The organism is Parafrankia sp. FMc2 (assembly GCF_041008525.1).
In the GTDB taxonomy this organism is placed as follows: domain Bacteria; phylum Actinomycetota; class Actinomycetes; order Frankiales; family Frankiaceae; genus Parafrankia.
The window spans coordinates 57,672-115,342 of record NZ_JBFLUG010000004.1; the positions used below are offsets into that span (position 1 = coordinate 57,672).

Annotated in this window: 42 protein-coding genes (1 of these 42 only partly in view); 27 read left to right on the forward strand and 15 right to left on the reverse strand. The window is 70.1% G+C overall.

Annotation, left to right across the window (positions count from 1 at the left end; all coding sequences use genetic code 11):
• Window positions 1-78: the 5' portion of an ABC transporter substrate-binding protein gene (locus AB1460_RS02865; RefSeq protein ID WP_368958967.1), read on the reverse strand. Its footprint begins 1,146 nt before the window's first position; 78 of the gene's 1,224 nt are visible here — the first part of the coding sequence; the start codon lies at window positions 76-78; its stop codon lies off the left edge, out of view.
• A gap of 654 nt (window positions 79-732) precedes the next feature.
• Here AB1460_RS02865 and AB1460_RS02870 point away from each other — a divergent pair.
• Window positions 733-1,833, forward strand: a complete 1,101-nt coding sequence (locus tag AB1460_RS02870) for an NAD(P)-dependent alcohol dehydrogenase (RefSeq protein ID WP_368958969.1) — start codon at window positions 733-735, stop codon at window positions 1,831-1,833.
• Between the two features lie 228 nt (window positions 1,834-2,061).
• Window positions 2,062-3,102 (forward strand): LLM class F420-dependent oxidoreductase, encoded by a 1,041-nt coding sequence (locus AB1460_RS02875; RefSeq protein WP_368958970.1) that lies wholly within the window; start codon window positions 2,062-2,064, stop codon window positions 3,100-3,102.
• A gap of 13 nt (window positions 3,103-3,115) precedes the next feature.
• On the opposite strand, the gene AB1460_RS02880 is transcribed toward AB1460_RS02875, so the two are convergent.
• Window positions 3,116-4,021 (reverse strand): nuclease-related domain-containing protein, encoded by a 906-nt coding sequence (locus AB1460_RS02880; protein ID WP_368958972.1) that lies wholly within the window; start codon window positions 4,019-4,021, stop codon window positions 3,116-3,118.
• 450 nt (window positions 4,022-4,471) lie between these two features.
• Between AB1460_RS02880 and AB1460_RS02885 the strand changes: the two genes are divergently transcribed.
• On the forward strand, window positions 4,472-5,467 hold the full coding sequence (locus AB1460_RS02885; protein ID WP_368958973.1) for an alpha/beta fold hydrolase: 996 nt from the start codon (window positions 4,472-4,474) through the stop codon (window positions 5,465-5,467).
• A gap of 68 nt (window positions 5,468-5,535) precedes the next feature.
• Here AB1460_RS02885 and tyrS read toward each other — a convergent pair whose 3' ends face one another.
• Window positions 5,536-6,759, reverse strand: a complete 1,224-nt coding sequence (tyrS, locus tag AB1460_RS02890; protein WP_368958974.1) for a tyrosine--tRNA ligase — start codon at window positions 6,757-6,759, stop codon at window positions 5,536-5,538.
• A 664-nt stretch (window positions 6,760-7,423) separates the two neighbouring features.
• Here tyrS and AB1460_RS02895 point away from each other — a divergent pair.
• The 3 genes from AB1460_RS02895 (at window position 7,424) to AB1460_RS02905 (ending at window position 9,517) form a co-directional block, all read left to right on the forward strand.
• A complete protein-coding gene (locus AB1460_RS02895; protein ID WP_368958975.1) occupies window positions 7,424-8,284 on the forward strand; it encodes an SDR family NAD(P)-dependent oxidoreductase in 861 nt (286 codons plus the stop codon).
• 46 nt (window positions 8,285-8,330) lie between these two features.
• Window positions 8,331-8,888 carry a nuclear transport factor 2 family protein gene (locus AB1460_RS02900; protein ID WP_368958976.1) on the forward strand — a complete coding sequence of 186 codons (558 nt, stop codon included), beginning with the start codon at window positions 8,331-8,333 and terminating at the stop codon, window positions 8,886-8,888.
• A 68-nt stretch (window positions 8,889-8,956) separates the two neighbouring features.
• On the forward strand, window positions 8,957-9,517 hold the full coding sequence (locus AB1460_RS02905) for a nuclear transport factor 2 family protein (RefSeq protein WP_368958977.1): 561 nt from the start codon (window positions 8,957-8,959) through the stop codon (window positions 9,515-9,517).
• Window positions 9,518-9,650: 133 nt separating this feature from the next.
• On the opposite strand, the gene AB1460_RS02910 is transcribed toward AB1460_RS02905, so the two are convergent.
• From AB1460_RS02910 to AB1460_RS02925, 4 genes are all read right to left on the reverse strand, one after another.
• Window positions 9,651-10,835, reverse strand: a complete 1,185-nt coding sequence (locus AB1460_RS02910; RefSeq protein WP_368958978.1) for an amidohydrolase family protein — start codon at window positions 10,833-10,835, stop codon at window positions 9,651-9,653.
• A 124-nt stretch (window positions 10,836-10,959) separates the two neighbouring features.
• Complete coding sequence (locus tag AB1460_RS02915) at window positions 10,960-12,273, reverse strand: acyl-CoA dehydrogenase family protein (RefSeq protein ID WP_368958979.1); 1,314 nt, start codon at window positions 12,271-12,273, stop codon at window positions 10,960-10,962.
• Window positions 12,270-13,421, reverse strand: a complete 1,152-nt coding sequence (locus AB1460_RS02920; protein ID WP_368958980.1) for an acyl-CoA dehydrogenase family protein — start codon at window positions 13,419-13,421, stop codon at window positions 12,270-12,272. The genes AB1460_RS02915 and AB1460_RS02920 overlap by 4 nt, the downstream gene beginning before the upstream one ends.
• A 65-nt stretch (window positions 13,422-13,486) precedes the next feature.
• Complete coding sequence (locus AB1460_RS02925; RefSeq protein ID WP_368959041.1) at window positions 13,487-14,098, reverse strand: TetR/AcrR family transcriptional regulator; 612 nt, start codon at window positions 14,096-14,098, stop codon at window positions 13,487-13,489.
• Window positions 14,099-14,533: 435 nt separating this feature from the next.
• On the opposite strand from AB1460_RS02925, the gene AB1460_RS02930 reads away from it, so the two are divergent.
• The 13 genes from AB1460_RS02930 to AB1460_RS02990 all read left to right on the forward strand — a co-directional run bounded on the left by AB1460_RS02930 (window position 14,534) and on the right by AB1460_RS02990 (window position 32,422).
• Entirely contained in the window at window positions 14,534-15,832 is a 1,299-nt protein-coding gene (locus AB1460_RS02930) for a cytochrome P450 (RefSeq protein WP_420497176.1), read from the forward strand.
• 123 nt (window positions 15,833-15,955) lie between these two features.
• On the forward strand, window positions 15,956-17,557 hold the full coding sequence (locus AB1460_RS02935) for an SMP-30/gluconolactonase/LRE family protein (protein WP_368958982.1): 1,602 nt from the start codon (window positions 15,956-15,958) through the stop codon (window positions 17,555-17,557).
• A gap of 5 nt (window positions 17,558-17,562) precedes the next feature.
• The gene (locus AB1460_RS02940) at window positions 17,563-18,414 is read left to right on the forward strand and encodes an SDR family NAD(P)-dependent oxidoreductase (protein ID WP_368958983.1); all 852 of its coding nucleotides are present in this window, start codon (window positions 17,563-17,565) and stop codon (window positions 18,412-18,414) included.
• 99 nt (window positions 18,415-18,513) lie between these two features.
• A complete protein-coding gene (locus AB1460_RS02945; RefSeq protein WP_368958984.1) occupies window positions 18,514-19,899 on the forward strand; it encodes an aromatic ring-hydroxylating oxygenase subunit alpha in 1,386 nt (461 codons plus the stop codon).
• Window positions 19,900-19,984: 85 nt separating this feature from the next.
• A complete protein-coding gene (locus AB1460_RS02950; protein ID WP_368958986.1) occupies window positions 19,985-21,811 on the forward strand; it encodes a flavin-containing monooxygenase in 1,827 nt (608 codons plus the stop codon).
• Window positions 21,812-21,849: 38 nt separating this feature from the next.
• Window positions 21,850-22,794: an SDR family NAD(P)-dependent oxidoreductase gene (locus AB1460_RS02955; protein WP_368958987.1), complete on the forward strand. Its 945-nt coding sequence runs from the start codon at window positions 21,850-21,852 to the stop codon at window positions 22,792-22,794.
• Window positions 22,795-22,901: 107 nt separating this feature from the next.
• Window positions 22,902-24,608, forward strand: coding sequence for a thiamine pyrophosphate-binding protein (locus AB1460_RS02960; RefSeq protein WP_368958988.1), 1,707 nt, complete (start codon window positions 22,902-22,904; stop codon window positions 24,606-24,608).
• Between the two features lie 64 nt (window positions 24,609-24,672).
• Entirely contained in the window at window positions 24,673-26,091 is a 1,419-nt protein-coding gene (locus AB1460_RS02965; protein WP_368958989.1) for an aldehyde dehydrogenase family protein, read from the forward strand.
• A gap of 63 nt (window positions 26,092-26,154) precedes the next feature.
• Complete coding sequence (locus AB1460_RS02970; protein WP_368958990.1) at window positions 26,155-27,138, forward strand: MDR family oxidoreductase; 984 nt, start codon at window positions 26,155-26,157, stop codon at window positions 27,136-27,138.
• Between the two features lie 11 nt (window positions 27,139-27,149).
• A complete protein-coding gene (locus AB1460_RS02975; RefSeq protein ID WP_368958991.1) occupies window positions 27,150-28,373 on the forward strand; it encodes an FAS1-like dehydratase domain-containing protein in 1,224 nt (407 codons plus the stop codon).
• 179 nt (window positions 28,374-28,552) lie between these two features.
• A complete protein-coding gene (locus tag AB1460_RS02980; protein WP_368959042.1) occupies window positions 28,553-30,226 on the forward strand; it encodes a class I adenylate-forming enzyme family protein in 1,674 nt (557 codons plus the stop codon).
• A 756-nt stretch (window positions 30,227-30,982) separates the two neighbouring features.
• The gene (locus AB1460_RS02985) at window positions 30,983-31,729 is read left to right on the forward strand and encodes an SDR family NAD(P)-dependent oxidoreductase (protein ID WP_368958992.1); all 747 of its coding nucleotides are present in this window, start codon (window positions 30,983-30,985) and stop codon (window positions 31,727-31,729) included.
• Between the two features lie 36 nt (window positions 31,730-31,765).
• The gene (locus AB1460_RS02990; RefSeq protein ID WP_368958993.1) at window positions 31,766-32,422 is read left to right on the forward strand and encodes a carboxymuconolactone decarboxylase family protein; all 657 of its coding nucleotides are present in this window, start codon (window positions 31,766-31,768) and stop codon (window positions 32,420-32,422) included.
• Between the two features lie 88 nt (window positions 32,423-32,510).
• Here the strand turns inward: AB1460_RS02990 and AB1460_RS02995 are convergent, their stop codons facing one another.
• The 3 genes from AB1460_RS02995 to AB1460_RS03005 form a co-directional block, all read right to left on the reverse strand.
• Window positions 32,511-33,257, reverse strand: a complete 747-nt coding sequence (locus AB1460_RS02995; RefSeq protein WP_368959043.1) for an SDR family NAD(P)-dependent oxidoreductase — start codon at window positions 33,255-33,257, stop codon at window positions 32,511-32,513.
• Window positions 33,258-33,375: 118 nt separating this feature from the next.
• The gene (locus AB1460_RS03000) at window positions 33,376-33,864 is read right to left on the reverse strand and encodes a pyridoxamine 5'-phosphate oxidase family protein (protein WP_368958994.1); all 489 of its coding nucleotides are present in this window, start codon (window positions 33,862-33,864) and stop codon (window positions 33,376-33,378) included.
• Between the two features lie 4 nt (window positions 33,865-33,868).
• Complete coding sequence (locus tag AB1460_RS03005; protein WP_420497177.1) at window positions 33,869-35,485, reverse strand: class I adenylate-forming enzyme family protein; 1,617 nt, start codon at window positions 35,483-35,485, stop codon at window positions 33,869-33,871.
• A gap of 367 nt (window positions 35,486-35,852) precedes the next feature.
• On the opposite strand from AB1460_RS03005, the gene AB1460_RS03010 reads away from it, so the two are divergent.
• Together AB1460_RS03010 and AB1460_RS03015 are read left to right on the forward strand one after the other, a co-directional pair.
• Window positions 35,853-37,040, forward strand: coding sequence for a CaiB/BaiF CoA transferase family protein (locus AB1460_RS03010; RefSeq protein WP_368958995.1), 1,188 nt, complete (start codon window positions 35,853-35,855; stop codon window positions 37,038-37,040).
• A 2-nt stretch (window positions 37,041-37,042) separates the two neighbouring features.
• Window positions 37,043-38,560 carry an AMP-binding protein gene (locus tag AB1460_RS03015; RefSeq protein WP_368958996.1) on the forward strand — a complete coding sequence of 506 codons (1,518 nt, stop codon included), beginning with the start codon at window positions 37,043-37,045 and terminating at the stop codon, window positions 38,558-38,560.
• 57 nt (window positions 38,561-38,617) lie between these two features.
• Here AB1460_RS03015 and AB1460_RS03020 read toward each other — a convergent pair whose 3' ends face one another.
• Entirely contained in the window at window positions 38,618-38,971 is a 354-nt protein-coding gene (locus AB1460_RS03020; RefSeq protein WP_368958997.1) for a group I truncated hemoglobin, read from the reverse strand.
• Window positions 38,972-39,364: 393 nt separating this feature from the next.
• On the opposite strand from AB1460_RS03020, the gene AB1460_RS03025 reads away from it, so the two are divergent.
• From AB1460_RS03025 to AB1460_RS03040, 4 genes are all read left to right on the forward strand, one after another.
• Window positions 39,365-40,306, forward strand: a complete 942-nt coding sequence (locus AB1460_RS03025; RefSeq protein WP_368959045.1) for an SDR family NAD(P)-dependent oxidoreductase — start codon at window positions 39,365-39,367, stop codon at window positions 40,304-40,306.
• A 1,362-nt stretch (window positions 40,307-41,668) separates the two neighbouring features.
• The gene (locus AB1460_RS03030) at window positions 41,669-43,183 is read left to right on the forward strand and encodes a diguanylate cyclase domain-containing protein (protein WP_368959046.1); all 1,515 of its coding nucleotides are present in this window, start codon (window positions 41,669-41,671) and stop codon (window positions 43,181-43,183) included.
• 225 nt (window positions 43,184-43,408) lie between these two features.
• Window positions 43,409-44,785, forward strand: a complete 1,377-nt coding sequence (locus AB1460_RS03035; RefSeq protein ID WP_368958998.1) for an NADP-dependent succinic semialdehyde dehydrogenase — start codon at window positions 43,409-43,411, stop codon at window positions 44,783-44,785.
• Between the two features lie 112 nt (window positions 44,786-44,897).
• A complete protein-coding gene (locus AB1460_RS03040; RefSeq protein WP_368958999.1) occupies window positions 44,898-45,362 on the forward strand; it encodes an NUDIX hydrolase in 465 nt (154 codons plus the stop codon).
• Window positions 45,363-45,758: 396 nt separating this feature from the next.
• Here the strand turns inward: AB1460_RS03040 and AB1460_RS03045 are convergent, their stop codons facing one another.
• Complete coding sequence (locus AB1460_RS03045; protein WP_368959000.1) at window positions 45,759-51,770, reverse strand: TIR domain-containing protein; 6,012 nt, start codon at window positions 51,768-51,770, stop codon at window positions 45,759-45,761.
• A gap of 187 nt (window positions 51,771-51,957) precedes the next feature.
• Between AB1460_RS03045 and AB1460_RS03050 the strand changes: the two genes are divergently transcribed.
• Window positions 51,958-52,440 carry a transposase domain-containing protein gene (locus AB1460_RS03050; protein WP_368959001.1) on the forward strand — a complete coding sequence of 161 codons (483 nt, stop codon included), beginning with the start codon at window positions 51,958-51,960 and terminating at the stop codon, window positions 52,438-52,440.
• Between the two features lie 356 nt (window positions 52,441-52,796).
• Here the strand turns inward: AB1460_RS03050 and AB1460_RS03055 are convergent, their stop codons facing one another.
• Together AB1460_RS03055 and AB1460_RS03060 are read right to left on the reverse strand one after the other, a co-directional pair.
• Window positions 52,797-53,480, reverse strand: a complete 684-nt coding sequence (locus AB1460_RS03055; RefSeq protein WP_368959002.1) for an alpha-ketoglutarate-dependent dioxygenase AlkB — start codon at window positions 53,478-53,480, stop codon at window positions 52,797-52,799.
• 269 nt (window positions 53,481-53,749) lie between these two features.
• Window positions 53,750-54,709 carry a phospholipid scramblase-related protein gene (locus tag AB1460_RS03060; RefSeq protein WP_368959003.1) on the reverse strand — a complete coding sequence of 320 codons (960 nt, stop codon included), beginning with the start codon at window positions 54,707-54,709 and terminating at the stop codon, window positions 53,750-53,752.
• Window positions 54,710-54,824: 115 nt separating this feature from the next.
• On the opposite strand from AB1460_RS03060, the gene AB1460_RS03065 reads away from it, so the two are divergent.
• Window positions 54,825-55,832: a TIGR03560 family F420-dependent LLM class oxidoreductase gene (locus AB1460_RS03065; protein WP_368959004.1), complete on the forward strand. Its 1,008-nt coding sequence runs from the start codon at window positions 54,825-54,827 to the stop codon at window positions 55,830-55,832.
• A 22-nt stretch (window positions 55,833-55,854) separates the two neighbouring features.
• Here AB1460_RS03065 and AB1460_RS03070 read toward each other — a convergent pair whose 3' ends face one another.
• Window positions 55,855-57,069, reverse strand: a complete 1,215-nt coding sequence (locus AB1460_RS03070) for a cytochrome P450 (RefSeq protein WP_368959005.1) — start codon at window positions 57,067-57,069, stop codon at window positions 55,855-55,857.
• Window positions 57,070-57,671 lie beyond the last annotated feature (602 nt).

A 57,671-nucleotide genomic window follows, 5' to 3' on the forward strand; every position in this document is an offset into this window, starting at 1 on the left:
GTTCTGCTGGCAGCCGGCCAACGCGGTCGTGCTGGCGAGAGTGACGGCACAGCACAACAGCGATAAATAGTTTCTCAATCTGTGGGTCTCCGAAAAAAATTTAATGTCAGTCAGATGTAGCGTCAGCGTCTGTCGGAGTAACGTCAGTCAGGTGAGTCGGTCCTGTTTCATCTTTTGCTGTCGGCGAAGCGGACTATAGCAGTATCATGCGAGCCGCGGCGCCGCTGTCAACCTCTCCTCTCGCGCCGCGTCACTGCCGGGCGACGCGCCGTCGATGCGCCGGGCGGTAAAGGCGGGTGACTTCAGTGTCGGATGTCGCAATCCCGCTTCTCTCTGGCGGCCGGCGAATGTGGGCAGTCGCTCTCCCGATTCTCTTGCTGGCGAGCAGGTTTCGCGCGGTTCGGCCCCTCGCGTGCCGGCGGTGAGGCCGCCGTTCGCGCCCTGGGCGGGCAGCCCGGAACGCAATTCTGCCGGCCGGCCCGCGCAACCGCCGCGGCCGAGAAGGGCGGTGCCCGCCCGGCCAACAGGTGCCCGGGTCTGGCGTCCGCTGATGGTCCCGTGGGTCCGGAGTGCGGGGCGTGGGAATCACGTCGCCGTCTCTTTTGTCTGGTTGAAACGCCGGATACCGGTGCTCTAGGGTTCCGGAAGTCGCGTCGTTCCCGGGAACCAGCGGACGTTGCGGTACCAGCGAGCGGCGGAGCCAGAGCGACCGACGAAACCAGGAGGCCTCGAATGAAGGCGACCGCGGCTGTGCTGCGTCAGGCCACCGGCCCCTATCTGATCGAGGACGTCGTCCTCGACCCGCCCGGGCCCGGCGAGCTGCTGGTCCGGGTCGTGAGCGCGGGCATGTGCCACTCGGACCTGCTGCCGCGGCAGGGAGACGCCCTCGCTCCGCCGCCCATCATCACCGGGCACGAGGGCGCCGGGGTGGTCGAGGCCGTGGGCGCCGGGGTCGAGCGGGTGTCGGTCGGCGACCACGTCGTCCTGTCGTTCGACTCCTGCGGTGAGTGCGCGAACTGCCGCCGGGGGCTGCCGCCCTACTGCGACACGTTTCTGGGCCGCAACATGCTCGGGCGCCGGGTCGACGGGTCGACCTGCGCGTACGACGCGCAGAACGAGCAGATCGCGGCCCGGTGGTTCGGCCAGTCGTCGTTCGCCACGCACTGCATCGCGACCGAGCGCAACGCGGTCGTCGTCGACCCGGCACTGCCGCTCGAGAAGCTCGGCCCGCTCGGCTGCGGCATGCTCACCGGCGCCGGCACGGTCCTCGTCGGGATGAACATCACCGCGGGGAGCAGCGTCGTGGTGTTCGGCGCGGGTGCTGTGGGCCTTGCCGCCGTCATGGCCGCGAAGGTCGTCGGTGCGGACCCGATCATCGCCGTGGATCTCCACGAGAGCCGGCTGGCGCTCGCCAGCGAGCTGGGAGCCACCCACGTTCTGGACGGGACGGCCGACCGCCTGGCCCGCAGCATCCGGAGCCTGACCGGCGGTGGGGCACACTTCAGCATCGACACCACCGGCAACGTCACCGTCGCGGCGCGTGCCATCTCCGTGCTGCGTCAGACCGGCCACTGCGGGCTCGTGGGCCTGCAGCACGAGCCGTTCGTCCTCGACCCGGCCGCGTTGCTGGGCAGGACGGCATCCGGGATCATCGAGGGCGGCGCCGACCCGCAGGTCCTCATCCCGCGCCTGATCGAGCTGTGGCAGGAGGGCCGGTTCCCGTTCGACCGGCTGATCGAGACCTTTCCGCTGGCGGAGATCAACACGGCCGAGAAGGCATCGCTGTCCGGCGCGGTCGTCAAGCCGGTGATGCTGCCCGGCGGGATCGTCTGAACGCTCCGCGTCCGTCTCCTTCGGGCAGGCCGGCGACGGGGGTCGGCAGGCCGGCAGGCTGGTCGGCGGCGTCATGCAGGAGTCGGTTCGGCTGGTTCCGGTACCCTCCTCCGCGCCGAGGGCTTCGCGTCGAGGCAGGAGGCCGAGGACCGACGCTGGGAACTGGCAGCGGCAAGGCACGCGCAAGACCGGAAAGGTCGGGAATCGAAGGCAGGGGACGGGAGACGCATGCGGATCGGAATGCCGCTGAACTACAGCGGCGGGTTCACCGAGGCTGTCGCGGAGCTCGGTGACTTCGAGAAGGCGGGGCTGGGCATTGTCTTCGTCCCGGAGGCGTACTCGTTCGACGCGGTCAGCCAGCTCGGGTTCCTCGCGGCGCGCACCGAGCGGATCGAGATCGCCTCGGGCATCCTGCCGATCTACACCCGCACACCGACCCTGACCGCCATGACGGCGGCCGGCCTCGACTTCGTCTCCGGCGGCCGTTTCACGCTCGGTCTCGGCGCATCCGGGCCGCAGGTGATCGAGGGTTTCCACGGGGTGCCCTACGACGCCCCGCTCGCCCGCACCCGGGAGGTCGTCGAGATCTGCCGGGCGGTGTGGCGGCGGGAGAAGCTCGAGTACGCCGGCCGTCACTACACGCTGCCGCTGCCACCGGAGCACGGAACGGGGCTCGGCAAGGCACTCAAGATCATTAACCAGCCGGTGCGGGAGCGGATCCCGGTGCTGCTCGCGGCGATCGGGCCGAAGAACGTGGCGATGGCAGCGGAGATCGCCGAGGGATGGGAGCCGTTCTTCTTCCACCCGGAGAAGGCCGGCGAGGTGTGGGGAGATGCTCTGGCGGAGGGCGCCGCCCGGCGCGCACCCGAGCTGGGCCCCCTGGACGTCGTCGTCGCCGCGCCGCTGGCGATCGGGGAGGACACCGACGGCCTGCTCGACCTGATGCGCCCGATGGTCGCCCTCTACGTCGGCGGCATGGGCGCCAAGGGCCGCAACTTCTACAACGACCTCGCCCGCCGCTATGGCTACGTCAGGGAGGCCGAACTCATCCAGGAGCTGTATCTGGCCGGCCGGAAGAAGGAGGCGGAGGCGGCCGTACCCGTCGACCTGCTGCGCGCCACCGCGCTCATCGGCCCGCCCGGGTACCTCCGGGAGCGGCTCGCCGCCTACGCCGAGGCCGGTGCGACAACGTTGAACGTGACGCCACTCGCCGCACACCACCATGCGCGCGTCGCCGCGATCGAGCAGGTGTGCGAGTGGGCGTCCTGACAGTTCCCGCCGCTCAGACACCCACCCAGGTGGCCGGGACGCGGGCGCAGGCGTAGATGCGCTCGACGTCCGCCGGTCCCCACACCGGCCGGAGGACGTCGAAGGCCGTACCGAGGTCGTCGTGGTGTACGGCGTAGACGTCCTTCAGTGTCTCCACCACCGTGAGCTGTTCCGCGTTGACGAAGGCCAGCACACCGGCGACGCAGATGTCGAAACCGCACGCGCGGCTCAGCGCCGTAGAGGCCCGCTGCGCCTCGGCGCGGGCCTTGCGTACGTACTGGTAGGCACGGGGACCCAGCCGCACGGCATCGTCGCCCACCCAGATGCGGCTGCCGTGGTGGTGCTTGGTGTTGATGCTGAAGACCCCGCCGGGGCCGATCAGCAGATGGTCGATGTCCACCTCGTTGGCCAGGGGGATCGAGTGCAGCACCCGCCAGCCGCGGGACTCCAGCGGAGCGAGCTCGGCCGCGACGATCCGCTCACCCGCCAGGCCTGTCCGCCAGCCCTCGGTCTCCGGCCGCTCACGCCGTAGCAGGCGGTCCACCAGCGCCCGCCAGAAACCGGGCTCCCGCTCGGCGAGCAGCGCCTCGATGGCCGCGCCAGGCTGGTTCACCGCAAGATCGTCGGGTCTGGCCGGGTGGCCCCGCCGGGAGCCTCTGGCTGCCGGCGGAGGGCTCATGGCCGGGCTGGTGGCCGCGGTGGGAAACGCTGTCGCTGCCGGCATGGTGCTCGGGGCCGGCATGGTGCTCAGATGCGGACTCAGGACGGAAAGCACCGTGTCGCGGTCGACGCCGTCGGCCGTGATGTCGAGCTTCCCGGTCAGCAGATCGAAACAGGCGGCGTTCCGCCCACCGGGAAAGTTCACGTACAGCCGATCCTGCCCGAAGCGTTTCCAGCGTTTGACCTGGAACTCGTCCATACTCCGCCCATCGATCGACGACGACATGGAGATGTGCCGGCAGTCAGCCCGCTGTTGCGTGCGGACCGCACCACCGCCGCTGCAACACCGGCAGGGCTGTGGCAAATACCAGGAGGCAAGTCCTGGAACTGCACGTTATCGCCGCCGCGACCGGGCCTCCACCGATTCGCTGGACAAGGGAGTCGTCCGCGGCGGCGCGTTCCAGAAAAGATGGCCCTGACCAGCGGCGAATCCGCTTCCGCGGAAACGGCGACCAGAGGCGGTGGGACGTCCGCGGCCGGTTCTCGCGCATCACGGTCCGGCCAGGCGCGGTCGGCCGGGGGTACACGACGTCCACACCCGGCACTCGCCCGTGATTGGCTGGAGAAACCAGGTCATGAGTGCTGCCGCCCGCGTGCGGTGCCGCGGTGCCGCGGTGCCGCACAGACGGGGCGACGGGGCGACGAGGGGATGAGGCGGTCGGTGAGCGCGCGCGTGCAGAGGTCGTTCGACGGGGCCGGAGTGCGGCTGGCAGGTGACTGCTGGGATCCCGCCGGCGGTGGCGGCAGGGGAACCGTGCTGCTGCTGCACGGCGGCGGGCAGACCCGGCACTCCTGGCAGCGGACAGGGGAGCGTCTCGCCGCCCTGGGCTGGTCGGCGGTGGCGGTCGACGCGCGTGGCCATGGCGACAGCGACTGGTCACCGGACGGCGACTACGGCTATCGGACGCTCGTCGGCGACGTGCGGGCGGTCGCCAGCCAGCTCGGCGAGCCGCCTGTCCTCGTCGGCGCCTCGATGGGGGGCATGGCGGCACTGATCGCGCAGGGGCAGGAACCAGGTCTCGGCCGTGCGCTGGTGCTGGTCGACATCACGCCCCGGGTGGAGCCCGAGGGGACGGAGAAGATCTTCGCCTTCATGTCCTCGGCGCCGGACGGGTTCGCCTCGCTGGAGGAGGCGTCGGCCGCGATCAGCGCCTACAACCCGCACCGCCGGCGCCCGGCGAACCTCGACGGCCTGCGGAAGAACCTGCGCCAGCGGGACGGGCGCTGGTTCTGGCACTGGGATCCGGCGTTCATGCGGATCCGCGAGGAGGCCGACCGGGCGCTGGAGATCCAACAGGCGTCACGGGGCCCGGCGGTGGCCGGGGTCGGTGCCGGGGCCGGCTCGGTGCCCGCCCACCAGCCCGAGCCGCTCTACGCCGCGGCCCGTGCGATCAGGGTGCCGACCCTGCTGGTGCGGGGCAAGCAGTCCGACATCGTCAGCGAGCAGGGGGTGGCGGAGCTGCTGGAGCTCATCCCGCACGCCGAGTACGTCGACGTCACCGGTGCGGGCCACATGGTCGCCGGCGACGACAACGACGTGTTCGCCGGCCGGCTCGGCGACTTCCTCGACCGGTTGCCCCCGGCGGGCGCCGTCCCCGGGGTGCCCGCCCCTGAGGGGGCCGTAACCGCCGACACGGCGGGCTGAGGCACCAGTCCGTCGGACCCACCGGCTCCGGCTGGTGGATCCGCGACCCGGCCTGGCCGTGCTGCGGGTCAGTCGACCGGGTGGGAGATCTGGAACCAGCGGCGCTTCCCGAGCTTCACCGGAGTCGGCTCGGCGCCTACCGTGATGACGGCCTCGATGTCGTCGATGCGGTCGTCGCCGACGGTGACCCCGCCCTGCTCGATGAGCCGGCGCAGGTCGCCCTTGGACGGCCCGGCGCCGAGCAGGGTGCGCATCAGGTCCAGGATCCGGACGGATGCGGTGTCGATGACGACGTGCTCGGCGTCCGCCGGAGCCTGGCGGCGGCTGAAGGTCGTGATGAACCACTCCCGCTCCGCGGCGGCGGCGGCCTCGCCGTCCCAGCGGGTGACAACCGCGGTGGCCATGTCGTACTTCGCCTCGATCGGCGCCGACTCCTGCTTGCTCAGCACCTGCTGGATCCGCTCCGCCGGCAGATCGGTGTACACCGAGAGGTACTGGCCGACGTACTGGTCGGGAACCCGCATCAGGCGGCCGAACTTCTCCCGCGGGCTGTGGCTGATGGCGACGTAGTTCCCGAGGCTCTTGCTCTGCTTCTCCCCGCCGTCGATTCCCGGCGTGATCTTCGTGGTGATGACGACCTGGGGCGCCTGGCCCTCCTTCTCCTGGAGAGAACGCCCCATCATCTCGTTGAAAAGCTGGTCGCTGCCGATGATCGTGAGGTCGGCGCGCAGGCAGACGGAGTCCCACCCCTGGATGATCGGGTACACCAGCTCGTGGGCGGCGATGGACTGGCCCTCGCTCATCCGCTTGCGGAACATGTCCCGGGAAAGGAGCCGGTCGACGGTCACGCGGGACATGACGCTGAGCAGTTCCGACGGTGACATGGCGTTCAGCCACTCGGAGTTCGGTCGGACCTCGAGCAGCTCCGGATCCGTCCGTAGCACCTGGGTGGCCTGTTCCTGGATCTGCTTCGCGTTCGCCGCGATCTCCTCGCGGGAGAGTACCGGGCGCGTCTTGCTCTTTCCGGTGGGGTCGCCGATCTGCGTGGTGAAATCACCGAGAAGAAGCACGACCCGGTGCCCGAGATCCTGGAGCGCGCGGTACATCCACAGGTTCACCGCATGACCGATGTGCAGATGCGGGGCGGTGAGATCGACACCGTATTTCATAATCAGCTGCCGGCCGCTCAGAAGGCGCGTGCGCAGCTCCTCGAGTGTCAGTATCTCGTCGGTCGTCCGCGCGAAGTCGCTGAGGAGGCGGTCGACGTGCGCACGGTCATTAATGACAGACATCTGGATCCCTGTGAGAGCTGATAATGGATCATCGTATCATGGCGGCCGAGGTGGACCGGTGATCCCGCCGCCGGCCGGGCCCGTGTGGAGGTGTCGCGCATTGGCTGAAAGCCGGTCGAAGAACCGCCGGGCGCGGCGGCAGCTCAATAAACCGATTGGCCCGCCGGGCGTGATAGTGGCCCCGGCGACCCGGGCGGCCACCGGGATTCGGTGGTCGCGTGGTCGTCCGGTCCTGCGTTGTGCGATTGCGCGTTTGCGCAGGGCCATCGGAACTCCGCGTGCGGACCACCTCTGGGCGGGGCGGCCGCCGGAGTCGCGCGGCGATGATCCGGGCGGCGATGATCCGGGCGGCGGTGATACGCCCTGTCGTGTCGGGGCGCTTCGAAGGCCTGTGCCGGTGCAACGGGTCGAGGGCCGAACCGCGGGTTCGGCGCGGGGTGGCTCTAGCACGTAGGGCGACGGCGAAAAACATCTATCCTTGAAAGGATTGCTCTTATACTCTCAGGTGCGTCGTCGCGGGGGATCCGCCGCGCGCCGGGGAGCGGAACATCACGGCCTGCGGGTGGCGGGCGTCCACTGGCGGCGCACGCGGGCGTGTGTGCGACGAGCCCTGCCGCCAGGCGTAACCGCCCGCCCCGGGCACTGATAGCAAACTGGAGTTGGTATGGGCTCCCTCGCCGGGAAAGTCGCTGTCGTCACTGGAGCCAGCAGGGGCATCGGCAGAGGAATCGCGCTGGCGCTCGCGGACCACGGCGCCACGGTGTATGTGACGGGGCGGACGGTGGTGCCGGGTTCGCACGCTCTGCCCGGCACCGTCGGGGAGACCGCGGCGGAGGTCGACCGCCGCGGTGGGCACGGTGTCGCGGTACAGGTCGACCATGCTGACGACGCGCAGGTCGCCGCGCTGTTCGAGCAGGTCGAGCGCGAGCAGGGCCGGCTGGACATCCTCGTCAACAACGCCTTCTCGCTGCCCGAGGACCTGACCGAACCCGGGTCGTTCTGGGAGAAGCCGCTGTCGAACTGGGAGATGGTCGACGTCGGGGTCCGGTCGAACTTCGTCGCGGCGTGGCACGCCGCCCGTCTCATGGTTCCGCAGGGCCGCGGTCTCATCGTGGCGACCTCGGGGTACGTGGGCGTCACCTACACCTACGGGGTCGTCTTCGGCACCTGCAAGTCCGCGGTGGACCGCATGGCACGCGACATGGCGATCGAGCTGAAGCCGCACTCCGTCGCCTCCCTGTCGCTGTGGCAGGGGCTCACCTTCACCGAACGGGCGGAGCGCAATCTGGCCCGGGACCCGTCGATGAAGGCACAGACGGTCACCAACCCGCTGATCGGCAGCTCGCCGGAGTTCCCGGGGCGGGTCATCGCGGCCCTCGCCGTCGACCCGGACGTCATGGCCAGGTCGGGCGGCACGTTCATCACCGCCGAGCTGGCGACCGAGTACGGCATCAGGGACATCGACGGCAAGGTCATCCCGTCGGTCCGTGCGCAGCGGGGATCGCCCCTCTGGTCGCCCGTCTGACCCCGCGCCGCCACCAGGTTTCGCCCGTTTTCCTCTGGAGGACAGAATGGATATCCCGATCAGCCCGGAGCGGCTCGCCAGGCTTTCGGACGTGCTCGACCGGCAGGACATCCTCGACTGCCTGACCCGCTTCAGCCGGGGCATGGACCGGTTGGACCGCGAGTTGTTCCTCTCGGCGTTCCACAAGGACGCCGTGATCGCCGCGGGGTCCTTCGTGGGCGGCCCGACGGAGCTGTACGACTGGGCGGCCCCGATGCACGAGCAGGGGCAGGCGGCCACCCATCACAACCTGCTCAACGTCACCTACGACATCGACGGCGACACGGCGCACACGGAGACCTACTACCTGTTCGTCGGCCGCAACCGGGACGAGACGAACTGGATCGCCGGCGGGCGCTACATCGACCGCCTGGACAGGCGCGGCGGCGAGTGGCGCATCGCGGTCCGGACGAACGCGATCGAGTGGTCCGGGCTCGTCCCGACTCTCGACATCCCGTTCGCCGACGTCCCCGATGTCCACCTCAACGGCACCCCGGGGCGGGGGTCGGGTGACCCGTCCTACCGGCGGCCGCTGACGAACCTGCGCGAGCCGCAGATCCCCTGACCGCCCGCCGGGCAGATCCCCCTGACCGCCCGCCGGACGGACCGACCAACCACAAGGGAGCCCGCACCATGACCAACGACACCACCGAGGGCGCCCCCGGGGCCGACGACCTCAGGTACGTCGTCGACCGCGCGCGGATCCTCGACTGCGTGGCCCGCGTCGCCCGGGGTGAGGACCGCCGCGACGCCGATCTGATCAGCAGCGCGTACTGGCCGGAGGCCACCGACGACCACGGCATCTTCGTCGGTGGGCTCAAGGAGTACCTCGACTGGGTGGTCCCGGGCGCCGACGCGATCACGGTCACGTTACACACCCTGGGGCAGAGCCTGATCGAGGTCAGCGGGGACACGGCGACCGCGGAGACGCACGTGACCGCCTACCACCGCATCAACCTGGGCGAGCAGGAGAACGACATCGTGATCGGGGGGCGGTACCTGGACCGCCTGGAGCGGCGTGACGGGCAGTGGCGTATCGCCCACCGCACGATGCTCTACGACTGGCTCCGTGACGTCGGCACGTCGGTCGACTGGTCCCAGGGCGTGCTCGGCATGCCGTTCCTCGGCGACCACTACGTCGGCCGGGCGCACGGCGACCACAGTGTCACCGCCTTCCGGCCCGACCAGGCCTGACCGGACCTGACCGGACCTGACCGGACCCGCTCGGGCCGCACCGGCCCGAGCGGGAGACGAGAGCGGCCCGCACCGGGACTCGGTGCGGGCCGCTGCGCGCTGCGCCGGGCGGGCCGGGGCGGGGAAGGAGGCCTCAGACCGCGGCGGGCACCTTCATGAGCTGGGCGAGGTTGCCGCCCATCATCTTGCGCACCAGCGGCTCGGGCAGGTGCTCGAGCTCCTTCAGGTAGCTGCGCGGGCTGGCCAGCCCCTCGGGATGCGGGTAGTCGGAGCCGAAGAGGACGTGGTCCTCACCGATGAGCTCGGCGAGCTCGGCGAGGTTCTCCTCCCAGAACGGGCTGATGTAGATGTTGCGGCGCACGACGTCGACCGGGTTCTCCAGGAAGTCCTGGGGCATCTTCTTGTACAGCTTCGCCATGGCGGACAGCAGCGGGCCGACCCAGCTCATCCCGTTCTCGACGATCGCGATCCTGAGGTCGGGGAACCGGGAGAGCGCTCCGTGGCAGACGAGCGCCGAGACGGCGTCCTCGACGGGGCGCCAGGCCTGCAGCATGTGGAAGGCGTTCGGCTGGAACGGCAGCATCTCGCGGCTGCGGCCCATCCAGTCACTGCTGTACCGGGCGTAGCCGCTGTCCGAGGAGTGCAGCGCGACGAGGATGCCGGCTTCCTGGACCCGGGCCCAGAACGGGTCGAACTCCGGCAGCCCGAACGACCGCGGCCCGCGCAGGCCGGGAACGGGAGCCGGCCGGATGAGGACCACCCGCGCGCCGCGTTCGAGGACCCATTCGAGTTCCTCGATGGCCTTCTCGACGATCGGCAGCGTGATGACCGGAGTGGTGAAGATCCGTTCCTCGTAGTTGAACGTCCAGGTCTCGTGCAGCCACTCGTTGAGCGAGTGGACGACCACGTGGATCAGGTCCGGGTCGTCACGCAGCCGCTCCTCGATGAGGCTGGCGAGGGTGGGGAACATCAGGGTGCGGTCGAGGCCCTGCTCGTCCATGAGGGCGAGGCGCGCTGCCGGCTCACGCCAGGCCGGGATGGAGCGCACCGGCTTGCCGAAGATCTCCCGGTAGGACTTGCCCTCCGGGTTGCCGTGCCGGTAGTAGTCCTCCTGCGCGCCCGGGCGGGCGACGACGTCGAACGTCGGGTTCGGGATGTACTCGCTGATCTGGCCCTTGACCACGATCTTCGTACGGCCGCGCAGGTCGACGTAGTCGATGGCGCCCTTGTACCGGTCGGGCAGGAACTTGGTGAGCGCGTCCCGTGTCTCGTATAAGTGGTTGTCCGCGTCGAAGACCGGGATGTCGTTGCTGGGCATCGGACCTCCTGGAAAGCTGCCTGGGGAACGGGAACCGGACGGGTGCCGGTGGGTCGCGCGGTGCGAGCAGGTCGGCACTGTCCGCCACACCAGGACGCCGGGACACCAGGGGTGGCCGGTGGCCTCAGGATCGGGCGGAGCCGCCCCGCGGGACGTCGCGGAAGGCCCGGTCGCGGTCGAGCGCGGCCTCCCGTGGCATACCGAGCACTCGCTCACTTATGACATTACGCGCGATCTCGGTCGTCCCGCCGCCGATGCAGGTGGTCTGACGTAGCAGGAAGTCCGTGCCGATCTCGGCGATCGCGCCGTCGTCCGGTGCCCAGGCCGCTCCGGCCGAGCCGGAGATGTCGAACGCCATCGAGGTGACCCGCGTCGAGGAGAGGCCCGCGAACAGCCGGCCGATGGCCGCCGACTGGTCGGGCAGCTTGCGGGACCGCACACCGGTGCTGATCCGGGCCTGCAGGGCCTCGCGGACGAGGTCGAGCACGCGGCCCTCGCCGATGAGGTCGCGGGTGCGCGGGTCGTCGAGCCGACCGGCGTCGCGGGCGACGTCCACCAGGAAGGTGGCGTCGACGCCGCCGTAGGACCAGCCGGACGGCATGGTGACGAACGGGGAGTTGTGCAGCATCCGCTCGTGGAACATCCAGCGGGTGCCGACCGTCCAGCCGTCGTCGACGTTGCCGATCCGGTCGCTGTCGGGCACCCGGACGTCGGTGAGGTACTCCTGGCAGAACTCCTTGTTGCCGTTGAGCATCTCGATGCGCTGGACGTCCACCCCGTCCTGGTGGATCGGCAGGATGAACACCGTCAGCCCGCGGTGCTTGGAGACGTCCCAGTTGGTGCGGGCCAGGCACAGCGCCCAGTCGGACCACCAGGCGCCGGTCGTCCAGATCTTGGAGCCGTTGAGGATCCACTCGTCGCCCTCGAGGACGGCGCTGGTCGTGACGGAGGCGACGTCCGAGCCGCTGCCGGGCTCGGACAGGAACTGCATCCAGATCTCCTCGCCCTTGAGGATGGCGGGGATGTGGCGCAGTTTCTGTTCCTCGGTGCCGAACTCCAGCAGCACGGCGGCGCAGGGCGAGAACGTGGGCGCCTGGATGCGGGACGGGTACTCGAAACCCGTGATCTCCTCGTTGAACGCGCGCTGGTGGGCGGGGCTGAGGCCCAGGCCGCCGTAGGCGGGTGGGAAGCAGATGCCCGCCAGCTTCGCGTCGAAGAGCATCCGCTGGATCTCGCGCTCGCGGGCGACCTCGGCGAGCTCCTCGTCGTCGGTGAGGCGGGCCCGCATCACGCCGGTCTTCGCGTGCGTGACCAGCGGCTGGAGGTTGGCCCGGATCCAGGTCCGGGCGCGGGCACGGAACTCCTCGACGCTTTCCGCCGGCGCTGTATCCGCCGGCGCTGTATCCGCCGGGGAGGTGGCGGTCGGCTCGGTGCTCATGCCCGCTCCTTGTACTGCTCGACGGTGCCGGCGACGCGCTGGCGGTGTTCGGCCGGTGTTCCGTACAGGGCCCGGTTCACGGTGACGCGGCGCAGGAACAGATGCAGGTCGTGCTCGTAGGTGACGCCGATGCCCCCGTGCAGCTGGACGCATTCCTGCAGCAGCTCGGTGCCGTTGTCACCGATGTACGACTTGGCGGCGCTGACCAGTTCGCCGGCCTCGGGGGAGCGGGCGTCGACGGCGGCCGCGGCCGCGTCGTTGATGGCGTGCGAGGCCTCCAGCCAGGTCTTCATGTCCGCGAAGCGGTGCTTCAGCGCCTGGTAGGAGGCGAGGGGGCGGCCGAAGGAGTAGCGCTCGAACGCCCACTGGACGGTCATGTCGAAGGCGGCCTGCATGGCGCCGACGGCCTCGGCGTTGTGGATGACGATCGCGAGCTGCAGCTGCCGCTCCACCTGCTCGGCCGCCTCGCCGACAGCGCCGACGACGGTGCCGTGCCCGACCCGGACCTCGTCGAGGCGGACGGTGGCGAACCGCCGGCTCAGCTCCACGGTGCGCAGCGGCTCGACGGAGACTCCGGGGGTGCCGGTGGAGACCAGGAACTGGGTCAGCCCCTGCTCTCCACGGGCGGTGACCAGGAGGTGGTCGGCCTGGCCACCCGCTTCGACCGGGCGGCACGAGCCGTTGAGGACGAAGCCGTCGCCGTCGGCGCTCCAGGTGACCCCGACGCTGCCGAGCCGGTCGAGCGGCGGTGCCCCGGACAGGCACCAGGAGGCCACGGCCGACCCGGACATGAGCCGGGCGAGCACGTCGGCGTGCGGGCCGTCGGTGTCGGCGCCGCCGGCGTCGGACAGCGTGGCGGCCACGACGTTCGTCCCGGTCAGCGGGCCGGGGGCGGCGCGCAGCCCGAACTCGTGCGCGACCAGGGTCAGGTCGACGAGCCCGGAACCGCTGACGGAGCCACCGCCCTGCTCCTCGCTGACGAGCAGCGACACCCACCCCAGCTCGGCGCCGGCGCTCCAGTAGCCGGGCTCGAACCCGGCGGCGCTGGTGCGCAGGCTCCGGACGGTCTCGGCCGGGACGCGGTCCGCCAGGAACCGCGCGGTCGCCTCCCGGAGGACCTCCTGGTCAGGACTCAACTCCAACAGCACGTTGCGTCACCTCGCGTCACGGCGTTCCCCTGCCTGCTCCAGCCAGGTCGTCTCCAGCCAGGTCGTCACGATACGGACCGCCGGTCCACATCGGCAAGAGGTGCGCCCGGCCCCCGCGCCGCCGGCACCGCGAGCCGGTGCAGGCCGGCTCGCACCTGTTCCGGGTCCATCCCGCGCACGGAGATCAGATAGTCGAGGACGTCCGCCCGCAGCGCCGTCGACAGGATGTAGGTCAGGTAGTCGGTGTCCTGCGGATGCGTCGCGGCGAGCCGCCGCGCCAGCTCGGTGAGCCAGTACCGGCTCGACGAGTGGGCGTAGTACGCGTGTGGCACCCGGTGTTCCAGTGCGCGGATGAGCGCCCGGTTCTCCCAGACGAAGTCGAGCAGGAGGTCGAGGTAGGCGTGCAGGGCGTCCGTCGCCTCGCCGCCGGGGCCGAGCGGCGGTGGGCCGTGGTCGACCAGGCGCCGCATCGCCACGGAGCGGGGGAGCAGCACCGCCTCGATCAGCGCCGTCCGGTCGCCGAAGCGGCGGAAGATCGTGCCCTTGCCCACCCCGGCGGCGCGGGCGATGTCGTTCATCGAGACCTGTTCGACTCCGTCACGGTCGAACAGCTCCGCCGCGGCCGCGAGGATGGCGGCCCTGTTGCGGGCCGCATCTGCTCGCTCCGATCCGGTCACCACTCGTGTCTCCTCAGCTGTTGACGTGGACGATCCCCTTGCCGATGTGGACCGTCGGTCCGTATTGTGACGCCCTAGTTCGTACGGCCGGGCCGATCGCGGGGCTACATCCCACAAACCGAGGGTGGACCGGGGTGGAGACGCGGTGGAAGTCCTGGCCGACAGGGGCGTCGGGCAAGGGAGCCGGATGACGCAGGGTGACCGATCGCGAGATGACCGCTCGCGCTGCCTGGGACAGGCGCTGGCCAGCGGGTCCCTCTCCGCGCGGCCGCCGCGCCGCCGGGGGGTCGTGCCACGGATCCGGCGGCCCGGCACCGGCCCGTCACGGCTCATCCCGCCTCGCGCGGCACCTGGTCCGGGCTGCCCCGGCACGAGCGCCCCACGGCCGCGGTATGACCAGCGCGAAGCGCCGACAGTCGGCGGTGAAGGGATCCGGTGCAGACGGTGACAGACATTGATGCGGTCGACTTCTTTCGGGGCGACGAGCTCATCGAGGACCCGTACTCCTATTTCCACGCCCTGCGGGCGAAGTGCCCGGTGCAGAAGGAACCGCACCACAACGTGGTGATGGTGACCGGGTACGACGAGGCTGTCTCGGTCTTCCATGACTCCGAGCACTTCTCGTCCTGTATCTCGGTGACCGGCCCGTTCCCGGGCTTCCCGGTGCCCCTGGAGGGTGACGACATCTCGGAGCTGATCGAGCGGCACCGGGCCGAGCTGCCGATGAGCGACCAGCTCCCGACCTTCGACCCGCCGGTGCACACCGACCACCGCGCGCTGCTCATGCGGCTGATCACCCCCAAGCGGCTGAAGGAGAACGAGGAGTTCATCTGGCGGCTCGCCGACCGCCTGCTGGACACCTATCTCGCCGACGGCGAGGGCGAGTTCATCAGCGGCTTCGCCGGGCCGTTCGCCCTGCTGGTCATCGCGGACCTGCTCGGGGTGCCCGAGTCCGACCACGAGGAGTTCGCGGCCAGGCTGCAGGGCCGCGGCCACGGCGACGCCGGGGTGGGCAGCACCGGTGACGACCACATGGCGCACTCGCCGCTGCAGTTCCTCTACGACAAGTTCAGCACCTACGTCGAGGACCGCCGCCGCGAGCCGCGCGACGACGTCCTCACGGGCCTCGCGACCGCGACGTTCCCGGACGGCTCGACGCCCGAGGTCATCGACGTGGTGCGGGTGGCGGCCAACCTGTTCTCGGCCGGCCAGGAGACCACCGTCCGGCTGGTCAGCACCGCGGCCAAGGTGCTCGCCGAACGCCCCGACCTGCAGGCCCTGCTGCGCCGGGAAAGCGACCGCATCCCGAACTTCATCGAGGAGACGCTGCGGCTGGAGAGCCCGGTGAAGGGCGACTTCCGGCTCGCCCGGGTCGCCACCACGGTGGGCGGCGTGGAGATTCCGGCGGGCACGACGGTCATGGTGGTCAACGGCGCGGCCAACCGCGACCCGAGCCGCTTCGCCAACCCGGACACCTTCGACGCCGGGCGGCCGAACGCCCGCCAGCACATCGCCTTCGGCCGCGGCATCCACTCCTGCCCGGGCGCGCCGCTGGCCCGTGCCGAGGCCCGCGCGGGCCTGGAGCGGCTGCTGCAGCGCACCTCGGACATCAGGGTCTCCGAGCGCGTGCACGGCCCGGCCGACGCCCGCAACTACCGCTACCTTCCGACCTTCATCCTCCGCGGCCTGACCCACCTGAACCTGGAGTTCACGCCGGTGGAGAACGGCAGTTGACTCCGGATTCGACGCGGGTGCCGGCAGCGCTGCCGGCACCCGCGGCGGGGCCCGGAATCCGCCCCTCTGTGATCCACCGCGAGTGCTTACCCTAACAACGAGGTTTCCGGGAGTACGCCACCAATGTCGTTACAAGGCGCGCGTTACGCCAGTGCCACATCCATCAGTGTCGCCGACGGGTGGAGCCTGGAACGGCTCACTCCGCCGAGCCGGCTGTTCGGCGCCAACGGTCTGCGGACGGGCCCCGACGGCCGTGTCTACGTGGCGCAGGTGACGGGCAGCCAGATCAGCGCTCTCGACGTCGAGACCGGCGCGCTGGAGACCATCAGCGCCAAGGGCGGCGACATCATCGGTCCCGACGACGTCGCCTTCGACCCGGCGGGCAACCTCTACGCCACCGAGGTCATGGACGGCCGCGTCAGCGTCCTCGGCGCCGACGGCCGGACCCGCGTGCTGCGTGACGACCTCCCCAGCGCCAACGGCATCACCGTCCACCAGGGCCGGCTGTTCATCGGCGAGTGCCGCATCGGCGGGCGGCTGATGGAGCTCGACCTGGACGGCGGCGAGCCCCGCATCCTCGCCGAGAACGTGGCGATGCCGAACGCCATGGAGGTCGGGCCGGACGGCCTCCTGTACTACCCGGTGATGGGCACCAACGACATCTGGCGGATCCACCCCGACGGCGGCGAGCCCGAGCGGGTCGCCGGCGACCTCGGTGTTCCCGACTCGGTCAAGTTCGACGCCGAGGGCTTCATCGTCTCCACCCAGGTGCACAGCGGCCAGGTGCTGCGGATCAACCCGCGCAACGGCGACAGGACCGTGCTGGCCCAGCTGGGCCCCGGCCTGGACAACTGCACCTTCGTCGGTGACCGGCTCTTCGTCTCGAGCTTCACCGGGGCGATCACCGAGATCCTCGGGGACGGCAAGACCGAGGAGACCCTGCCCGGCGGGCTGACCTGGCCGCTGGGCCTGACCGTCGACGCCGAGGGCACCCTGTTCATCGCCGACGGCACCTTCTTCTACGCGCTGACGCCGGGCGGCACCCCGCAGACGCTGGGCATGCTGTTCAGCCCGAACTACCCGGGCTTCGTCCGCAGCGTGCAGGCCGTCGGCCCGGGCGAGTTCCTCGTGGGGACCGCCAGCGGCACCGTGGTGCGCTACCGGCCCGCCGCGCAGGAGTCCGAGATCCTCGCCGAGGGGCTCGACCAGGTCTACGGGGTCGCGGCCGCCCCGACCGGTGCGGTGGCCGTCGCCGACTTCGGCACTGGTCAGGTGCTGCTCGTCCGCTCCGGCGGCCAGACGGAGGTCGTGGCGTCCGGGCTGGCCAAGCCGCTCGGCGTGGCGTTCGCCCCCGACGGCACGCTGCTGGTCTCCGAGTCCGGCGCCGGGCGCGTCGTCGGGATCACCGGCCCGAAGGTCGACACGGTGGTCGACAACCTGTCCGACCCGCAGGGCATCCTGGTGCACGGCGGCCGGATCTACATCGTCGACTCCGGGTCGAAGGAGCTCGTCAGCGTCGACCTGGCCGGCGACGACCGCCAGGTCATCGCCCGCAACCTCCCGCTCGGCGCCCCGCCCGGAGTCGTCCCGAAACCGCTGCGCGGCATGCAGCCGTTCTCCGGTCCGCAGGGGCCGTTCGCGGGCATCGCCGTCGGGCCCGACGGCACCCTGTACGTCTCCGCCGACGCCGAGGGCAGCGTGCTCGCTCTCACCCAGGCGGGCTGATCACGATGACGGACAAGGAGTTCCTCGGCCTCGACGGCCGCGTCGTCATCGTCTCCGGCGCCGGTGGCGGCGGTATCGGCACGGCGACGACCCGGCTGATCGCCCGTGCCGGCGCCACCGTGATCGCGGTGAGCCGCCGCCAGGACAACCTCGACACCCACGTCGCGCCGCTGGCCCAGGAGGGCCTCGCGGTCATCCCCGTCGCGGCCGACGCCAGCACCGACGAGGGCATCGCGACCGTCCTGGAGCAGGCCGAGCGCGCCAGTGGCGACCTCTACGGGCTGGTCAACATCGCCGGGGGTGCGGCACCCTCGTCCTGGATGGCGGCGACCCGGGTGACCCGGTCGGACTGGCGGGCGCTGTTCGCCTGGAACCTGGAGACGATGTTCTTCATGAGCCAGGCGGTCGCCGGCCGGCTGCGCTCGCAGGGGCGCCCGGGCTCGATCGTCTCGCTGTCCTCGATCAGCGGGATGAACACCGCGCCGCTGCACATCGCCTACGGCAGCGCCAAGGCCGCGGTGGTCGCGGCGACCCGTTCGCTGGCCGTGGAACTGGCCGCCGAGAACATCCGGGTGAACGCGGTCGCGCCAGGGGTGACGGAGACGCCGGGGTCCGGCGCCTATGTCGACACCGATGTCGAGCGGGACCGCCGGGCCATCGCGATGGGCCGGCGCGCGCAGCCGGAGGAGCAGGCCTCGGCCATCCTCTTCCTGCTCTCCGACCTTTCGTCCTACATCACCGGCCAGACCATTCTCGTCGACGGCGGGCTCAACCTCCGGTGGACCCATCTCGGGTCCGACAACACGTCGCTGTTCCTCAAGGACGACAACTTCCGCGCCGAGATCACGCGCCCCTAGCGCCGTCCCACCAAGTAACCCCCGCGGCCTCACCGGACAACTGGCAGAAGCTGCAACCGCCGATACCGACTATCTCCTCACGCGGGTTGGAGAAATGTCATGACAGAGACTGTCGAAAACACTCAGGGATCAGTGGCTCCGCCGACCGAACCGCTCTCGGAGCCGTTCACCATCGGACTGGACGCGTACCTCTCACCGGAGTACGCCCGGGCCGAGCGTGACCGGTTGTGGCGAAAGGTGTGGCAGCAGGTCGGCCGGATCGAGGAGATTCCCAAGGTCGGGGACTTCCTCACCTACGAGATCCTCGACGACTCGGTCATCGTGGTGCGCTCGGCGCCGGACCGGATCCGCGCCTACCACAACGTCTGCTCGCACCGGGGCCGGCCGCTGGTGGACGTCCCGCCCGGCGCCCACGACGCCCGCGGCCGCAAGCGGCAGTGGGTGTGCGGGTTCCACGGGTGGCGGTACGACCTGGACGGCAACAACACGTTCATCGCCGAGCGTGAAGACTGGAAGTGCAGCCTGACCGAGCAGAACACCCGGCTGCCCGAGGTGAAGGTCGACACCTGGGGCGGCTGGCTGTGGATCAACCTGGACCCCGACAGCGGTCCGTTGCGGGAGTACCTCGAGCCCGCGGCCAGCCTGCTCGACCCCTTCCAGCTGCAGAACATGCGGTTCCGGTGGCGCCGGTGGCTCGTCTTCGACTGCAACTGGAAGGTCGCCCTCGAGGCGTTCATGGAGACCTACCACGTGCCGTACACGCACCCGGAGTTCATGAGCTTCGGTGCCTTCCTCGGCTGGTCGCGGGCCCAGGGCATTCACAGCAACATCGGCTACGACGCCCCCAAGGACATGGACGAGAACCAGGCGAAACTGCGGGTCGGCAGCGGTGCCGACGCGCGGGTCTCCACCGCCGAACTGCAGAACTTCACCTGGGAGAACGCGAACACCAACACGACGAGGACGCTCGTCGACGTCGCGAACCGACTGGTGGAGGACCTGCCGGAGGGCACCCCGCCCGCCGAGGTGCTCCAGCACTGGCTGGCCACCGCCCGCGCCGAGGACGCGGCCCGCGGCGTGATCTGGCCGACCGTCGAACCGGCGCAGGTGGGCAGGAGTGGGACGGCCTGGCAGATCTTCCCGAACTTCCAGATCGGCCACGCGCTGAACAACATGCTCTGCTACAGTGCCCGGCCCTACGGCTACGACCCGGACAAGTGCATCTTCGAGGCGGCCGTCTACGAACTGTTCCCCCAGGGCGAGGAGCCGGAGACCGAGTGGGAGTTCTCTCCCCCCGAGGATCCGGGCTGGCGCACCGTCCTGCCGCAGGACTTCGCCAACATGGCCGCCATCCAGAAGGGCATGAAGACGGCCGGCTTCACCGGGCCGAAGCCGAACCCCTACCGGGAGCGCACCGTGGTGAACCTGCACCACAACCTGGCCCGGTACATGGGTACCGGTGAGCCTCGCCCGTACGAGGCCTGACGCCTTTTCGCGCAATCGCCCGCCGCTGACCGGTCCGGATCATCCCCGGACCGGTCAGGGCGCTGTGAAGAACCGAGGACCCTGCATGTCGCACTGCGCCCCGACGCAGACACCCGAGATCGACCATGACGCCCTGCGCGCCCGGTACCTGAACGAACGCGACAAGCGCCTGCGGGAGGACGGCCAGAAGCAGTACCTGGTGGCCGAGGGCGACCTGGAGGAGTTCCACGAGGCCGACCCCTACCTGCCGGTGACCCCGCGCCTGCCGATCCAGGAGGACATCGAGGTCGTCGTGCTCGGCGGCGGCTTCGCCGGTCTCATCGCCGCGGCCCGGATCCGGCAGACGGGCGTCGAGGACGTCCGCATCATCGAGCACGCCGGCGACTTCGGCGGAGCCTGGTACTGGAACCGCTACCCCGGCATCCAGGTCGACTCCGACAGCTACTGCTACCTGCCGTTGCTGGAGGAGGTCGGCTACATCCCGACGCGGAAGTACGCGTACGGCGACGAGGTCTTTGAGCACTGCAAGCGCATCGGGCGGCATTTCGGGCTCTACGACAAGGCCATCTTCCACACCCTCGTCCGTTCCCAGGAATGGGACCCGGAGATCGGGCGCTGGCGGATCGGCACCAACCGGAACGACGAGATCCGGGCACGTTTCGTCGTCATGTGCCAGGGGCCGTTCAACCGTCCGAAGCTGCCGGGAATCCCCGGCCTGGAGGACTTCGCCGGCCACACCATCCACACCGCGCGCTGGGACTACGAGTACACCGGCGGCAGCTCGACCGGCGGGCTGGACAAGCTCGCCGGCAAGAAGGTCGCGGTGGTCGGCACCGGCGCCAGCGGCGTGCAGGTCATCCCGCACATCGCCCAGACGGCGGAGCACCTGTACGTGCTGCAGCGCACGCCGTCGTCCATCGACCACCGCGGTGACAGCCCGACCGACCCGGAGTGGGCCGCGTCGCTGCAGCCCGGCTGGCAGCTGGAGCGCCAGCGCAACTTCCACACCGCGGCGTTCGAGGCCTTCGGCCCCGGCCAGCCGGACCTGGTCTGCGACGGCTGGACGGAGATCAGCCGCAACCTGCAGGCGCACCTGGACGCGACCGACGGCTGGGCCGCGCTGGCGGACCCTGCGACGTTCATGGAACTTCGCGAGACCGTCGACTACCAGGTGATGGAACGGCTGCGGCAGCGCGTCGACGAGATCGTGACGGATCCGGCGACGGCGGAGGTGCTGAAGCCGTACTACCGCTTCCTGTGTAAGCGGCCGTGCTTCAACGATCTGTACCTGCCGACCTTCAACCGGCCGAACGTGACCCTCATCGACGTCTCGAAGACGCAGGGCGTCGAGCGGATCACGGAGAAGGGCTTCGTCGCGCACGGCGTCGAGTACGAGGTCGACTGCATCGTGTTCGCCAGCGGTTTCGAGATCACCACCGACCTCGACCGCAAGCTCGGCATCGCCCCGTTCGCCGGCCGTGACGGCCGCTCGCTCTACGACCACTGGCGGGACGGTTACCGCACGCAGCACGGCATCATGAGTGACGGTTTCCCGAACCAGTTCTTCACCGGTTTCATCCAGGGCGGGGTGACCGCCAGCACCACCTCGATGTTCGAGCAGCAGGCCGATCACATCGCCTACGTCATCAAAGAGACCCTCGCCCGTGGGGCCACCACTGTGGAGCCCACGACCGAGGCCGTGGAGGCCTGGTGCACCACGGTGCGCGAGACGGCCATCGACAACAGCAACTTCGAGCGCGAGTGCACGCCCGGCTACTACAACAGCGAGGGCGAGAAGAAGCGCCGGTCCCATCTCGGCGACCCCTACTGGCCCGGTTTCTACGCGCTGGAGGACCTGTTCCAGGCCTGGCGCGGAACCGGTGAGCTCGAAGGCCTTTCCCTGAACCGCTGACCGGTTCATCCCGAGATGTGCGTCGAAGAGGAGCGCTGATGTCGGAACTGCGGTTCGACGGCCGGGTGGCGGTGATCACCGGTGCCGGGCGCGGGCTCGGCCGGGCCTACGCCTTACTGCTCGGTTCGCTGGGTGCCAAGGTCGTCGTCAACGACCTCGGCGGCACCATGCGCGGTGAGGGGGTCGACGCCGGGCCCGCCGAGGACGTCGTCAAGGAGATCGTCGCGGCCGGCGGCGAGGCGGTGGCCGCCACCGACTCCGTGACGACGGCCGAGGGCGGGCAGGCGATCGTCCGGACGGCGCTCGACCACTACGGCCGGATCGACATCCTGATCCACAACGCCGGGAACGTTCGGTACGGCTCGCTCACCGAGATGTCCTACGAGGACTTCGACGCCGTTCTCGACGTCCACCTGCGGGGTGCCTTCCACGTCGTGCGGGCGGCGTTCCCGCTGATGAAGGACGCCGGGTACGGGCGGATCGTGCTGACCTCCTCGATCGGCGGGCTGTACGGCAACAAGGCGGTGGCCAACTACGCCTCGGCCAAGGCGGGCGTGGTCGGCCTCTCCCACGTGGTCGCGCTCGAGGGCGCGGAACACGGCGTGACCTGCAACGCCATCGTGCCCGGCGCGCTGACCCGGATGGCGGAGGGCATCGACACCTCGGCCTACCCGCCCATGGGGCCGGAGCTCGTCGCACCGGTGGTGGGCTGGCTCGCCCACGAGTCGTGCTCGGTCACCGGTGAGATGTACGCGGCGATCGCGGGCCGGATCGCGCGCATGTTCATCGGCGAGGTTCCCGGGGTGTACCAGCCTTCCTGGACGGTCGACCAGGTCGCCGAGCGGATCGACGCGATCCGCGACACCAGTGACCCGTGGATCCTGCCCATCGTCCCGTCGGCCCACGTCGAACACATCACGCGCAGCTTCGGGATGGCGACGGGCGGGGCTGGCATCACCGGGCAGACCAGGGACTCCGCCTGACTCCAGCACCACACCGACCATCGCCAAGCCGTATGCGGGCGGACCGCATGTGCGGACTGAAAGGGGGATGGGGTACCGGGCCCGAGCGGCCCGTCCCCTGACTACCAATGGGTGTGAAAGTCTACGAGCGCATTCTGCAGCTGTTCGAGGCCGAGGGCATCAACACCATCTTCGGCATTCCCGACCCGAACTTCGTCCACATGTTCCACCGCGCCGAGGAGCGCGGCTGGACCATCGTCGCGCCGCACCACGAGGAGTCCGCCGGCTTCATGGCGGAGGCCGTGTCGCGGATGACCGGCAAGGCGGCGGTGTGCATCGGCACCCTCGGCCCCGGTGTCGCGAACCTCGCCGGCGCGATGATGTGCGCCAAGGTCGAGAACTCGCCGGTGATCTTCCTCGGTGGGCAGCGGGCGCGGATCACCGAGCAGCGGGTCCGGCGCGGTCGGATCCAGTTCGTGAAGCAGGCCGAGCTGTTCGAGCCGTCGGTCAAGTACAACGCCAGCATCGAGTACGCCGACCAGACCGACGAGGTGATCCGCGAGGGCCTGCGCAAGGCGCTGGGCGGCACCCCCGGGCCGGTCTACATCGAGTACCCCTCGCACATCATCCAGGAGGAGCTCGACCTCCCGGAGCCGGTGGCGCCGTCGGCGTACCGCCTGGTCAACCAGACCGCCGGGCCGGACCGCATCGCCGAGGCCGTGGCCGCCATCAAGGCCGCGAAGCAGCCGATCCTGCTCGTCGGCCACGGTGTCCACACCGCCCGCGCGGGCGAGTCCGTGAAGGCGCTGGCCGACCTGGTCGCCGGGCCGGTGATCCAGACCTCCGGTGGCACCTCGTTCATCAAGGGCCTGGAGGACCGTACCTTCCCGTACGGCTTCTCGGCCGCCTCGATCGACGCCGTGGTGCAGTCCGACCTGGTCGTGGCGATCGGCACCGAGCTCGGCGAGCCGGTGCACTACGGCCGCGGCCGGCACTGGGTCGCGAACGAGGCGAACCGCACCTGGATCCTCATCGAGCAGGACCCGCAGGCGATCGGGGTCAACCGCTCGATCGACGTGCCACTGGTGGGTGACCTGCGCGCGGTCGTCCCGCAGCTGGTCGAGGCCCTCAGGGACTCGCCGCGCACCGCCACCCCGGAGCTCGCGGGATGGATCCGGCAGGATGCCGACCAGCTCGCCGAGCTCGCCGAGACCGCGCCGTCGGGCCGGACCCCGGTGCACCCCGCCCGGCTGATCGTCGAGGCGACGAAGGCGTTCCCCCCGGACGGCATCATGGTCCGCGACGGTGGCGCCATCACGATCTTCGGCTGGACCTACTCGCAGGCCAAGCCGAACGACGTCATCTGGAACCAGAACTTCGGCCACCTGGGCACCGGGCTGCCCTACGCGGTCGGCGCCGGTGTCGCCGACGGCGGCCGCCGGCCGCTGATGCTCATCACCGGCGACTCGTCGTTCCAGTTCCACATCGCCGAACTGGAGACCGCGGCCCGGCTCAACCTGCCGCTCGTCTGCGTGGTCAGCGTCGACTACGCCTGGGGCCTGGAGGTCGGCGTCTACAAGCGGACGTTCGGCCAGGGCTCGCTGGAGACCGGCGTGCACTGGAGCAAGGAGACCCGGTTCGACAAGATCGCCGAGGGCTTCGGCTGCTACGGCGAGTACGTCGAGCGCGAGGAGGACATCGCGCCGGCGATCAAGCGCGCCTACGCCAGCGGGAAGACCGCCGTCATCCACGTGCCGGTCGACCCGAAGGCGAACTCGGAAGAAATGCCGAACTACGACGAGTTCCGCACCTGGTATGCGGAAGGAACTCAGTGAGAATCCGGCCGAACCAGTCGGCTGACATCCGTCCGCGTGCCTTAGGAGAGGACCTTCCGGGATTATGCGCGAGTATCTGAAGTTTTACATCGGCGGGAAGTGGGTAGACCCGGCGGAGGCGGCGACGTTCGACGTCGTGAACCCGGCGACCGAGGAGGTGGCCGGCCGCGTCTCCGCCGGTTCCGCCGCCGACGTCGACCGGGCGGTCGCCGCGGCGAAGGCCGCGTTCCCGAGCTACTCGGCGACCAGCCGGGAGGAGCGCGTCGAGCTGCTCCAGTCCATCTCGGACGTCTACCAGAAGCGCTCGGCCGACCTCGGTGCCGCGCTCACCGAGGAGATCGGTGCCCCGGCGGCACTGGCCAACGGTTTCCAGGTGGGCCTGGGTGCCGGCCACCTGGCCACCGCCATCGAGAACCTGAAGACCTACTCCTTCGAGCAGGTGCGCGGCGGCTCGCTGGTCGTGCAGGAGCCGATCGGGGTCGCCGGCCTGATCACGCCGTGGAACTGGCCGATCAACCAGATTGTGGTGAAGGTCGTGCCGGCACTGGCCACCGGCTGCACGGTCGTGCTCAAGCCGTCGGAGAACTCGCCGTTCACCGCGCAGATCCTGGCCGAGATCTTCGAGGCCGCCGGCGTGCCGGCCGGCGTGTTCAACCTGGTCCAGGGCGACGGGCTCGGCGTCGGCGTGCCGCTGTCGTCGCACCCGGACGTCGACCTGATCTCCTTCACCGGCTCGACCCGCGCCGGCATCGAGATCGCCCGCAACGCCGCCGCGACCGTCAAGCGGGTGACCCAGGAGCTGGGCGGCAAGAACCCGAACATCATCCTCGATGACGCCGACCTGGCCGAGAACGTCACCAAGGGCGTCGCCGGCGTGATGCTCAACTCGGGCCAGACCTGCAGCGCCGCGACGCGGATGCTCGTCCCGGCCGGCCGGCTGGACGAGGTGATCGAGGCCGCCCGCGCGGCCGCCGAGGCGACGACCGTCGGCGACCCCACCACCGAGGTCGCCATCGGCCCGGTGGTCTCCGGCGCCCAGTTCGACAAGATCCAGGCCCTGATCCAGAAGGGCATCGACGAGGGCGCGACCCTCATCGCCGGCGGCGTCGGGCGCCCCGAGGGCCTCACCCGGGGCTTCTACGTGCGCCCGACCGTCTTCGTGAACGTGCGCAACGACCAGACCATCGCCCGTGAGGAGATCTTCGGGCCGGTCCTGACGATTCTCAGCTACGACAGCCTGGACGAGGCGGTCGAGATCGCCAACGACACCGAGTACGGCCTGGCGGGCGCCGTGGCGGGGGCGGACCTGGAGCAGGCCCGGGCCGTCGCCCGCCGCATCCGCGCCGGGTGGGTCACCATCAACGACGGTTTCGACTTCGACGCCCCGTTCGGTGGCATCAAGAAGAGCGGCAACGGCCGCGAGTGGGGCGAGTTCGGTTTCCACGAATATCTGGAGACCAAGGGAATTCTCGGCTATCAGTAGGGCGAGCGGCCGCCTGTCCGTTCGGGCGGCCGATCGTTCGCGTCGAAAGGGCTGTATTCTCCGATGTTTTCTGCGATCCTCATCGAAAAAGGCGAGTCGGGCCAGGCCGCCCGCGTCACGAGCCTCGACGATTCGGCGCTGCCGGAAGGCGACGTCACCGTCGACGTCGAGTACTCGACGCTGAACTACAAGGACGGTCTCGCCATCACCGGGAAGTCACCGGTGGTGCGCAGGTTCCCGATGGTGCCCGGTATCGACCTGGTCGGTGTCGTCACCGAGAGCTCGCACGCGGACTGGAAGCAGGGCGACCGCGTCGTGCTCAACGGCTGGGGCGTGGGGGAGACGCACTGGGGCGGACTCGCGCAGCGCGCGCGGCTCAAGGGTGACTGGCTGGTGCCACTGCCCTCAGCCTTCACCCCGCGCCAGTCGATGGCCATCGGCACGGCCGGCTACACGGCGGGCCTGTGCGTCGACGCACTGCTGAACTTCGGCGTCCGCCCGGACCAGGGCGAGGTCCTGGTCACCGGGGCGACCGGCGGTGTCGGCAGTGTCGCGGTCGCGCTCCTGACCAAGGCCGGCTTCAAGGTGGCGGCCGCCACGGGGAAGGCATCGGAGGCTGACTACCTCAGGCAGCTCGGCGCGGTGACGGTCATCGACCGCGCCGAGCTCTCCGGGCCGGGCAAGCCGATGCAGAAGGAGCGCTGGGCCGGGGTCGTCGACTCCGTCGGCAGCCACACGCTGGCGAACGCCACCGCGCAGACGCGGTACCGCGGCGCGGTCGCCGCCTGCGGGCTGGCCCAGGGGATGGACTTCCCGGCGTCGGTCGCGCCGTTCATCCTGCGCGGTGTCTCGCTGCTCGGCATCGACAGCGTCATGGCGCCGTCGGCCCCGCGGCTCGCGGCCTGGTCGCGGCTCGCGTCCGACCTGGGCGCCGGTGCCCTGGAGCTCATCGCCGAGGAGATCGCGCTGGGCGACGTGATCGCCGCGGCTGGCCGGCTGCTGGACGGCACCGTCCGCGGCCGCATCGTCGTCGACGTCAACCGATAGGGGAGCACAGCATGAGCGAGACGTCAGGAGAATCCGAGACCCCCACCCTCGACCTCACCGATGTCGACCACCGGGTGGGCAAGCCCATCGGTGGCGGGCAGCTGTGGGAGCCGTGCGCCCCGTCGGACATCCGCCGCTGGGTGATGGCGATGGACTACCCGAACCCGTTGCACTGGGACCAGGAGTTCGCGCAGAAGAGCAAGTTCGGCGGCCTGATCGCACCGCAGTCCATCGCCGTCGCGCTGGACTACGGGCACGGTGCCGCGCCGGCCTGCGTCGGCTACATCCCCGGCAGCCACCTGATCTTCGGCGGCGAGGAGTGGTGGTTCTACGGCACCCGCGTGCGGGTCGGCGACACGCTGTTCCAGAAGCGCCGTTTCCACGACTACAAGGTGGCGGACACCAAGTTCGCCGGACCCACCATGTTCTCCCGTGGGGACACCGTCCACCGCAACCAGCTCGGCGACCTCGTCGCCCGTGAGCGTTCGACGGCCATCCGCTACCTCGCCTCCGAGGCGGAGAAGCGGGGCATGTACGAAAGCCAGTACGGCGAGAAGAAGCGCTGGACGCAGGCCGAGCTCGAGGAGATCGACAAGCTCCGCACCGAGTGGCTGCTGTCGAACCGGGCCGGCGTCTCCCCGGCGTTCGAGGACGTCAAGGTCGGAGACACCCTGCCCCGGCGGGTGATCGGCCCGCACACCATCGCCAGCTTCACCACCGAGTACCGGGCGTTCCTGTTCAACATCTGGGGCACCTTCTTCTGGGACGCGCCCAAGGGCATCAAGGACCCGTGGGTCTACCAGGACCCGGGCTGGGTCGAGGGCTTCGGGTTCGACGAGGAGGGCGCGAAGATCGACCCCCGGCTGCGGGACGGTCTCTACGTCGGCCCGTCGCGCGGGCACATCGACGCGGACAAGGCCAGCGAGGTCGGCATGGCCCGCGCCTACGGCTACGGCGCCACGATGGGTGCCTGGTGTACCGACTACCTGGCGTACTGGGCGGGCCACGAGGGCATGGTGCGCCACAACAAGGCGAGCTTCCGGCTGCCGGCCTTCGAGGGTGACGTCACCTACTTCGACGCCGAGATCATCGGCAAGGAGGAGCAGTCCGTCTGGGGCGTGCCGCTGGTGCAGGTGAAGCTGAGGCTGACCAACCAGGACGGCGGCGTGCTGGTGGACTGCACGGCCGAGGTCGAGCTTCCGTACGGCAGCGAACGCGAAATCACCGGGGACTGACCGTGACTGCGGCGAACGTGAACGGCGCCGTGCCGTCCCAGCAAACCGTGTCGGGGCCGGAGGCCGCCGCGGCAGCTTCGGGTGCCGCGGCTGTCTCGGGTGCCGCTTCGGGTGCCGCGGCGGTCGTTCTGGACCAGTCGGTCGTGGCGGGGCCGGCGGACGTCGGGGAACCGTCGGTCGTGTCGGGGCCGCCGCTGAGCTCGGAGCCGGGCCTGGGGTCGCTGACCCTGCCCGGCTTCCTCCGGGAGGTCACCGAGGCCTTCGGTGACCGGGAGGCTCTGGTCTGGCACACGGCCGACGGCGTCGAGCGGTGGACCTACACCGACCTGTGGGAGCGCGCGGTCGAGGTCGCGGCCGCGCTGCGGGCTGTCGGCGTGGGCAGGGACTGCCGGGTCGGCGTCCTGATGACGAACCGCCCCGAGTGGGTCTCGGCCATGTTCGGGGTGAGCCTGGCCGGCGGTGTCGCGGTCGTGCTCAGCACCTTCTCGACGGCGCCGGAGCTCGATCACCTCCTGCAGGTGTCCGGGGTCTCGGTGCTGCTGTTCGAGCGGATGGTCGTGAAGAAGGACTTCGCGGCCATGCTGACCGAGCTGGACCCGGGCATCACCCGGGCCGTGCCCGGCGGGCTGGAGTCCTCCCGGTTCCCGTTCCTGCGACGGCTCGCCGTGATCGGGCCGGGCGCGGCGGGTGGCGCGATCGAGTCCTGGGAGGACTTCCTGGCCGCGGGCCGGTCGGAGCCACGGGAGCTGGTCGAGGCCACCGCGGCCTCCGCCCAGCCCAGTGACCTGGCAGCGCTGTTCTTCTCCTCCGGCTCCACCAGCCGGCCGAAGGGCATCCTCAACTCGCACCGGGGCATCGCCGTCCAGCTGTGGCGCTTCCGCCGCCTGTACGGGTTCTCGCCCGAGGACGACATCCGCAGCTGGGCCGCGAACGGCTTCTTCTGGTCCGGCAACTTCTGCATGGTGCTCGGGAACACCTTCTCCTGCGGCGGGTCGGTGGTGCTGCAGGCGACGATGGTTCCCGACGAGGCGCTGCGGCTGCTGGAGACCGAGCGGGTCACCTTCCCGTTCGCCTGGCCGCACCAGTGGGCGCAGCTCGAGGCGGCGCCGAACTGGAACGACGTCGACCTCAGCAGCCTGCGGTACGTCGACGTCAGCACCCCGATCGCGCGGCACCCCACGGTGACCGCCCGGTGGCACGAGCCGGGGCACGCCTACGGCAACACCGAGACGTTCACCCTGAGCACCGGGCTGCCGGCGAACACGCCGGAGGAGACGCACCGCAACAGCAGCGGCGAGGCGTTACCCGGTGTCACGATCAAGATCGTTGACCCGTTGACGGGCGTGGTGGTCCCGCGCGGCGAGCAGGGCGAGATCTGCGTCAAGGGCCCCACACTCATGCTCGGTTACCTGGGGACCCCGCTGGACGAGACCCTCGACGCGGAGGGCTTCTTCCGGACCGGTGACGGTGGCTACCTCGACACCGACGGCCTGCTCTTCTGGAAGGGCAGGCTGAACGACATCATCAAGACGGGCGGTGCGAACGTCTCGCCGCGCGAGGTGGACGAGGCGCTCGCGACCTTCCCCGGGGTCAAGGTCACCCAGACCGTCGGGGTGCCGCACGACACACTTGGTGAGCTCGTCGTCTCCTGCGTCGTGCTGCACGAGGGCGTGCGGGCCGAGGCGGAGGAGATCCGCGGCTACCTCAAGGAGCGGCTGGCGACCTACAAGGTTCCCCGCCAGGTCCTCTTCTTCGACGAGGACGACATCGAGCTCACCGGCTCCGCGAAGGTGAAGACGGCCGAGCTGCGCACCCTCGCGGCGGCCCGCCTGGAACGTGCCGGGGTGCTCTGACGGCGCTTCCCGGCCGGCCCTCGGAGGGGGCGCGGAACCCCTCCAGGACACCCTCCGCGGTGTCCTCCGCGCCCCCTCCACGGTAATTCCCGGCCTGTCGTACCGACCGGCCGGGTCGTGCTGACAAAACATTTCGCCGGGTGTGATCAAGAATCGCGCTCCGGCTCGTCGGCATGCCATAAGCGAGTTGACGCCCGGTGATGTGGTTGACGGTTGTTTGGCAAAGTCGTAGCCTGAATCCACCTTTTTCCGCCCCGCGGTTCCCGTGATCTGCCTCTGGTTTTCCGTGCTGGGTGAGACGATGGTGCTGCGCCCTGACCCGGAATTTCTCGACCACGGCCCCGTACCGGGAAAGCCTTTGCGTCCGGATGTGTGCGGACCGGCTTTTCTGGTGGCCGCCGTCTCCGGGTGTGCGGGTGAGCCGGCGATGCGGGTGTGCCGACCCGCGGACAACGAGGAGGGCTGGGCCTTGCCTGACGAGCTGAAGCGGCGTGCCACCGCACCGGACCGAGCATTGCCGGACCGAGCATTGCCGGACCAGGCGTCGCCGGACCGAGGGCTGCCGGACGGAACGGTGACAGACCGGGCGTTACGACGTGGCTGGTCGGCCGGAGACATGGTCGTTCGGGACGGCGCGGCCTGGGATAACCGTGGGCAGGCCGGTCAGGGAGGCCCGCTCCACCGGGTCCTCCCCGCCGAGCGGACCGCCCCTCGCCGCACGCACTGCACCACCCCCGGGGCCCCGGAGCTGGGTCTGTGACCGCCCGCGTCGCGATCGTCACCGGCGGTGCCTCGGGCATCGGCGGGGCCATCGCCCGCCGGCTGGCCGCCGACGGGGCCGCCATCGCGATCTTCGACCTGGACGGTGAGTCCGCCCGCGTGGCGGCCGCCGCGCTCGAGGCGGTGGGCGGGACCGCACGCGGGTACACCGTGGACGTGACCGACCGGGCCGCTGTCGACGCCGGGGTGGAGCAGACCCGCGGCGATCTGGGCCGCCCCACGATCCTGGTGAACTCCGCGGGCATGACCCCGCCGCCGACCCCGTTCCTCGACACGACGTTCGAGTTGTGGCGGCGCACGATCTCGGTGAATCTCGACGGCACTTTCCACTGCTGCCAGTCGGTGCTTCCGGACATGGTCGCCGAGGGCTGGGGGAGAATTGTGAACATCTCCTCCTCCAGCATGCACAGCGGTGTTCCGCGGCTCAGCTCCTATGTCACCGCGAAATCCGGTGTGGTGGGTCTGACCAAGGTGCTCGCGCTGGAGTTCGGGCCGCGGGGCGTCACGGTCAACACCATCCCGCCGGGATTCATCGACACACCCATGCTGCGGGCCTCCGAGAAGGAAGGCCTGATGAAGACCGAGGAGCAGATCGCGAGGACCCCGGTCGGCCGCATCGGCCAGCCGGAGGACATCGCGGCCGCCTGTGCCTTCCTCATCAGGGAGGAGGCCGGTTACATCACCGGCCAGGTCATCGGCGTCAACGGCGGCCGCAACACCTGATGGTCGGCGCGGGCAGGAAGGCGGGGAGTCACCGAGATGCCACGGATATCACCGCAGCCGGCGACCGACTGGTCACCGGAGGCGAGGGCCGTGTTCGACTCCTTCCGGGACGCCGCGCGCAGCGGCGTCCCGGCCGCGCCCGCGCCCGCGCCCGGGGGCGGCGCAGCGGCTGACGCAGCTACGACCGACGTGGCCGCGGCGGGTGCCGCCGACGACGGTCCGAGCGGGGCCAACGTCTTCGGCACGCTGGCCCGCCACCCCGCCCTCGCCGAGGCGTTCCTCGCGTTCAACGGCCACGTCCTCTACGGGTCGTCGCTGCCGCCGCGGCTCAGCGAGCTGCTGATCCTGCGGGTCGCGGCACTGCGCCGGTGTGGCTACGAATGGGCCCAGCACGCCCTGCGGGCGCAGGATTTCGGGATCACCGCCGAGGAGATCGCGCGGGTCGTCGAGGGCCCGGCCGCCCCCGGCTGGTCGGCCACCGACCGCACGTTGCTGGCGGCGGTCGACGAACTGCTCGCCGGGGCGGCGGTGGGTGCCACGACCTGGGCCGCGCTCGCCGGGTTCCTCGACGAACGGCAGCTCATGGACGTGGTCGCCACGGTCGGCGCGTACGACCTGGTGGCGATGATGTTCCTGTCCTTCGGCGTCGAGCCCGACCCGGACATCGTCGCGTACCTGCCCGAGGGCTGGTAGGTCGGCGCGGCCCGGCCGCGCCGCGCCGCGGTGGTAGCCGGTTCCGCGGAACCGGTTCCGCGGGCGGTCGGTCCAGCGGGCGGTCGGCTTACCGGGCGGTCCAGCCGCCGTCCACCACGATCGTCTGCCCGGTGACGTAACGCCCGGCGTCGCTGGCCAGCCACACCACCGCGCCGGTGATGTCCTCGGCGCTGCCCTCCATCGGCAGCGGGGTGTTGCGGCGCAGGTACTCGGTGGAGCGCTCGCTGTCGTAGAGCGGCCCGGTGATCTCGCTGCGGAAGAACCCGGGCGCCACCGTGTTCACCCGGATCGAGTGCCGCGCCCACTGCACCGCCAGTTCGGAGGTCAGCCCGGACAGCCCGGCCTTGCTGGCCGCGTAGGACGCCTGCGGAATCCCCGGGATGCCGACCCGCCCGCTGATCGACGAGATGTTGATGATCGTGCCCCGCCCGACCGCCAGCATGTGCGGCTGGACGTCCTGGGCGAGCAGGAACGGGGCCAGCAGGTTGAGGTCGACCGTGCGCCGGCTGGCGTCCAGCGGCTCGGCCTCGGCGCGCTCGTAGGTGAACATGGAGCCGGCGCCGTTCACGAGGATCTCGGGCCGGCCCAGCTGCTCGGCCACGGCCGGCACGACCGTGCGCACCTGGTCGAGATCCGACAGGTCACAGGTGACCGCCGCGCCGTCGATCTCCTTGGCGAGCTCGGTGAGCCGGTCGAGCCGGCGGGCCACGACGGCGACCCGCGCCCCGAACCCGGCCAGCGCCCGCGCGACCGCGACACCGAGGCCGGAGGAGGCGCCGGTGACGATCGCCACCCGGCCGTCGAGATCGAACATCCGGGCTGCGGCTTCGGTGGCCGGCGTCACGCGTTCTCCCCTCCGGGGTCCTCCGGCCGGTCCTGACCGGCCCCGACCCGCTCCGACCCTAACGATGACCTCGCTATCCTTGCAAGGATTAGTGCTCGGTCGGCGAGTGGGAGCCGGGTCCCGGGGCGGCTGGCGGTCCGGCGAGTCGGATGCGGCTGTTGTCCCAGCGCAGCAGCCGTCCCTGTGGGTCCAGCCGGAGCACGGCGCGCTCGGCGTAGGCGGCGCGGACGGCGGCCGGCAGCCGTTCCGGCGGGAGCCGGAACCCGGCGTACTTCGTGTCGAGCAGGTCGCGGACCCGCCGGCGCGCAGCATCGTCGTCCACCACCTGCAGCCGGCCGCTGACGTGCACCGCGCGCAGGTCCACCCACGCCCGGCCGGCCTCCACGAGGAACGCCGCGCGTGGGTCGCGGCGCACCCGCGCCAGCTTGGCCGCCCGCGGCGGCGTCGACAGGTACACGGCGCGGCCGAGGACGACGAACCACATCGGCAGCGTGACCGGCGCGCCGTCCGCGCGCAGCGTCGTGAGGATCCCGGTGTGCGCCCCGGCCACGAACTCCCAGGCCTCGTCCTCGGTCACCGGCTCAACGGCGGGTGTCGACGAGATCGGACAGGCCGGCGCGCTGGACCTTGCCCATCGCGTTCACCGGCAGTGCGTCGACCTGCGCCCAGAACTCGGGCACCTTGTACGGGGAGAGCTCGCGGCGGCACAGTTCCGCGAGCGCGGCCATGTCCAGCGGCGGGCCGGCGCTCTCGACGACGGCGGCGACGCGCTGGCCGAGCCGGTCGTCGGGCACCGGGCACACCGCGACCCGCACGACGTCCGGATGGGTGGCGATGACCCGCTCGACCTCCAGCGGGTAGACGTTGGCGCCGCCGCGGATGATGACGAGCTTCTTGCGGTCCAGGACGGAGAGCCAGCCGTCGCCGTCCACGGTGCCCACGTCGCCGGTGGCGAAGGGGCCGGGCTCTGGTGGGCGGACCTGGCCCTGCTCCCAGTAGCCGAGCAGCGGACGCCACAGGCCCGCCCACGGCCCGCTGGTCGCCCCGGCGAGCCGGAGCTCGCCGAGCTCACCCGCCGGCAGCCGGGTGCCGGCGTCGTCGTAGGCGGCGACGTCGTAGTGCGGCAGCACCTGGCCGCTGCTGCCCGCGCGCCACGCGCCGTCCGGCGGGTCGATCGCGACCACCGTCGGCGCCTCGCTCAGGCCGTAGGTGACCCGCGGCACCAGGCCGTGCGCGGCGGCGAACGCGGTGCGCAGCGCCTCCGGGGTGTCGCTGCCGCCGCTCCAGACCTCCCGCAGGGAGCTCAGGTCGGCCTCCTGGCGGGCGGCGAGGTCGTGGAGCTGGGCCGGCGCCCCGTTCCACACTGTGACCTTCCGGGAGGAGATCCAGTCGACGACGCCGCTGACGTCACGGCGGTTCATCACCACCGCGCAGCCGCCGGCCTGGGCCGTGAGCAGTGTCGACAGGACCAGCATGTTGAGGATCGTCATCGGGAAGCTGTCGCCCTTGCGCAGCTGGGGCCCCCAGCCGCGGGTCGCGACGAGGACCGCGCCGGGCAGCAGCAGGTTGCGCTGGCTGTGCACGACCGCCTTGGGACGTCCCGACGTCCCGCTGGTGAACCCGATGCCCGCGGGCGCGTCGAGGTCGAGGGCGAGGCCGGCGGGCGGAGTCGTCCTCCCACGGGCGAGCAGGTCCGCCCAGCGGTCGGGGTCGACCCGGCCGGGGGTCTCCAGCAGGCAGCGCGGCCCGGCGAGCACGACGGCGGGGCCGCAGACCTCGTGCAGGTCCTGCTGCTCGGCGGCGGTCAGCGCCTCACCGATGCCGGCCCAGACGGCGCCGATCCGCTGCGCGCCGTGGAAGGCGGCGACGATGTCGAGGTCGTTGGGCAGGCAGGCGGCGACCCGGTCGCCGGGGCGCACGCCCAGCGACCACAGCGCGCCGGCCGCGCGGGAGGCCTGCTCGTCGAGGTCGGCGTACGTCCACGACCCGCTGGCGGCCTCGATGGCGGTCGCCTCGGGACGGGTGGCCAGGGCGTCGTCCAGAACCCGGGCGATCGGCCGCAGCGGAGGTACCCCGGGCGGCCGCGCCCCGCCGGCGCCGGGTCCGGCTCCCGGTTCGGGGGCCGGCCCACCGGACCGGGGCGCGGTCCGATCGGTGGACTGGTCAGGGGGCTGTGGCGCGTCGCCGGAGCTGCTCACGACATCTTGATAGCACTATCCTTGCAAGGATTCATCCTCTACTGTCGATGGGCACCGCTCCGGACGTCGCAGCACCGGAGACGGGCAATGCTGGGATCGAGGCCATGCACCGCCCGCCGTGCGCCACCCTCCAGGCACCGGCCTCCGGACACCGGGCTGCCGGCTCCTCGCGCAGCCGGACCGCGCCGCGGCCCGGCCGGTGGGGGAGTTCCGGACGCGCGGTGTGCCGCCGCACCCCCTGGGCGCCGGCGATCCACCAGCAGCCAGTACCCGGCCTCCGCGGCAGCGGCGGCCCGGGCCTCATGGATGGTAGGGGTGGTCGATACGTGAAGGCTGTGACCGGCACCGCCGCATCTGGTACCAAGGAATGACGCATTCCGGCCCGCTTTCCGGCGTCCGCGTCATCGATCTCACCGCGATGGTGATGGGACCGTACTGTACCCAGATCATGGCCGACATGGGCGCGGACGTGATCAAGATCGAGCCGCCGGCCGGAGACAACACCCGTTACATCTCGGTCGGCCCGCGGCCGGGCATGGCCGGCGTCTTCGTCAACGTCAACCGGGGCAAGCGCAGCGTCGTGCTGGACCTGCGCAGCCCGGCGGGCGCGGCGGCGCTACGCGAGCTCGTCGTCGACGCGGACGTCTTCATCCACTCGATGCGGGCGAAGGCGATCGACCGGCTCGGGTTCGGCTACGAGGCGGTCGCCGCGCTCAACCCGTCCGTCGTCTACACCAACTGCTACGGCTACAGCCGCCGGGGGCCGGATGCGGACCTCACCGCCTACGACGACACCATCCAGGCCGAGTGCGGGATTCCCTACGCCCAGGAGCAGCTCACCGGTGAGGCCAGCTACGTCGGCACCATCATGGCCGACAAGGTCGCCGGCCTGACCGCGCTGTACGCCACGATGATGGCGCTGTTCCACCGGGAGCGCACCGGCGAGGGGCAGGAGGTCGAGGTCGCGATGTTCGAGACCATGGCCGCGTTCATGCTCGTCGAACACGCCAACGGGGCCATGTTCAGCCCCGCCCTCGGGCCCGCCGTCTACCCGCGGGCCGTCGCGCCGAACCGGCGTCCGCACCGCACCAGCGACGGCTACATCTCCGTGCTCGTCTACAACGACAAGCAGTGGTCCGCCTTCGTCAACGCGGTGAAGCCACCCTGGGCGGGGGAGCACCTCGCCACCCTGGAACAGCGCGCGCGCCAGATCGACACCGTCTACGCGCTGCTCGGGGAGACCTTCCGGGAGCACACCACGCAGTACTGGCTCGACCTGCTGCAGTCGCTCGACGTCCCCGCCGCGCCGGTGCGCTCCCTCGACGACCTGTTCGACAACCCGCACCTGAACAGCGTCGGCTTCTTCGAGACGGTCGACACCGACGACGGCCCGGTGCGGTTCCCCGGCACCCCCGCCTGGTTCTCGCGCACCCCCGGCCGGGTCGCCGGCCCCGCCCCGCGGCTCGGCGCCCACACCCGCGAGGTCCTCGACGGCCGTCCCGGCACGGCAGAGGAACGTCCGGCCACCCGCGCCGCCCGAGCAGACGGAGGTTGACCATGGCCAACATCGTGCACGTGCTGACGACCTCGGCGCAGCGGTACCCGGACCGCACCGCCGTCCGCCACGCCGGGCACCGGACGTCCTACCGGGAGCTGCGGGAGCAGGCGGCCCGGTTCGGCTCGGCGCTGCTGCGGCGCGGTCTGGAGCCCGGCGACCGGGTGGCGCTGTTCCTGCCGAACTGCGGGCAGTACCTGACCGCCCTCTTCGGCGCCTGGTACGCCGGCCTGGTGGCCGTGCCGATGAACGCCAAGCTCGCAGGCCCGGAGGTCGCGGTGATCCTGGGCGACAGCGGTGCCCGCGCGCTCGTCCACGGCACCCCGGCCGCCCCGATGATCGCCGGGCTCGGCCTGGCCGACCTGCACACCGTGCAGGTGGACGTCACTGCTCCCGGCGGGGACGAGTTCGGCCGGCTGCTCACCGAGGGTGACCCCGGTTTCGCGCCGGCGGAGGTGGCTGCCGACGATCTCGCCTGGCTGTTCTACACGTCCGGGACGACCGGGCGGCCCAAGGGCGCCCAGCTGACCCACCGCAACCTCACGGTCATGACCTGGACGCTGCTCGCCGACGTCTGCGCCTACACGCCGGACGACGTCGCCCTGCACATCGCCCCGCTGTCGCACGGCAGCGGGCTGTACGCGCTGGGTTCGATCGCCCGCGGCACCGACAACCTCATCTACGACGGAGGCGGGTTCGACCCCGCCGCGGTCCTCGACCTGATCGCGCGGGAGCGGGTCACCGTCCTGGCGTTCCTCGTCCCGACGATGATCGTCCGCCTGCTCGCGGTGGAGGGGAAGCCGGACACCAGCTCCCTGCGCTGCGCCGTCTACGGGGGTGCGCCGATCCACGTCGAGCACTCCCGGGCGATGATCGAGCGGTTCGGGCCGGTGTTCGTCCAGATCTACGGCCAGGGCGAGTCGCCGATGACCGTCACCTACCTCAACCACGCGACCGCGCCGGACGCTCCGCTCGACTCCGCCGGTGTCGCGCACCCGGGGATCGAGGTCGGCATCCTCGACGCCGACGACCGCCCGGTGCCGGCGGGCGAGGAGGGCGAGGTCTGCGTCCGAGGGGACGTCGTGATGCGCGGATACTGGAACAACCCGGACGCGACGGCGCGCGCACTGCGCGGAGGCTGGCTGCACACCGGCGACATCGGCCGGATCGACGAGCGCGGGGTCCTCTTCCTGCTCGACCGCAGCAGCGACGTGATCATCTCCGGCGGGGCCAACATCTACCCGCGCGAGGTCGAGGAGGCGCTCGTCCAGCATCCGGCCGTGGCCGAGGTCGTGGTCTTCGGGGTGCCGGACGAGACCTGGGGCGAGAACGTCGTCGCCGCGGTGGTGCCCGCCACGACCCCGCCCCCGCCCGAGGGCGAGCTGATCAGCTTCAGCACCACCCACATCGCGAGCTTCAAGAAGCCGAAGAAGATCATCTATCTGGAGGCGCTGCCGAAGAGCGCCTACGGCAAGGTCCTGCGGCGCGAGGCCCGCAGACTCGTCCTGGCCGACGACTGACAGGGCGCCGGCCGGACCGGGCGCAGCCGAGCCCGGCTGCGCCCGGACCGTCAGAGGTCAGACGGAGACGATGTCCTTGCGCAGCGGGGCGAGTACGGCCCCGATCTGGCCGGTGGTCTCGGCCGGGACGCCGAGACCACGCAGGGACGCCACCAGGTGGTCGACGACCGCGTCGAAGTGGGCGTCGGAGATGTTGAGCGGACGGTGGACGCGGGGAAGGTCCCGGCCCTGGTAGATCTCCGGTCCGCCGATCGCCGCGGCGATGAAATCCCGCTGGTGTGCCTTGAGGCTCGGAATGTCACGGCCGGCGAAGAAGGGCGCAAGATCCGGGTCCGCGGTCACGCGAACGTAGAACTCGTCGACCGCTGCCTCCACGGCCTTCGCGCCGCCGATCGCGTCGTAGATGCTCACCAGAGACTCGCTTTCGCAGAATGACCCGTCCAGGGCCGCGCCGGACCGCGCGCGCTTCCCGGCAGGGTCGTTACAGGTGTGTGCCCGACGCTTTCACTGAACCGCGGCGGCAATGCCCGCAGAAAGGGGCCATTGTCGGCTCCGGGCAGTCGGACGGCCGATGCGGCCGGGCCATCCGCCCCCTTAGTCCACTCCGTGAGCGCAGGTTGCCGGCCTGTGACGGATCGCGGCGCGGGCGCACCACCGGATATGACTGTGAGGGGCACGCGCGGCTGGCGTCGCGCGGACAGCTGCCGGCGGCGGGTGGCAGCCGGCGGGCGGCCGGTGGCGGTGGTGGCTGGTGGCCGGTGGCGGCCGGTGGCGGCGCGAGGCGACGGACGGGAGCGTGCGGAGATGGGTGCGACGGAACGGGTCACCACGAGGTTCACGGCCGAGTCGACGGCGGCGGAGGTGCTGGCGGACGTCGACCTGAGCGGCCACCGGTCGGTGGTGACCGGAGCGTCGTCCGGCATCGGTGTCGAGACAGCCCGGGCCCTCGCCGGCGCGGGCAGCGAGGTGACCCTCGCGGTGCGTGACGTCGAGGTCGGCCGGCGGGTGGCCGCGGACATCACCGCCACCACCGGCAACGCCGCCCTCCGCGTCGCCCGGCTCGACCTCGCGGACCTCGCCTCGATCGCGGCGTTCGCGGCCGGCTGGTCGGGCCCGCTGCACGCCCTGGTCAACAACGCCGGGATCATGGCGACGCCGGAGCTGCGCACCCCGCAGGGCTGGGAGCTGCAGTTCGGCACCAACCACCTCGGCCACTTCGCCCTGGCCGGCGGGCTGCGGCCCGCGCTGGCCGCGGCGGGTGGGGCCCGGGTGGTGGCGGTGAGTTCGGCGGCGCACCTGCGGTCCGCGGTGGAGTTCGACGACATCCACTTCGAGCGCCGCCCGTACCACCCGTGGGCGGCCTACGGCCAGTCCAAGACCGCCAACGTCCTGTTCGCGGTCGAGGCCACCCGCCGCTGGGCGGCGGACGGCATCACCGCCAACGCACTGATGCCCGGCGCCATCATGACGAACCTGCAGCGGCACATCGACTCCGGCGAGGCCGAGCGGGTACGGGCCCGCAGCGGCGTCCCGGCGCGGGCCTGGAAGACGGTGGAGCAGGGCGCGGCCACCTCGGTACTGCTCGCTGCCTCGCCACTGCTCGACGGCGTCGGCGGGCGGTACTTCGAGGACTGCGCCGAGGCCCCCCTGCACACTCCCGGCAGCGTCAGCGGAGTCGCGCTCCACGCGCTGGACCCGGCCGCCGCCGAACGCCTCTGGGACGTCAGCCTGCACACCCTCGGGTAACCGCACTCGCCTGACCGCACTCGCCGTCCAGCGCGCCGCACAGCCCTCACCCTCGGTATCGAACTGATTGTCGAGGGCCAGGGGCGGGCACGGTGACACCGTGATGTGCGCTGCCCGGCCGACACCCGAGGCCGCCCGGCGCCGCCTCACCGGGGCGGCGGCGACCGAGCTGGTCGTGGTGGCCACGGTGCTCGTGGTCGCCACGGTGATCGCCGGGCTCGTCCTTCCCCGGCGGGCCGTGTTGATCGCCGTTCGGGGGATCATGCTGGCCGCCCTGTTCCTCGGCGGGGGGGCCTGCCTGGTGACGGGCCTGCGCCGGCGGGGTGTCGAGCGCGCCTGGCGATTACTCGTCGGCATGCTCCTGGTGGGCGTCGGCGGGGGGATGATCCAGGTCCTCACCGGTTTCGTCGGCGGCGGACCGGCTGTTCCCCGGGCGACACCCGCCTACCTGATCTATCTGGTGCCGCAGGCCTTCGGGCTCGCCGGCGTCCTGCTGTACCCGACACACCCGGTGATGCCCCGGGAGAACGGCACCGGCCTGGGCCGCCTGCCACGGTGGCCGATGGTGCTGGTCCTGGACGGCCTGGTCGTCACCGGGGCCGTCACCCTGCTGGCATGGATCTTCGTCCTCGAGGAGGCCGTCGGCGCCGGCCCCCTCACCGAGGGCCCGATCTTCACGATCGTCATCGTCGCCGCCAACCTGGTGCTGACGGTCGTGGTCATCCTCGTTGCGGCGTTCCGGCAGGGGCGCGCCGAGAAGGGCCTGGGCCTGCTGGTGGCCGGCCTGCTCGCCATGACGGTCACCTTCACCTGGTACGCGTCCGCGGTCGTGCGCGGGCTGACCGACGTCCCACCGATCGCCGACACGTTCCTGGTCGCCGCGCCGCTGCTGATCGGGCTCGCAGCGCTGGCACCCGACGGTTCGCGGGCAGCCGGCGCCGCCCGGGCGCCGACGGCGGTCCCCCCGGCGGGCGAGGACGAGGCCGCGTGGTCTGGCGCGCAACCGGGCCCGTTCCTGTCACCGCGGCGCCGCGTCTGGCACGCGATGCTGCCGTACCTGCCACTGGCCGTCGCCGTGATCGTGACCCTGGTCGAGATCTCCGGGGAGAACCTGGGACACCAGGAGGAGCTCTGGTTGCTGGTCGGGATCGTCCTGGTGGCGGTGGTCCGGCAGATGACCACGGTCTCGGAGAACGTCCGGTTGATCGGCCGGATCGAGGAGAAACAGCGGGAGCTGCGCTACCAGGCCTTCCATGACCCGCTCACCGGGCTGGCGAACCGGTCGCTGTTCCTCCGCCGCCTCGACCGCGCGCTGGCCGCCCGCGGCCCGGCGGCTGCCAGCTCGCTGTCCTGTTCTGCGACCTGGACGACTTCAAACACGTCAACGACGCCTTCGGGCACGCCGCCGGCGATGATCTGCTCCGGGTCGCGGCCCACCGGCTGGCCGGGTGCGTGCGCCCGGCGGACACGGTCGCGCGCCTCGGCGGCGACGAGTTCGCGATCCTGCTGACGTCCGCGCCGGCGCCGCCCGAGGCCGAGGCGGTCGGGCGTCGCATCACCGCGGCGTTACAGGCACCGATCCGCCTGGGCGGCTCCACCTACAGCATCGCCGCCAGCATCGGGATGGTCGTCGTCGAACCGGGCAGCGGACCGGTCGACTCCGAGACCCTGCTGCACCGCGCCGACCTGGCCATGTACGCCGCGAAGGCGCGGGGCGGCAGAGGAGCGCTGGCCTCCTTCGGCCCGCACCTGGCCGCGCTGCCGACCGGCCCGGGCCTCCGGGCCGCCTTCGCCGCCGCGGCAGGCGCCGGCAATGCGGCAGGCGCAGGCAGTGCGGGAGCCGGCCGCAGTTCGCCAGGCAGCGGCAGCGGCAGCGCGCCAGGCAGCGCCGCTGCCGGCAGCATCGGCGTCACGGACGTCGGCGCAGGTGTCGGTGCCGACACGGGCGGAGGCTCCGTCCAGGGCCGGCTCGCCGTCGCCCGGCGGCCCGTCATCGATCTGGTGACGTCCGACACCGTCGCGCACGACGCCCGGCTCTGTTGGATCCCCGACGGCTGGATCCCCGACGGCGCCGTGGCCGGGCAGACGCTGCTCGCGGACGACACCCTCGGCGTCGTGCCCGCTCTCGACCGGATCCTGCTTCGGAGCCCGGACAGCCCGACCGCGGCAGCCGTCCCGAGGGCTGCGGCCGTCCCGACGGCGGCCGGTGCGTCGACCGGGGCCGGAGGCCGGCTGCCGGTCCACATCACGGTGTCGGCGGGACGCGCGGGGCAGCCGGGTCTGGTGGACGATGTCACCGCGGCGCTGCGCGCGGCGGACATCCCACCCAGTGGCCTCGTGCTCCAGATCCGCGCCAGTCGGCCGGGCGCCGACCCGGCGATCGTGGGTGAGGTCCTCACCCGCATCCATGCCAGCGGGGTGCGGATCGGGCTCGCCGAGGTCGGCGCCCCCGACACGACACTGGACACCGCTGCCGACATCCTCCGGCGGGTCCCGGTGGCGGCGGTGTCGCTGCACCCCGCCCTGCTCCACACCGACCTGCTCCACACCGGGACGCACCGGTCTCCGCACCAGAACGACGTCGTCGGGAAACTCGCCCGCGGCGTGCTGCCCGTGCTCGACGACCTGGGCATCGCCGTCATCGCGGAGGTCGTCGTGCACGTCGCCGCCGACGGCACCGTCGGCGATCCCGGGGCCGTCGAACGCCTCCGCGCGCACGGCTGCCGCCTCGCCGTGGGCCGTGCCGTGACCCGGGTGATCCCGTCCCGGCTCTGGGAACCGGACCCGGGCCGCGATCCCCCCGGTGCCGCCCCGGCAGCCCCGTCGGGGGATATTTCGAGCCGCACGGGATACCCCGTCAGGTCCGGGTCGCAATGACCTCACCCTGGTCCTGAAACGAGCCAGGTAAACGCCCACTCTGCTAGTGTTCGACCTGTGCCAGGACGGTGCGCGGTGCCGTTCTGTGGCGTTGTTGTTCTGCAACGTTGTTTTCGGCCCACGTTCCCGGGTTGCCGCCCGTTCACCAGTAGGCCGCCGGCCGCGTTTCGGTGCGTCCGGTGAATGGCCCGGCGGCCAGGCGGTCAGACCCCCAGAAGGAGTGACATGGCGATCCGGTCGGTCAATCCGGCAACAGGTGCGGTTGTCGCGGCGTTCGACGCGCTCGGCGACACCCAGATCGAGGAGCGACTGGCCCGCGCCAGCGCCACCTTCGCCACCTACCGCCGGACGACGTTCGCCCAGCGGGCCGGGTGGCTGCGCCGCGCGGCCGACCTGCTCGACGCCGAGCGGCACGAGATCGCCGTGATCATGACCACGGAGATGGGCAAGACGCTGCGCTCGGCGGAGGCGGAGGCGGCGAAGTGCGCGAAGGGGATGCGCTTCTACGCCGAGCACGCCCCGGGCTTCCTCGCCGACGAACCGCTGGCCGACCCGGGCACCGTCGGCGCGAGCCGTGCCTTCGGCCGCTACCTGCCGCTGGGTGTCGTCCTCGCGGTCATGCCGTGGAACTTCCCGCTCTGGCAGGTCGTCCGCTTCGCCGCCCCGGCGCTGATGGCGGGCAACGTCGGCCTGCTCAAGCACGCGTCGAACGTCCCGCAGTGCGCGCTGTACCTGGAGGACCTGTTCCTGCGCGCCGGGTTCCCGGCCGGGTGCTTCCAGACCCTGCTCATCGGGGCCGGCCAGGTGGAGGGGGTGCTGCGCGACCCGCGGGTGGCTGCCGCGACGGTCACCGGCAGCGAGCCCGCCGGCCAGGCGGTCGCCTCCGTCTGCGGGCAGGAGATCAAGAAGACGGTGCTGGAGCTGGGCGGCAGCGACGCCTACGTCGTCATGCCGTCGGCCGACGTGGAGCGCGCCGCCGAGGTGGCGGTCACCGCCCGCTGCCAGAACAACGGCCAGTCCTGCATCGCCGCCAAGCGGTTCATCGTCCACGACGCGGTGTACGACCGGTTCGCCGAGCTGTTCGTCGCCGGCATGGCCGCCCTGCGCGTCGGGGACCCGATGGACGCGGGCACCGACGTCGGGCCGCTCGCCACCGAGGGCGGTCGCCAGGACATCGAGGAGCTCCTCGCCGACGCCGTGAAGCAGGGCGCCAGCATCCTGTGCGGCGGTGCCACGCCGGACGGCCCGGGCTGGTTCTTCCCACCCACCGTCGTCGGCGACATCACCACCCAGATGCGTCTGCACCTGGAGGAGGCGTTCGGCCCGCTGGCCACCCTGTACCGGGTGCCCGACCTCGACGCGGCGATCGATCTTGCCAACGTCACGTCGTTCGGTCTCGGTTCCAACGCCTGGACGGCCGACCCGACCGAGCAGGAGCGGTTCATCAACGAGCTCGAGGCCGGAGCGGTGTTCCTGAACGGGATGGTCACCTCGCACCCGGAGCTTCCCTTCGGCGGCATCCGCCGCTCCGGCTACGGGCGGGAGCTGAGTGCCGTCGGCATCCGCGAGTTCTGCAACCTCAAGACCGTCTGGGCGGGCTGAGGCCCACTCCTTCCCCTCACGGCCGGTGCACCCCGGCCCGTGGCAGGATCAGGCGGCAGGCACGATCGGACGCGGCCGGACGGCGGCGGTGACCCGGACCGGAGGCGCGGCGGTGACAGTGGCCAGTGAGCCCGACGGCAGCGAGGTGCAGGAGCGCGCGGCCGGCGGCGTGGTGTGGCGTCCCGCCGGCGGCGGGGTCGAGATCGTCCTGGTCCACCGGCCGCGGCACGCCGACTGGTCCCTGCCGAAGGGCAAACTCGACGATGGCGAGACCTGGCTGGACGCCGCCGTCCGCGAGGTGGCGGAGGAGACCGGGCTCGCCGTCGAGGTCGGCGAGCCGCTCGGCGATGTGACCTACGAGGTGGAGCGGCACGGCGTCGCACGCACCAAGGTCGTGCGCTACTGGGCCCTGCGGGCGACCGGCGGGGTGTTCGTCCCGAACGACGAGGTCGACGAGCTGCGCTGGGTGTCGCTCGATGCGGCTACCGAGCTGGTCAGCTACGACCTGGACCGCGACGTCGTCGACCGTTTCCGCCGCCTTGGCCCCGGCATCCTCGACGGCGTCCAGGGCAGCTGAGCCGGGGCGGATGGCCACCGGGCCGAACTGTTGCTCCGAAGAAGGATTCGGCGAGGAGCTGTCCCAGCGCAGGCCGGGCGCATCGACGGCGGGCTCAGGCCGTGGCATGTCGCCGTTCGCCGCGAGGCGTCCGAAAAGTACTGCGCGTCGCGGTGCGAACGGGGACCGCGCTCCGGGTGTCAGTCTGGTTCTGGTCACGGCTGTTGTGGCGCATTGTGTGTATCGATTGGTGGTCCTTCTGGGTGGCGAGCGGTTCGTAAAGTTCGTCCCGAACAGTACGGCCTCGGTGAAGGGGTTCAAGCCGTCGGGTGGCCCGGGGTGAAATTCCCCCGGGCCGCCCGGCCAGTCAAGGCCCAATCAGTGGAAGTGGCATTGGGACTTCGGGGCACCGAAACGTCAGGCGCGGCCGCGGAGTCTGCGGGCTAGGCGTGCCCGACCGCGAGACGCCACCGGTCGCCAGCCGGCCGGTAGTGGTATTGGATCTTCATTGGGTATGCGACACATTTCTGTGAGATAGGGGTCAAGTACACCCGGTTCGAACCTCGACGTCTTGACAGACCACCAGAATCGGCCGCCTGCCGATCCGGCGATCTTATATTGCCCGCCGGAAATAATCGTGGCCCATCCCTCAGAAAAGCCAATCACGGTCGCGACCAGTGCTCCAGTGGCTACCTCCCACAGCCTCGCGCTGCCGTCATAGCCACCCGTGAGTAGTAGTGTTCCATCGGGAGAGTAGGCTAGGCTCAGGACAGGGCCGCTATGCCCTAGGAATGATCGTAGGCTGTGACTGCCAGTGCGAAGATCCCAAATCTGAGCGGTTCCGTCCTGCCCGGCGGTGGCGAGGTGCCGACCGTCCGGTGAGTATGCCAACGCGGTGACCGAACCATTATGGCCAGTAATGAAGATCCGCTTGAAGGGATTTCCTTCTTCATCTGTCGAGCGTAGATCCCACAACTGCGCCTTTCCGTCCTGCCCGGCGGTGGCGAGTTGCCGGCCGTCCGGTGAGTATGCCACGCCAAGCACGGGACCGTCGTGACCGGCAAGAGAGGCCTGGAATCGACCGGTAGCCACATCGTAAAGTTGTGCAGTGCCCGCATTTGACCCGACAGCTGTTTGCAGCCCATTAGGCGAAAAGGTCAGGCACAGGAAAGGGGAATCTCCTTTGGAGCGACTGCGAAGGCGACCTGTCGCTGCGTCCCAGATATTTAGCTCACGATCCCTCCCTGCAGTGGCAAGAACCTCTCCGCTAGGAGCGAACTGTGCCGCAGAAATTGCGTCGGTGTGGCCGCTTAGCCTTTTGACGAGAACAACTCTCTCGGGGTCCCAGAGTTCCACTGTCATGTCGCCGCATGTCAGTGCCAACATATCTCCGTCTGGAGAGAAAGTGGCCACCTGAAATGCTGTCTTCCGGTGAGTAAAGTCGGCAAGGTGTCGTCCGGTGGTGACGTCCCAGAGTCGTGCCACGCCGTCACGCCCGGAGGTGACGAACTGTCTGCCGTCAGGCCTGAATACAGTTGTTGTAACGGCCGCATCGTGGCTGGCGCATGAGATCTTCTGCTGACCTGTCGCGCAGTCCCAGACCAGCAGGGCCCCGTTGTGGCCAGCGGCAGCGAGGTGGTTGCCGGAAGGCGAGAAGCTGAGCGCAGAAACTGGGCCGGAATGGCTGGACCACGTTGCTCTTACTTGTCGGGATCCGAGATCCCACAGCCGCGCCGTTCCGTCATCTCCGGCGGTGGCGAGCTGGCTGCCGTCCGGTGAGAAGGCCACGGCGGTGACAGGACCGGTGTTCGCCGAGAGCACGCTGATATGACGGTGGGAGAGCCTATCCCACAGCCGCGCCGTTCCGTCATCTCCGGCGGTGGCGAGCTGGCTGCCGTCCGGTGAGAAGGTTACCGCGCGAATCACGGCGGTGTGTCCGGCGATGAACGCCACCTCCTCAGCTGTGACTGGATCCCACAGCCGCGTGCCGCCGGAACCCGCCGTCGCGAGACATGCGCTATCCGGCGAGAAGGCGACGGACGTCGCCGGGGCTCCGCCGCCGGATAGGACCGCCGTCTCCTGCCCCGTGGCCACATCCCACACGCGGACAAGGCCGTCAAGTCCTGCAGTAGCCAGCCGAACTCCGTCCGGAGCGAAAGCGACAGCTGTCACCGGGGCCTTGTGACCCAGAAGAACGGCACGTTGAGTGCCGCTTGTCGCATCCCAGAATGTCACCGTACCGTCTGTTCCGCCCGAGGCGATCAGCGAGGCGTCAGGAGAAAACATGATGGAGTTCAGCCTGGACCGGCCTGCCGGAACTGTCAGGCTGACCGCATCGCGCCCGACGACCGCTGCGTTACGCAGTTCCGCGGATCGACCTTCTTCCTCGCCTATCTCCACACCGAGCAGTGAGGCATGCCGCCATTGGCTACGAGAAAGCAGCGCGCCTGACAGCGTTCCGCCGACGAGCCGAGTCCCGGTAAAGTCGGCACCGGTGAGATCGGCATCCGACAGATTGGCCCCCTCCAATCGGGCCTCCCTCACCACTGCGCCGGGCAGTGCGGCTCCGCTCAGCGTGCACGTGACCACTAGGGCGCCCGACAGGTCGGCCTGAGTCAGATTGCCAGATCTGAGCGACGACTCGCGGAGGACCACGCCCACCAGACAGGAGCCGGCCAGGTCTGCGTCGTCAAGAACAGTTCCAACGAGCCGGGTGTCTCGGAGATCCGTCCGGCGCAGGTCCGCGCCGCTCAAGTCAAGGTGGGAAAGATCGCCACCGGCCAGGCGGACACCTGCCAGGCTGGCACCTGCACCCAGGGGGATGCCAAGCCGGTTGGCGATCGCGACCGCGTTTCCTTTGGCGGCTGGGCTGGCTTCCGGGTCGTTCGTCACCTGCAACGCCCATCTCTGCGCGGTCCCGGTGCCTGCGATGTCAACAAAAAAGTCCACCATCAGCGAAGACATTTCGAAGCGATCAAGCGGATTCGATTTATGGCGCAGTGATTGCTGAACCAGACGCACGCTCTCGGAGACGGCGAGATATTCCATGATCGAGGAATGGATGAAGGAAAACCGCCCCTCGGTATCTCGTGTGAGGAGTGTTCCCGTTCCCAGCATCTGGGCCACCTCGGCTTCCGTTAGCCCAGCCGTCTCCGTCATCGCCGCCAGGACCTGAACTGCTGTTTCGGTGAGGTCGGTAAGACCTACGGTCTGATCGGTGCTTCCCCAGAGCTTCATCGCCAACGCGGTCGCCGCGGACAGTCTCTGGTCCTTCGTGAGCCCTGGGGCCGCTCCGCGCGGCGTTGCCCGCTGCTCCTCGTACCGCAGCCAGGTATCAATCAGCTCGCGATAGAGAGAGGCAGCACTGATCGTGCCTTCCTGGCGCTGCACCTGCCGAAGGCGGTCTGCATCAAGTCGGGTGATGAAGGACAGCAGCCGTGGATTTCGTGCCAGGTGCGGAAGATCTCTGATCTCGCCGATTAGTGCCATTTGCTCGGTCGCCCTGTAACGAGCCTCGGTATGGCGATTTTCGAACGACTGGCTCGGTCCCTCCTTGATGAATTCTCCGGAGAGAATTGTGTCGTACTGACGGACGAGAAACTCGTAGATCTGGCCCGAATCAAAATCCTCCAGACGGGCAATCCGGCGACCAGGTATTATGTCGACCCGCTCCAGGGTCTTCTTGAGGACATCGTCGTCGTTCAGGAAGTACTGCGCGCGGCTGGTCAGCACCAACTTGGCCTGTCCCTGGCGTTCCACCGCACTGATGAGCATGTCGAGATGCTCCAGGGCCCGTTCGTAACTGACCCGAAGCGCGAGCTCGTCGAAACCGTCGAACAGGAGCACCAGGCGCCCGTTCCTTAGCATGTACCGGAAGGCATCCAGATCGAACCGATTCTGCTGGCTCTGTGCCAGATGAAGGGAAACCAACGCATCGAGATTGTGGGACCGGGTCAACGTGCGAAGCTCAACAAGCAGGGGAATTAGTCGGGGCAGTCCGCCATCCGGCCTGTCAGCGGCCAGGCGTCTCGCGAGCTCGTGGGTCAGAAATGTCTTGCCCCGGCCAAAGTCTCCAAGGACGAGAATGAATCGAGGCTCATCTGTGTGCAGCCATTTAAGTACCTCTTCCGCCGCGTCCGGGTATTCATTGCGAAATGTCGTGTCAATCCGTACCATCCGTTGTGGCACGTAGAGATGCGGTGGGTAGAGTTGATCCATCTCGACTGCACGCGTCTGCCGTTCGAGGTATTCCCGTAGATCGAGGACGCCTTGGTACTCCATCAGGCTGAAAGGAGTTATGTGAAGTTCGAAGGCTCGCCGCCGGACGTTCTCTGATACTATCCGTCCAGTATAGACGAGGTCCGTGAATACATTTGGATTTACTGCGGCGTAGGGTCGCTGTATCGAATCGGAGAAATGACGCAAAAGATCATCGCCGAGATCTCCGTCGACGAAACCGACCACTCGTTGCTCGACAATATTTCCCTCAATTCTCCTTATGCGTAGGTGGGTCGGGATGCCGTTGGTCGGTTCAACCGGTTCCACCACGCCACCGGGATGTCTGAGTCGAGCGATCTCCAGCACAGTTTCGAGTAGGTATCTGGCATGATTCTCGGTGCTGAAGTAGTGCGTGTCGGAATGCGTCAGCGAGGTTTCGGTGACGTCTTCGTTCCAATTTTTGTGATCCGGAATGCGGAAAGGCTTGAAAGTTCGCCTAGGGGCAAGTGGAAAAGCTCCATCGACGCGTGCCATGTGGCATGGTATGCGTGAATCCGCTATTCTTGTCGAATCGTACATAAGAAGATTGTCGACCCACCGTCCGTCGATCTCGTGGTATCTGCGTGCATCCCTCTCGATGGCGTCGCTGCCGATATTCAGCAGCTGATAGCGCAGCTGCTTGCCCGACTCTGCTTCAGGTATCGCGAATCCTGCGATTCCGATCGGCAGTATTGGTCCGCCCAACCTCATCCGCTCCGTCTCCCGAACGGAGACCTGGCCGTGGAGTATTAGGTTCAGCCGTGCCGCCAAAATGTTGTTGAGCGGCTCACGGTCCTGGAGGAACTTCCTCATCAACAGTTCATTGTCGGGAAATAAAACAATTTCATTCGGTGGTCGGCTGGGGTTGTGATGAATCAACCCCAGCCGAAGCCAGCCGGCGTCCTCGTACTGGCGGAGCTGTTCGTTGAACCATTGAAGCTGTTCCTCCCCGACCTTGCCCGCGGAATGATCGTGACTTTCGGGCAGTGTGGAGTTCAGTCCGGCGACCACCACGCGGAGTTCTGGAATAGTGAAGAGCGACCACCATTCTGTCGGGCCTTCGAAAGTCGTGTTGGCCCGTGGTCCATAGAATTTTCTTAACATCGTTTGGTAATGGATCCACTTGCGGCCGTATGGAGGCAGCGGCTCGGTGCCGTTCCCTGCGCACTCGAAGAAATATGAAGCACAGAGCATCTTGTTCACGTCGCGGATGCCCGGAACTATGATGATGCGGTCCCTGGGCAGGCCGAGGCGTGTGGCGAATCCATCGAGAAACTCGGCGGCATCGTCGAATTCTTGAGGCATTGCGTTTTCGGTTAGGTCGCCGCTCACCACGATGAAATCAGCTATGTGCCCTGTGCGCCCCCATTTCGGACGATCGTATCGGAAGAGATCCTCGACCAGTCGGTCTACTTGGGATCCAGGAGATGATTTATCGGTTTTTGTTCGACCCTGGTTCGAAGCGTCGCACCGCAGGCCTGACAGGTGTAGCGCTATTATTTCATTCGGCCTGTTGCTGGCTCGTTCGAAACCAAGCGGTGACGAACTCTCCTGATGGTTCGGGTTGAACCCAGCCATCATGAAATCGGAAGCCGGGTCGGAGTGGCCTGGATGCCGAGGTAGCGTCGTAGCTGGCGGTCCCTGTGAGATGGGTGCAGGGAAGGGCGGAGGTGCTGCCCCAGTACTTGAAGGGAACGGTGGTGCGGTGGTGGGCTTTGCCCGTGTGCCAGAGACCGTCAAGCGGGCGGCCTGAAGCAGCTTTGATCGCGCGTCATCCGGAGCGAGGCCAAACAAGTCCAGGGAGACGACCTGACCAAGCAGCCCCGGCCGGAGGCAGTCCTCAACCCGGACGGCGAGGAGTTTGCGGGTCTCGCCGGTAGGATCAGATGCCCAGGCCGCGCGCCACTCTGCTGCCCCGTAGACCGATCGGGCATAGGCGTGGGAGAGCACGGCGATAGTGCGCGCGGAGCGAGCGACGCCCTCGTTCATACCGGTCACCCAGTTCGAGCCCGGGATGAAATCCCAGGCTTGGATGAGTACCTGGTAGCCGGCTTCTTCCAGGTTCCAGGCGATCCACTCTGCCCATGGCTGGTCAGGCTGGGTGTAGGAGACGAAAAAGTCCCAGCCCCCTTCACCGGCGGTGACGCTGTCCGTGTTGTCCCCGTTGCTCACCAGGCCAGTGTGCCATCGCCACGTAGCATGGCAGAACCTGCTGGTACAGCGTTGGTCGTGTTCGGGGTGGACTGGCCCAGACTGGTCCGGGGCGCAGTGCCAATGCCGCTTTCACTGTTTGGGTCTTGACTGGCTGTGGTGTGTCGGTTCAGGTGGTTCTGCCTGGTTGGCGGCATGATCGCGGGCTGTGGCGGACACGGGGACGGTGGCGGGTAGCCAGCTGATGGACGGGATCTCGTTGGGGGTCCTGACGTTGTTCGTTCCGCGGGATGCGGTCGATGAGGCGATCGAGGCGACCGGGAGAGGTGCCCGGCGCAGCGACACGACGATCCCGCCGCGGGTCGCGGTCTACTTCGTGATGGCACTCGCGTTGTTCGTGGACGACAACTACGAGGCGGTCCCGTACCGGCTCGCTACCACGCTTGACGATCTCGACGTCGTCGGGCCGCGGTGGGGACCGACCTCGGGCGGGCTGACGAAAGCCCGCCAGCGGCTCGGTTCAGCGCCGCTGGCGGAACTGTTCTCGCAGGTCGCCGGGCCGGTCGCGGACCTCGACACGGTCGGGGCGTTCCTCGGACCCGTGGCGGCTGATGAGTATCGACGGGCTGGAGTGGGACGTGCCGGCCTCGGTGGAGAACCTCGCCGCGTTCGGCTTGCCCGCGGGCCGTGACGGCGAGCCGGGGGCGCTGCCGAAGGTCCGCGCGATCACCGTGTCCGAGTGCGCCTCGCACGCGCCGGTGCTGGCCGCGCTCGGCCCGGCCGGCGGCGCGAAGCCCGCCAGCGAACAGGCCCTGGCCCGCACCCCGTACCCGCGGCTGGCCGAACGAAGAACACCTCCGGCAGGACGGCTGAGCCCAGTGCCGTGTGGCCAGCAGCATCGCCGGATGTCACATCCTGGCGGGCAATCCGAAGGTCATCGGGATGGGTTCCATGGCGGCGGCTTCCCGGCCCTGGCCGCCGGCTTGGCCCCGCCGGCGAGCCACCCGCGCCATCGGTATCCGCGACGGGGCGATCCGGCCCGTCCCCTCAGAGGACGTTGTGGGGGCGGAACTGGACGCTGAGGCGGGGGCCGACCGGGCGGGCGGTCTTCGGCACCGCATGCTCCCAGGTGCGCTGGCAGCTGCCGCCCATGACGAGCAGGTCGCCGTGACCGAGTTCGTGGCGGATCGTGACCGGGTTCCCGCGTCCGCTCTCCGCGGGCCCGCCAGCGCGAGGCCGCAGGAGCAGCGCCCGGGGAGCGCCGAGGATGACGATCGCGACCATCGTGTCGTGGGTGGAGCCACGGCCGATCCGATCGCCGTGCCAGGCGACACTGTCGCGGCCGCCCCGGTACAGCGCCAGGCCGACGGTGGTGAAGGGCTCGCCCAGCTCGGCGGCGTAGTGCGCGTCGAGCGCCTGCCTGGCGGCGTCGAGCGCCGGGTCGGGCAACGGCTCGCCCCGCGCGTAGAAGGACAGCAGCCGGGGCACATCCACCGTCCGGTCGTACATCGGACGCCGTTCGGCGCGCCAGGGGACCTGCGTGCACAGTCGTTCGAACAGCGAGTCCGCCCCGGCCACCCAGCCGCGCCGCACGTCGACCCACGCGCCGCCGGCCAGTATGCGGCGGTGCAGGCCGGTGTGCAGCGGCCCGAGTTCGACGCCCGCGTACCTGCCGCCCTGCGGTTCGGCCAGCGTGTCGAGCAGCGAGGCCTGGAACGGTGCTACGCCCACCAGCCGACGATAACAAACACATGTTCGATCGGGGCCTGCATTGCCATCGGTGTCGGGCTCGGGACCTCGGGCGTGCCGACGACGACTACCACCCTCTGTTCAGGAGCCTCGGCGCTGTGTCGTACCCGCCGCGGGTGCGGCCCCATCGCACGCTGGCGACCGCTCCGGCGAACGGGACGCGTCGTTCGCCAGGTCGGTGGCCGTCAGTTCCAGGGTCATGGGAACGTCGCCGGAATGAGGAACTCCCGTCCGAGTGGTGGGCTACCGCACTATCCGAAGCCCCGGGAGTCCTGCTTCAGCGCGGTGTCGATGGTGAGTGCCGAGGCGACGACGAGGCTGAGCATGGGCTGGGGCAGTGGCCGGTGCAGCTGAACCACGTAGTTGTCCGCGGTGGTGAACAGGGTCCGGGCGAGACCTTCCCAGGTCTTGGTCACCCGGGCGATCTCGGCATCGGTGTGGTCGACGATCGAGAAGTTCCACGCCCGCCAGTTCTCGGCCTTGAGCATGCCGAGGCGGTTGCCGTCCGCTTCGATACTGAAACTGATCTTGCCGAAGACGTTCTGCTGGACGATGCGGCCGACCTCCCGACCGTCCGGCAGCGCCACGATCACCTTGGACTTGAGGAACTTCCTCGGCCTGGTCAAGAGCAGCTGCGGAACCCCGGCGGCGTCCCGCACCTCCAGCCGATGGGTGAAGAACTGGTCGAGTGACCAGAGGAACCGGGCAACCTTCTTCAGCGCGCTCTGGCCGACCTGGACGACCGAGCCGATCTGGGTGCCCTGCTGGTTGAAGACCGCGTACTCGTTCGTCAGCTCGATCAGCTTCGTCTTCTGGTTCACCACCAAAACCGGCTCGCTGAACAGCGAGCCGCCGCCCTGCACCGGCGCGTGCACGCCCGCGCGTTCCTGGACCTGGCGCTGGATCCGGTCCGGCGTGTGGCTGGTCTGGACCGGCGGGGGCTGGTAACCCTGCGGGCCGCCCCAGCCGCCCGGCGGCTGGCCGTGCTGTGGCTGGCCGTACTGCTGCGGGGTGTGCTGGCCTGACCCCTGCACGGCCGCTCCGGTCACGGCCGCCTGCTGCTGATGCGGCTGGTTCTGGTTCTGGTGCTGCGGCGGGGGCGGGGGCGGCGGGGAGCCGGGCTGTGTGTGGTCCGTCCACTGGTTGCCGTCCCACCAGCGCGAGCCGGGTGCGCCTGATGGATCGTCGTACCAGCCTGGTGGCGTTGACATAGCACCCACTTTGCCACCTGTGTCCGATGTGGAGGACATGTGCCACTGTCCCGATTCTGACCTGCTCCGGGCTGATTCCGACCCTCCTGGCGGCCCGGAAAATAGGCTCGCGACCATGACTGCTTCCGTGGGCGGATCAGCGGGGACGGGCAACCGTGGCGCGGGCGGTGTCGAGTTCGGGATCTATCTGCCGCAGGTCGCGCTGGAGTTCGAGTCCATGGTCGGCCGGGCCCTCGAATGCGAGCGCCTCGGGCTGGACTCGTTCTGGCTCTTCGATCATCTGTACCCGCCCGGCGCGCCGACGGCGCCCTCGTTCGAGGGCTGGACGCTGGCGACGGCTCTGCTCGCCCGCACGTCGCGCCTGCGGCTGGGGCATCTGGTCACCTGCAACACCTTCCGCCATCCGGCACTGCTCGCGAAGATGGCCACCACGCTGGACGTCATCTCCGGCGGGCGACTGGAGTTCGGCATCGGCAGCGGTTCCTACGAACAGGAACATCGGGAGGCCGGCCTGCCCTGGGGAAGCCCGGGGGAGCGCGCCGACCGGCTCGCGGAGGCACTCGACATCATCACGCGGATGTTCGGGCAGCCGGTGACGACCTATTCCGGCCGGTACTACGACGTCCACGACCTGCCGAACGTCCCGCAGCCGGTGCAGCGGCCGCGGCCGCCGGTGCACATCGGCGGTGCCGGGCCGAAGCGGACCCTGCCGCTGGTGGCACGTTACGCCGACGTCTGGAACGTCCCGACCTACGCCCTGGACCGCCTCGACGAGCTGAACCGGGCGATGGACGCCGAGTGCGAGCGCATCGGCCGCGATCCGGCGTCCCTGCGCCGCTCGGTGGAGGGGGTTCTCGCGATCGCCGAGGCGGGGCGGGTGGACGAGGCCGTCGCGCTGGCCCGGCGCCGCTACGGGCAGCCGGGCTTCGGGCTGGACGCGGGCGGCTTCGCCGGCACCCCGGCGCGGGTCGCCGACCGGGTCGCCGAGCTCGTGGACGCCGGCTTCACCTCGTTCGTCTTCATCACGCATGACCGGGCCAGTACCGCGACGCTGGAGCTCCTCGCCGGCGAGGTCCTCCCGTGCTTCCCCCGCCCCGCCCCGGCCGGCCGGCCGGCGACCTGACCGAGGCGGCTGCTGCCTGCCGTCAGTCGGCGGATGCGCGCACCGGGAGCTTCGCCCAGCCGCGGACGGTGGACGTCCGGGCCTGCACGGCGTTGTCGTAGTCGATCTCCCAGTGCGGCCACCGGCGCAGCACCTCGTCGAGGGCGACCCGCGCCTCCAGGCGGGCGAGGGCGGCGCCCAGGCAGAAGTGCAGGCCGCGGCCGAAGCTCAGGTGCCGGCTGAAGGACCGGTGGATGTCGAAGCTGTCGCCGTCGGGGAACTGCCGTTCGTCGCGGTTGGCGGAGCCGTTCAGCAGCACCATCACGCTGCCCTCCGGCACGGTCTGGCCGTGCACCTCGACGTCCCGGGCGACGTGGCGGGCCTGGATGGGGGAGGGGGCCTCGAAGCGGAGCACCTCCTCGATGACGTCGGGAACGAGGGAGCGGTCCTGCGCGACCTGCCGCAGCTGGTCGGGGTGCTCGGCGAGGACCTTGCCGGTCCACCCGATGAGCCGGGTGGTCGTCTCGTTGCCCGCCGCCGCCAGCATGTTGACGTAGATGAGGACCTCGCTGCGGGTCAGCCGCCGGGTGGTGCCGGTCTCATCGGTGAACTCGGCGGTGAGCAGCTCCGTCATCAGGTCGTCGGACGGGTTGCGGGCCCGCCAGTCGAGGTAGTCGGCGAACATCGCCCCGGTGCGCTCCAGCACGTCCTGGTCCAGCGGCTTCGGCGCGTCCTCCTCGAGGGTGAGGCCCGCGTCGATGATGTCGCGGATGCCCTCCTGGTCCTCCTCGGGGATGCCGAGCAGCATGCCGATCGTCCGCATCGGCATCTGGGCGCCCAGGTCGGCGATGAAGTCGAAGCCGCCGGAGCCGACGAGGGGGTCCAGGGAACGGGCGCAGAAGGCACGAACGTCCGTCTCGAGCGCCAGCATCTTCCGCGGGGTGAAGACCCGGGCCAGGATGCCGCGGTGGACGTCGTGGACGGGCGGGTCCTCGAACAGGATGTTGCCGGGCGGGAAGGTGAATCCGGAGCGGATGAGTTCCAGGACCGACCCGCGGCCGGAGCGGTAGGTGTCCCAGTCGCCGAACGCCTTCTCGACATCGTCGAAGCGGCTCACCGCGAAGAAGTCGTACCTGGCGTTGTAGTACAGCGGCGCGGTGTCCCGTAAGGCCTTCCAGACGGGGTACGGGTCGGAGTCGATCTCGAAGTCGTAGGGGTCGTAGTAGACGTCACTGCTCTCCGGCGCGGTCGCTGTCATCGGTTGTGCTGCTCCCTCGGCGTCGTGGGCCCGCGGCGGCCGGTGCCAGGCGGCCAGTGGTGCCCATCACACAGAATCTTCCTCCGCCGCATTCGTCAACGGCTGCTCACCGCCGGTGGAGAACGGCACTGCCGGTCCGGCCGGGCCGGTCGCCCCGCCGGGCCGGCTGCGAGGAGCGGATCTCCCCGCCGTGTCAGGTGTGAAATGTGGCACGTTGCGGTGGGTGGCCTCGCTGGGGCCGTGGATCGGCCTGCCCCGGCCGGTCTCAGCGGCAGGCACGTGGGGTGGATCACCTCGGCGCGCGCGGAGCGGCCGGAGCGGCCACCCTCCGTGAGGGCCGCGGCGACCAGGGCCGGACGTGGCCGCCGGCCAGCGTCGGCGCTCGGCCAGCCTCCTACCTGGGCGGATGGACGGATCTGCCGGGTGCTGAGCCAAGATCTCACGATCTTGGACGACGGGTGCACCGTCGGTCCCGGCCCCGCGCGGCGGCGCCGCGGATGCGTCCGGTAGCTTGCCGATCGGCTTGGGTGGCGGCCCGGTTGTGCGGCGTTCTCCGGCGGCTGTCCGAGCAGAACTGACCGGCCGGCCGGCTTGTCACGCTG

What these genes read in the sequence shown, in the direction of transcription:
- AB1460_RS02975 (WP_368958991.1), top strand. Translation starts at nt 27,150, where the DNA reads ATGAGCGAGACGTCAGGAGAATCCGAGACCCCCACCCTCGACCTCACC.
- AB1460_RS02955 (WP_368958987.1), top strand. Translation starts at nt 21,850, where the DNA reads ATGTCGGAACTGCGGTTCGACGGCCGGGTGGCGGTGATCACCGGTGCC.
- AB1460_RS02880 (WP_368958972.1), bottom strand. Translation starts at nt 4,021, where the DNA reads ATGGACGAGTTCCAGGTCAAACGCTGGAAACGCTTCGGGCAGGATCGG.
- AB1460_RS02900 (WP_368958976.1), top strand. Translation starts at nt 8,331, where the DNA reads ATGGATATCCCGATCAGCCCGGAGCGGCTCGCCAGGCTTTCGGACGTG.
- AB1460_RS03025 (WP_368959045.1), top strand. Translation starts at nt 39,365, where the DNA reads ATGGGTGCGACGGAACGGGTCACCACGAGGTTCACGGCCGAGTCGACG.
- AB1460_RS02970 (WP_368958990.1), top strand. Translation starts at nt 26,155, where the DNA reads ATGTTTTCTGCGATCCTCATCGAAAAAGGCGAGTCGGGCCAGGCCGCC.
- AB1460_RS02870 (WP_368958969.1), top strand. Translation starts at nt 733, where the DNA reads ATGAAGGCGACCGCGGCTGTGCTGCGTCAGGCCACCGGCCCCTATCTG.
- AB1460_RS02875 (WP_368958970.1), top strand. Translation starts at nt 2,062, where the DNA reads ATGCGGATCGGAATGCCGCTGAACTACAGCGGCGGGTTCACCGAGGCT.
- AB1460_RS03060 (WP_368959003.1), bottom strand. Translation starts at nt 54,709, where the DNA reads ATGTCAACGCCACCAGGCTGGTACGACGATCCATCAGGCGCACCCGGC.
- AB1460_RS02940 (WP_368958983.1), top strand. Translation starts at nt 17,563, where the DNA reads ATGACGGACAAGGAGTTCCTCGGCCTCGACGGCCGCGTCGTCATCGTC.
- AB1460_RS02965 (WP_368958989.1), top strand. Translation starts at nt 24,673, where the DNA reads ATGCGCGAGTATCTGAAGTTTTACATCGGCGGGAAGTGGGTAGACCCG.
- AB1460_RS03010 (WP_368958995.1), top strand. Translation starts at nt 35,853, where the DNA reads ATGACGCATTCCGGCCCGCTTTCCGGCGTCCGCGTCATCGATCTCACC.
- AB1460_RS02905 (WP_368958977.1), top strand. Translation starts at nt 8,957, where the DNA reads ATGACCAACGACACCACCGAGGGCGCCCCCGGGGCCGACGACCTCAGG.
- AB1460_RS02915 (WP_368958979.1), bottom strand. Translation starts at nt 12,273, where the DNA reads ATGAGCACCGAGCCGACCGCCACCTCCCCGGCGGATACAGCGCCGGCG.
- AB1460_RS02885 (WP_368958973.1), top strand. Translation starts at nt 4,472, where the DNA reads ATGAGGCGGTCGGTGAGCGCGCGCGTGCAGAGGTCGTTCGACGGGGCC.
- AB1460_RS03070 (WP_368959005.1), bottom strand. Translation starts at nt 57,069, where the DNA reads ATGACAGCGACCGCGCCGGAGAGCAGTGACGTCTACTACGACCCCTAC.
- AB1460_RS03015 (WP_368958996.1), top strand. Translation starts at nt 37,043, where the DNA reads ATGGCCAACATCGTGCACGTGCTGACGACCTCGGCGCAGCGGTACCCG.
- tyrS (WP_368958974.1), bottom strand. Translation starts at nt 6,759, where the DNA reads ATGTCTGTCATTAATGACCGTGCGCACGTCGACCGCCTCCTCAGCGAC.
- AB1460_RS02895 (WP_368958975.1), top strand. Translation starts at nt 7,424, where the DNA reads ATGGGCTCCCTCGCCGGGAAAGTCGCTGTCGTCACTGGAGCCAGCAGG.
- AB1460_RS03065 (WP_368959004.1), top strand. Translation starts at nt 54,825, where the DNA reads ATGACTGCTTCCGTGGGCGGATCAGCGGGGACGGGCAACCGTGGCGCG.
- AB1460_RS02960 (WP_368958988.1), top strand. Translation starts at nt 22,902, where the DNA reads ATGGGTGTGAAAGTCTACGAGCGCATTCTGCAGCTGTTCGAGGCCGAG.
- AB1460_RS02910 (WP_368958978.1), bottom strand. Translation starts at nt 10,835, where the DNA reads ATGCCCAGCAACGACATCCCGGTCTTCGACGCGGACAACCACTTATAC.
- AB1460_RS02950 (WP_368958986.1), top strand. Translation starts at nt 19,985, where the DNA reads ATGTCGCACTGCGCCCCGACGCAGACACCCGAGATCGACCATGACGCC.
- AB1460_RS02945 (WP_368958984.1), top strand. Translation starts at nt 18,514, where the DNA reads ATGACAGAGACTGTCGAAAACACTCAGGGATCAGTGGCTCCGCCGACC.
- AB1460_RS02995 (WP_368959043.1), bottom strand. Translation starts at nt 33,257, where the DNA reads ATGTTCGATCTCGACGGCCGGGTGGCGATCGTCACCGGCGCCTCCTCC.
- AB1460_RS02935 (WP_368958982.1), top strand. Translation starts at nt 15,956, where the DNA reads ATGTCGTTACAAGGCGCGCGTTACGCCAGTGCCACATCCATCAGTGTC.
- AB1460_RS03035 (WP_368958998.1), top strand. Translation starts at nt 43,409, where the DNA reads ATGGCGATCCGGTCGGTCAATCCGGCAACAGGTGCGGTTGTCGCGGCG.
- AB1460_RS02990 (WP_368958993.1), top strand. Translation starts at nt 31,766, where the DNA reads ATGCCACGGATATCACCGCAGCCGGCGACCGACTGGTCACCGGAGGCG.